This window comes from Nonomuraea sp. NPDC049028 (genome assembly GCF_043197735.1).
GTDB lineage: Bacteria > Actinomycetota > Actinomycetes > Streptosporangiales > Streptosporangiaceae > Nonomuraea.
Genome location: NZ_JBICTR010000021.1, coordinates 1 through 55,005, shown reverse-complemented (window position 1 = coordinate 55,005; position 55,005 = coordinate 1). Strand labels below are relative to the sequence as shown.

Sequence of the window (55,005 nt, the reverse complement as noted above, 5' to 3'; positions counted from 1 at the left end):
CGCTACACCAGCTTCCGGCTGGCCGACGGAGTCACCTTCGTCCATGTCGTGAACGGCGAAGGCCTGCCTGAGCTGGCCTCCTTCGAGGAGTTCCAGCGTGAGCTCGGCTACCGGCTGGCCGACAACGTCACCCGCGAGGAGGCCACCCTGATCGGCTCGTACGCCGGCGCGGTGGTGACCGCCCGCACCCAGGGGTCGTCTTAAAGATCGTTAGATGACCGCCATTTCAGCCGGCCGGGAACGAGGCAGGTCACGACTCCAGGAAACGCAGCACGGCCAGCACGCGGCGACTGTAGCCGGTGTGGTGTGACAGGCCGAGCTTGTCGAAGAGTGAATTGACGTGCTTCTCCACAGCACTCTGTGACACGTGCATGGCGTGGGCGATCGAGGCGTTCGTCAGGCCCTGGGCCATGCGTTCGAGCACGTCTCGCTCCCGAGGGGTGAGCCGGGCGAGCGGATCGAGCTGGGTGGTGCGGGCCAGCAGTTGGCGTACGACCTCGGGATCGAACGCCGCTCCCCCGGCGCCCACCCGGTCGAGCGCGTCGAGGAAGTCGGCCACCTGCGCCACCCGGTCTTTGAGCAGGTAGCCGACGCCTTCCACGTCGCCGCTCATCAGCTCCGTCGCGTATTTCTTCTCCACGTACTGCGAAAGGACCAGGACCTTGACGGCGGGCCAGCGGCGCCTGATCTCCAGTGCGGCGCGCAGGCCCTCGTCGGTGTGGGTCGGCGGCATTCGTACGTCGACCACCACGATGTCGGGTTCGTGCGCGGCCACCGCTTCGACCAGAGCGGGACCGTCGCCCACGGCGGCGGGCACCTCGTGGCCCTCCTCCACGAGCAGCCGGAGCAGGCCCTCGCGCAGCAGCGTCGAGTCTTCGGCCAGGATCACTCGCACGGCAGCTCCGCCACGATCGTCGTCGGGCCGCCCGTCGGGCTGACCAGCTCGAACCTGCCGTCGAGCGCCGCCACCCGGCGCGCCAGGCCCGACAGCCCGCTTCCCGAGGCGGTCGCGCCGCCCCGGCCGTCATCTTCGACCCGCACGACGATCATTGTGCCCTCCCGGTGCACGTCAACGGTGATGAGCGTGGCTCCCGCGTGCTTGGCGGCGTTGGTCACCGCCTCGCAGACGACGAAGTAGGCGGCCGTCTCCACTCCCATCGGCGGGCGCGCGGCCAGCTCGCAGGACACCTTGACCGGCACGCTCGATCGCTCGGCCACCCCCGCCAGCGCCTCGCCGAGGCCGAGGGAGTCGAGGCCGCTCGGGTAGACCCGCCAGGCCACCTCGCGCAGCTCGGCCAGCGCCTGCTGCGCTTCCTCGTGAGCCTGGTTCAGCAGCTCGGGACGGCCGCGCCGGGATCGGCCGATCAACATCGACAGGGCGACCAGGCGCTGCTGGAGGCCGTCGTGCAGGTCGCGTTCGATCCGGCGGCGCTCGGAGTCGACGGCCGCCACGATCCCGGCCCGGCTCTCGGCCAGCTCGACGATCCTGCGTTCGAGTCTCTCGGTGGGGTCGGGGCCGAGCACGCGCTGGGCCAGCCGCCGTTCGAGCGAGTAAACGCCCACCAGGCCCGACAGGTTCAGGAAGAGCAGCAGGAACCCGGCCAGGGTGAAATAGAGCAGGATCGGCAGCGTGGGTGCGATGCCGTCGAAGGTGTCGCCGCTCGCCCAGGCCCAGGCGAGCCGGCCGACCATCACCACCCCGAGCAGGAGCAGCCCCACGACCAGCCCGCCCAGCAAGCCCGCCGGAACGCGGAGCGCCAGATAGCGTGGGGCCCGCCCGCTCACGTCGAACTCCGTCGCGTCCAGGCGCAGGCGCCGTGTCTCCAGCAGGACCAGCCGCCTGGCCGCCGCCCGCGTGTTGGGAGTGCCCAGGAAGGGCAGCGCCACCACCAGGAACACCATGTCGACCAGGGCGGTGGCGGCGCCCAGCGACACCGCCGCCAGCAGCCGCAGGCCCTCAGCGACGGGACGCATGCCGCCCCTTGCGGCGCTCCGCCACTCGCACGCCGATGAACACGAGCACCGCCAGCACGACCACGCCGATCACGACGTTGGTGCCGACTCCTACGTATGCCTCCACCAGTGACCAGTTTTCGCCCAGGTAGTAGCCGGCGAGCACGAACACGGTGTTCCAGATGAGGCTGCCGACGGTCGTCAGCAAGGTGAACGTGAGCAGCGGCATCCGTTCCACCCCCGCCGGGATGGAGATCAGGCTGCGGAAGATGGGGATCATGCGCCCGAAAAAGACCGCTTTTTGGCCGTGCTTGAGGAACCACGCCTCGGTCTTCTCGATGTCGGAGACCTTCACCAGCGGCAGCTTGGCGGCGATGGCCAGCGTGCGGCGGCGGCCGAGCAGCGCGCCCACCCAGTAGAGCGCCAGCGCGCCGGACACCGACCCCGCCGTGGTCCACACCAGCACCTCGAGCAGGTCCATCTGGCCCCTGCTGGCGGTGAAGCCCGCCAGTGGCAGGATCACCTCGCTGGGCAGCGGCGGGAACAGGTTTTCCAGCGCGATCGCCAGGCCCGCCCCAGGGGCGCCCAGAGTCTCCATCAGCGCGATGAGCCATTCAGTCATGTTGTAGAGGCTAATCAAGATCCAAAGTGGTGGTAATGAGGTGGGCGGCAGATCTGGGCTGTGGTAAACCACAGGGTGATTCGTACCGTACACTGTACGGCCGTGAGCCCAATGACGGATCTGGTACGGCAAGCGGTCGTCTTCGAGCCCGGCGACCCACCCAGGCAGGGGCGGATGGCCTTCCTCGACCCGGACGGGGACGCCACGGTGACCGTGGTCGAGGAGCATGGCGGTGAGCTGCGGGTTCTGGAGGCCCGGGCCACTCGCGTCCCGGTCGCCGACGCCGTGGCCGGGCTGGCCAGAGCCAGGAGCGACGCGGGCGCCGATCCGGCGGCGCGCTTCTGGGGCGCGGTGGCGCTGGTCGCGCTGCAACTGGTCGCCAGGGGGCGGATCCTGCCGGGGGTTTCGGCGGGCGACTTCGACTCGTGGCGGGCGGGGCCGTTCGACGCGGCCGATGTCCAGCGGATCCGGGAGCTGGCCGACGCCATGCCCGCCGCCGCACGGTCCGTACCTCTAGAAGACCGGACCACCGAGAACGGCGGGCAGACCGTCCAAGGCGGCGGACATGGCGCGGGGGAAGCGACGCCGAGGGACGCGGAGTCGCGGCGACGCGACGGACGCGGCGCGGATGAGGTGCGGCTGAGGGACGCGGAGTCGCTGGTGCGGGCGTTCCTGGACGCGGTGGCCGACGCGATGCCGCGCTCCCCCGGCGCCGTCCGTGCCACCGGCACCTCGGCGTTCGCGGCCGTCAAACCGGTCAAAGTGCCCCGGCTGCGTGCCTGGGCCGACGAGGTGTCGGCGGGGCTGGACTCCGGTGTACGCCTGTCGCTGCGTCTGGAGGCCGACAGTCTGGAGCAGGCGGAGTTCCGGGCGGTGGTCCAGCTGCACAGCCTGGCCGATCCGTCCCTGGTGGTGGACGCCGCAGACCTGTGGGCGGGCACGGACCCGGGGTTCGGCCCCCGGGCCCGGATCGACGCCACGCTGGCCATCAGGCGGGCCGCCCGCGCCTGGGCCCGGCTGGAACGCCTGCTCGACAGCGCAGTCCCCGACGAGCTGACCCTGTCAGGCGAGGACGTGGAGGACCTGCTGGCCGGGGCCGCGGAACGCCTGGGCGCGGCCGGTGTCGAGGTCCACTGGCCGAGGGAGCTCGTACGCGGTCTGAGCGCCCGCGCCGTCGTCGGCGAGCGTGACAGTGCCCCGTCCGACCTGCCGTCCTTCCTCGGCGGCCATCACCTGACCAGCTTCGACTGGCAGCTCGCCCTGGGCGGCGAGCGGTTGACCGCGGCCGAGATGGACCGGCTCGCCGAGGCGCACCGGCCCGTCGTACGACTGCGCGACCAGTGGGTGCTCATCGAGCCGGACCTGGCCCGCAAGGCCCGGCAGCGCGATCTCAAGCCGCTGACCGGCCTCGACGCCCTCGGCGCCGCGCTGACCGGCACTGTGGAGGTCGATGGCGAGCAGGTGCCGATCGAGCCGAGCGCCTGGCTGCGGGAGCTGCGCGACCGGCTGTCGGAGCCCGAGGAGATCACCGTGCCCGCCGGTCTGGACGCGCGGCTGCGCGACTACCAGCTGCAGGGCCTGCGCTGGCTGGCCAGGATGACCTCGCTCGGGCTCGGCGCCTGCCTGGCCGACGACATGGGCCTGGGCAAGACGATCACCCTGATCGCCCTGCACCTGCACCGGGGCGGCGGTCCCACGCTGGTCGTCTGCCCCGCCTCGCTGCTGGGGAACTGGGAGCGGGAGATCTCCAGGTTCGCACCGGGCGTCCCTGTCCGCCGATTTCATGGAAATAGCCGGACATTGGTCGATGAGGGCTTCGTACTGACGACATATGGCACCATGCGGATGGATGCGGCGCGGCTCGCCGAGCACCCGTGGGGGCTGCTGGTGGCCGACGAGGCACAGCACGTCAAGAACCCCTCTTCCGGTACGGCCAAGGCGCTGCGCGAGATCCCGGCGGCCGCCCGCGTCGCGCTGACCGGCACCCCGGTGGAGAACAACCTCGCGGAGCTGTGGGCCATCCTCGACTGGACGACGCCGGGGCTGCTCGGCTCGCTGGGCAGGTTCCGCTCGCGCTGGGCCAAACCGGTCGAGTCCGGCGACACCGTGGCGGCCGAGCGGCTGGCCAGGCTCGTGGGGCCGTTCCTGCTGCGGCGCCGCAAGTCCGATCCCGGCATCGCGCCCGAGCTGCCGCCCAAGACCGAGACCGACCGCCCGGTGGCGCTGACCACCGAGCAGGCCGGACTGTACGAGGCGGTGGTCCGGGAGAGCATGCGGCAGATCGAGAGCGCCCAGGGCATGGCCAGGCGCGGCCTGATCGTCAAGCTGCTGACCGGGCTCAAGCAGATCTGCAACCACCCGGCCCATTACCTGCACGAGGCCGCGCCCAGGCTGACCGGCCGGTCCGGCAAGCTCGAACTGCTCGACGAACTCGTCGACACCATCGTCGCCGAGGACGGCGCGGTGCTGGTCTTCACCCAGTACGTGGCCATGGCGCGGCTGCTCGACCGGCACCTCACGGATCGGGGCGTCGCCACCCAGTTCCTGCACGGCGGCACCTCGGTGCCGAAGCGGGAGGAGATGGTGCGGCGCTTCCAGGAGGGGGCGGCGCCGGTGTTCCTGCTGTCGCTCAAGGCGGCCGGCACCGGCCTGAACCTCACCCGCGCCGACCACGTCATCCACTACGACCGCTGGTGGAACCCGGCCGTCGAAGACCAGGCCACCGACCGCGCCTACCGCATCGGCCAGGACAAACCCGTCCAGGTGCACCGGCTGATCGCGGAGGGCACGATCGAGGACCGCATCGCCGAAATGCTGGCGGCCAAGCGCTCGCTGGCCGACGCCGTACTGGCCGGAGGCGACGCCGCCTTCACCGAACTGACCGACGCGGAACTCGCCGCACTCGTGGAGCTACGATGAACGCCGTCCGAGGATTCCCCGCGTTCCCCGCGCAACGGGCCGGTGCCCGCTTCGCCACCTCCTGGTGGGGTGGGGCCTGGATCCAGGCCATGGAGGACACCTCCCTCGACCACACGCTCCTGCGCAAGGGCCGCACCTACGCCAAGAGTGGCCAGGTCGGCCCCATCACGGTCAGCCCGGGCCGCATCGCCGCCGTCACCGAGAGCGAGTACGACACCGTCGTCCACGTCGAACAGCTCGCCGCCCCCGACTGGGAGCGCTTCCTCGACCAGGTCGCCGCCAAGGCGGGGCACATCGCGGCGCTGCTCGACCGCGACATGCCGCACGACCTGGTAGAGGCCGCCGAGGACGCCGGAGTCCCGCTGCTGCCGACGGTCGGCGACCTCGAACCGGAGTGCACCTGCCCCGACTGGGGGCACCCGTGCAAGCACGCCGCCGCCCTGTGCTACCAGGCGTCGTGGCTGCTCGACGCCGATCCGTTCGTCCTGCTGCTCATGCGCGGCCGGGGCGAGCAGGAGCTGATCGAGGCGCTCCAGGGCCGCGACGTCCCCGCCCCGGCCGAGACCGGTACGTCCGCCGCGGTGGCGTTCAGCCTGGGCGTGCCGCCGTTGCCCGGTCCGCCGCCGCTCGACGTCGCGTACACGCCGCTCGGGCTGGAGCCCGCACCCGGGGTCGACGTGGCCGCCCTGGAGGTGCTCGCCGCCTCGGCCGCCGACCGGGCCCGCGAGCTGCTGCTCACCGGGCGGCCGGCCGTACTGACCGAATATCAGGACCGGGTACGCCTGGCCGCCGCCCACGACCTCGACCTCGGCCTGGAGGCGGCCGTACAGGCCTGGCGGTACGGCGGCGCCGACGGGCTGGAGGCGCTCGAAACGGCCTGGACCCCGCCCAGGAAGGACCTGGCCAGAGCCGGGGCACTCCTGCGGGCCGGCTGGGAGGGCGAGCGCCCGCCGGAGGTCGAGGCCTGGCGCAACCGCTGGACCATCGGCGCCCGGCAACTGCGTTACGGCCGCGACGGCCGCTGGTACCCCTTCACCGACCGCGACGGCCAGTGGTGGCCCGCCGGCCCGCCGGAACGCGACCCGTCGGCGCTGGTGAGCTAACCGGCCCGGGACGACTCGGCGCTGGGCGTCTGCTGGATCAGGATCGTGGTGGCGCGTTCGAGGAGCGCGCACAACGCGTCGCGCTCGGCCGGGGTGAAAGCCGCGCCGAGGGCACGCTCCAGCACGATGACCTCTCGGTACGCGCCGTCCAGCACGTGCCGCCCCTGTTCGGTGAGCGAGGCGATGAGGACCTTGGAATGTACGGGCGAGGCCTCGCGGACGATGAGTTCCTTGTTCTGGAGGCCGGTCAGGACGGAGGCCATGGTCTGCTGGGTGACGCCACAGGAGCGGGCGAGTTGCGCACCGGACATACCGTCCTCGCGCGACAGCGTCAGCAACACGGTGTACTGCGTCATGGTCAGGCCGTAGCCGCGCAGAACAGCCTCATGGTGGCCCATCAGAGCCTGCTCGGTGCGGCGGATGCGCGTACAGAGGTATTCCTCGGCGGGGACGTCGGTCATCAATCAACAGCTCCCTGTGTTGACTCAGGTACCTGATACTCATAAGGTCCTCGGTATCAGGATACTGAGTCAACACAGGGAGCTGTAACTATGAAGGCCGTGGTTTTCGACACCGACGACCGCTTCACCCTCGCCGACATCGACGAGCCCGTCCCGGCCGCGGGGCAGGTCGCGATCCGGGTGGAATACGCCGGAATCCAGTACGGTGACGTGCTCGTCCGCAGCGGCCACTTCCCGGTGCCGCGCCCCTTCGTGCCCGGCTTCGAGGCCGCCGGCCGCGTCGTCGCGGTCGGCGAAGGCGTGGACGCGGGCCGCGTCGGGCAGCGCGTGACCGCCCTGACCAGCGCCGGGGCATACGCCGAGGTCGTGGTGGCGCCAGATCTCCTCGCCTTCGACGCCGGCGGTGTGGACCCTCGGACGGCAGCCGGGTTCGGCTGGGTCACCCCGACCGCCTACGACCTGATCAACACGGTCGGCCGGGTACGTCCCGGTGACAGCGTGCTCGTCCACGCGGCGGCGGGAGGCGTCGGCACGCTCGCGGCCCAGTTCGCCAAGGCCGCCGGAGCCGCCCGCATCGTGGGAGTGGTCGGCGGCACCGCCCAGGCCGAATACGCCACGCGCTTCGGCTACGACCTGCTGCTCACACGCGAGGAGTTCCCCGGTGCCCTCGCCGACGAGCGGTTCGACGTGATCCTGGACCCCATCGGCGGGCCGACCCGCCTGGCCAACCTGGAGCGGCTCGCGCCGCACGGCCGCCTGGCGATCTATGGCAACATCGCCACCTTCGAACCTGTCGAGATCAACACCAACGACCTGCTCATGAGCGGAAAGTCAGCCCTGACCTACAACAGCAACCTCCTCAGCCAGACCCACCCGCAACGCTTGGCCGACAGCGCCACCAGGGCACTGCGGCTGCTGGCCGACCAGACGGTCCGCGTGGACGTCACCGCCGAGTATGAGATGGCCGACCTCGACACCGCCATCCAGCGGCTGGCCAACGGCGACACCCACGGCAAGAGCATCGTCCGCATCGCCTGACCATAAGCCGACCGGCTTCCATCGTGCCCCCGATCAAACAACCGGAGCGGGCCAGGGCCTCCACCGCGCGGGCACGGATGCTCAGGCAGGCGGGGCGTAGAAGGCGCTGGTGTTGTCCGCGGCGGCCTTCGCCTGGTCGGCGGGGGCGCCCGCCGCCTCGTGAGCCTCCCCCCACAACCGGCTGCACGTCTTGCTGTAAGTACGGCCCTCCTCGCTCCCCTGCCAGGCGATCGGATCGCCGATGGATCCGCCCGTCAGGTGGAGGGCCAGGCCGAGCAGCCCCTGGTCCCAGCCGACGCCCACGGCGCCCGGTCCGAACCGGTCCCACATCTCGGGCGGCATGGCAGCGGTGTGCCGGAGCTCGAACAGCGTGCGCTCGGCGCCGTCGGCCGACAGCCGTACCTCGACCTCGGAGAGCCCGGGGGCGTCGCCGAAGATCCAGGAGACCTTGAAGCGGTGCGGCGGCTCGCACTCCAGCACCTCTCCACCGGCGTTGCCTTCGAGCTGGTAGTGGCCGCCGAGCCGAAGGTCCCCCTTGACGGGCAGGAACCAGCGGCTGATGCGCTCCGCGGACGTGCAGGCGTCCCACAGGTCCTCGATGTCGGCGTCGTAGTGGCGGCGCAGCACGACGGTCTTGAGCTCGTCGCCGTCTTCCAGCTGCCGGTGGACGTATTCGATCTGCTTGATGATGTCGATCATGTGTGCTCGTTTCTCGATGATGGGCCGGGAGCGCGGCGTTCCCGCTTGCCCCGAGCCAGCTCGGTGGCCAGCGCGTCCAGCCGCTGCTCCCAGAACCCGCGAAAGCGTTCCAGCCAGAGGTCGACCTCCCGCAGCGGCCCGGGCTCGACGGCGTAGAGCCGCCGGGTGCCCTCGGCTCGCACGCTGGCGAACCCGTTGTCCCGCAGCACCCGCAGATGCTGTGAGACGGCCGGTTGGGAGATGCCGTGCTCGCTCTGGATGATCGCGGTGACCTCGCCGGAGCTCAGCTCGCCATCGGCCAGCAGCTCCAGGATCCGGCGCCGGACCGGGTCTCCGAGGACGTCAAATGCATGCACATGACGGAGTATTTCAAGCTGGACTTATATAAGTCAATCTTGATATTCAGGTTGGTCGCCGGGCGGATGGGACCGGAGGGGGATGACCCATCCGCCCGGCGGGTCTGAGTGTCACCGCGCCAGGTAGGCGCGGATGACCGTCACCGTCCCATGGAGGCGGGGATGACCGTCACCGTGTCGCGTACGCGCGGATGGCCTCCTGGGAGAAGGTGTTGCCGTCGACGTCGGCGGCCTTGAGCCGCAGCGAGACGAAGCTCCCAGGCCGTCGGTCCAGCGTGGCCTCGTAGGAGTCCGTGCCGCCCTTCGCGCGCAGGCGGGTCGCCCGCCACGTGGCGCCGTCGTCGTAGGACACCTCCAGGGACACTTCCTTCAGCGCGCTCCGCGCCGCCCCCTCCTGGCGATGGAAGGACACGCCGAGCTTGGCCGAGCGGGCCTGGTTCTTCAGGTCGACGGGCGCGTCGATCCCGGCCAGGATCAGCGGGATCACCGTGGCGACCCCCGCGTCCACGTGCTCCGAGCCGAACGTCCACACCGACCGGATACGCGTCGACAGCTTCGCCCAGGTGGCCTCGTTGCGCACGTCGTACTCGATCCGGTACGTGGACTTCTCCACCGGCAGGGGCACGCTGCCCGAAGGCAGGTAGTTGGTCTGCTGGAGCAGTGAGTCGCCCTGGTAGAGGCGGAAATCGGTTTTCATGCCGTGCTCGAACGTGCTGGTGTAGGTGTCGCCGTAGTTGCCGCTCGCGTCGACGAAGCCCTGCATGGAGATACGCAGTTTGTCGCCCTCCCTGCGCAGCGGATTGCGCGGGTTGACGCCCGGCAGCAGCGGCTGCTTGAACCAGCTGCGCTCCACCCGCTCCCCCGCTTCATAGCTGCGGAACTCCGGTGACGACAGAGCGACGCGTGGAGTGTCCACGTGCGGCCACATCGTGTTGTAGTGCCGCTCGGGACTGCCCGCCGAGGAGCTCCAGCGCAGGTCGGGGTCGGGAGTGAAGTACTGGACCTGGGTACGCGGCGTCTTGGCCAGTGGCCGGTTCGTGGAGATCGACGAGGTGTCCCACGGCTCGAACACGAACCGCGCCTCGTTCACCGTCACGTCGTCGGCGAGCTGGCTGTGATAGCCCGCCTCGGTCCTGGCCAGGGACCGGTCGCGCACCACGTACCGCAGCGAGTCCGGCACCCGGCCCTTCTCGCGCAGGTACAGGTCGTACACATAGGGGCTGGCCACGATCCCCTTGGCCAGGACGGGCACGGGCAGCCGCCGCAGCCGCTCGACCAGCTTCAGGCCCTCCTCCTGCGTCAGCCGGACGGTCGGGACCGTGAGCTTGACGCCGGTGCCGCCCGAGGTGATGTCCGCCCCCGGACGGTCGCTGTAGATCGCCACCATCCTGGCTCCCGCGGCCGCCGCCGCGTTGGACTGGGCCGAGACGGGCACGCCGTCGGTACGGCGGATGACCGCCAGCTTGCCGCGCAGGTCGCGGGCCTTGATCTCCTCGGGCGTGCCACGTCCGGCGTCGACCGCCGAGAGCAGAGCGGTGCCGTCCAGCTTCGGGTATTCCGTGGCGTAGTCGCTGAAGGAGACCGGGTCATAGTACTGGGGGTTCAGGTCGAGGCCCGGAGCCGTCAGGGTGAGCGCGGGTGCCTCCAGCCGCCAGCGGGTGGCGACGGTGAAGGTGCCCTTGGTGACCTTCCTGGTCGGCTGGATGAACAGCCGCTCCTCGACCTGCCCGCCGGGCGAGATGTTGGTGCCGCCGCGCAGCGCCGTTCCCTTCTCGCCGGCGCGGTACCAGGCGAGCTGCGCCGCGGCGCCCATGTTCCGCTTGGTCTTGTGGTCGGGGGTCCGGATCTCGACCTCGACGGCCTTGCGGGCGTCGAGCACGATCTCGGTGTCCCCGGTGATCTTCATCTCGGGATCGCCGACGAGGCTCTCGTTCAGCGGCTTGCCCGTCGCCGTGCTGTCCTGGGTGGCGGGCATGGTGAAGATGTGGCCGAGCACGGAGTAGGTGCCGGGCTTGACCAGCAGGCAGGTGCCGGTGCCGGACTTCTGCTCGGTGCACGGCTGGGCCGGGTCGCCGGGCAGGACGCGCCCGACCAGGGTGCCCTCGTCCAGGTTCAGTACCGTGAACCCGCCACGCGCGTTGCGGCCGTCCCTGGCCACCCCGCGTACCCGCAGCTCGACGAGCCGCTGCTCGACGCTCGCGGTCAGCAGGGTCCGTACGGTGGCCCCGCCGCGAACGCTCGCCGACAACTCCTCCCGCAACCGGCCGGAGGGCGCGCCCTTGAGTGTCACCTTCACCTCGGCCTGCCCGGCGGCGGGCACGGTCACCTCGCCGGGTTCGGCGGTGAACGGGCCGCCGGCCTTCAGGTCCAGCTCGACGGGCTCCTTGCCGAGGTTGCGGTACGTCATCGTGACGCTCTTGTCGGCGCCTTCCACGAGGCCGCCGAAGTTCACCGAGCCGGCCGACGCGACGACGGCGCCCTTCAGCGCCGCGCCGACGTCGATCCGGCCGGTGCCCCGCGCGTCGGCGGGCGTGCCCGGCATGGGCTTGGCGCTCTCCATCAGCAAGGACTTCAGCTCGGGCCCGGTGATGCCGGGCCGGGCCTGCCGCAGCAGCGCCGCGGCGCCCGCGACGTGCGGGGTGGCCATCGAGGTGCCCGACATCGTGACGTAGCCGCCGCCCGCCTTGGCGGCGGTGATCTCCACGCCCGGCGCGGTGACGTCGGGCTTGACCGAGCCGTCCACGGCGATCGGGCCCCTGCTGGAGAAGGTGGCCAGCTGGTCGGCGCGGTCGACCGCGCCGACGGTCAGCGCGTCGGCGGAGTCGCCGGGGGCTCCGACGCAGCCGTCGCAGCCGTCGTTGCCCGCCGCCACCACGAACAACGTGCCGTACTGCTGGGACAGCCGCGACACGGCCGAGGAGAGCGGCCCGCCCGCGACGCGGCTGCCCAGGCTCATGTTGACGACCTGTGCGTGCTTCTCCCCCGCCGCCCACTCCATGCCGTCGATGATCCAGGAGAGCTGGCCCTTGCCGTCGCCGCCCAGAACCCGGCCGTTCAGCAGCCCCGCCCCGGGCGCCACGCCCTTGCGGCGGCCGTCCGAGGCGGCGCCGGAGCCCGCGATGGTGCTCGCGACGTGGGTGCCGTGGCCGTTGGGGTCGCCGGTCGCGTTCTCGCCGGTGAAGTCGCGCTGGTCGGTCACCTTTCCGGCCAGGTCGGCATGGGTGGCGTCTATGCCGGTGTCGAGCACCGCCACGGTCGTGCCCGTGCCGTCGAACCCGGCCGCCCACGCCTCGGGCGCGCCGATCTGGGGCACGCTGTTCTCCAGCACCGGCTCCACCTTGCGGTCGAGCCAGATCTTCGACACCCCGGCCAACGGGCTCGCCGCGCGGGCTGCGGTTCCGGCGGCGAGCCCGGCCAGCGCGGCGCCGAAACGGGCCGCGTCATGGGTGGCGATCGACACCCCCGCGCCGCCGATGCTCTCCAGCGTGCGGAGCTGCTTGACGGCCGGGATGGCGGACTTGGTGGTGTTGCCCTCGTAGGTGAGGATGAGCGGGATCGCGGCGTCGTACCCGTCCTCGGCCAGCTCCGAGACGTCGAACAGCGCCGCGTCGAGACGCTGCGGGACCAGGGCGGCGACGTCGTCGGGGATGACGCTCAGTTGTCCGTCGGTCTCCAGCACCTGGAAGTTCGGTACGGAGCCGTCCGCGCGTGGGGCCGGAGTGATCGTCACCGCCTGGTGGCCGCCGTCGACGGCGCGCAGGTGCACCTGGTCGCCGGTGATGAGGGTGATCTCACCGCCGGCCGTACCCGCCGCGAGTCCTGGGGCCGCCACCTCGGCGCCGGCCTGGGCACCGGGCACCGACAGCGCGGAGACGGCCAGCACCGCCGCGACGGTGGCCACCGCCCTTCGCCCACGCAGCCCACGCAGCATTGACGACCTCCAGCGAATCGGTAAGAGAAGCTACCGAATTCCTAGTGGTCATGATCTAGCGTTGTCCATGCGAAAGGTGTGGCCAGATCCCGACTTGTCGTGAACTCGCCAGCCCTAAGGAGCGCTCACTCCCCGAACTCGGCGGCATGATCGGCAACCCACTCGGCGAAGGCGGGCCACCGCGCGCGGGGCTCGATCAGGGGGCGTGCGACGAGGCCGGTGGCGCCGGTTACTAAGATCATGAGATGTCCCATCGATGCTGAGCGGTTTTCGAGCCAAGAGCGGTGCCGGGCCCCGGAGTGTGACGCGCTCCCGAATTCTCGGCTGCGGAGCTGGGGTAATGTTCGGAGACTCGGTGCCCCAGAAGGAGACCTCTGCTCTTGTCCGAATCCCTGAAAGCCGATTGCGAGAGCTGCTTCGGTCTGTGCTGCGTGGCGCTGCCCTTCGCCGCCTCGGCCGACTTCGCGATCGACAAGGACGCCGGACGGCCGTGCCCCAACCTGGAGGCGGACTTCCGCTGCGGCATCCACCGCGATCTCAGGGAGCGCGGCTTCCCGGGCTGCACGGTCTATGACTGCTTCGGCGCGGGGCAGAAGGTCTCCCAGGTCACCTTCGCCGGGCAGGACTGGCGGCGGGCTCCGGAGACGGCGACGCGGATGTTCGCGGTGTTCCCGGTGGTGCGCCAGCTCCACGAGTTGCTGTGGTACCTGACCGAGGCGCTGACCCTCGACCCGGCCCGTGAGCTCCACGACGACCTCCGCGCAGCGCTCGACGAGACCGGGCGGCTCAGCCGCGCCGACGCCGACACCCTGCTGCTCGTGGACGTGCCCGCGCACCGGCAGAGCGTCAACACCCTGCTGCTGCGTACGAGTGAGCTGGTCCGGGGCGAGACCTCGCGCCGGAAGAACCGCAGGGGCGCCGACCTCATCGGGGCCAAGCTCAAGGGCGCCGATCTCCGAGGCGCCGATCTACGCGGGGCCTTCCTCATCGGCGCCGATCTGCGCGGCGCGGACCTGCGGCTGGCCGACCTGATCGGCGCCGACCTCCGAGGCGCCGAGCTGGCCGGCGCCGATCTCACGGGCAGCATCTTCCTCACCCAGCCGCAGCTCAACGCGGCCAGAGGCGACAGCGCCACCAAGCTGCCGTCCGCGCTCACGCGCCCGGCCCACTGGTCGGCCCCGGACCGGCCACGACGGGGTGCTCGGCCGCGCCGATGACGCGCCCCGGCGCCGCGTGCGGCGCTGACACCGGAGCGCCTGAAGAGCTGAAGGCGCAGGGCGGCAGGGGTTTCATGTTCGGTACGAGCCGCACCCACTCCTGCGGCTGGGGCACGGAGGCGATGTCGCAGGCGTGGCGCAGCGCCGCCCCCTCGTCCAGATCCCACCAGCGCACCGTGCCGAGCGCTCCGGTGACGGCCAGGCGGCCATGGCCGGAGGCGAAGCCCAACGCCCGGACGGAGCCCTGACGGGTGGACAGGGCGAACAGCTCGCGGCGCCCCTGGACCTGCCAGAGCCGCACCGTGCCGTCATCGGAGCCGATCGCCAGCACGGTGCCGTCCGCGCTGTAGGCGAGCGCCGTGATCGGCGCGGTGGCGACCATGAGGAGCCGTCGCGAGGCGGGATCGCCCAGTCGCCGCACGTATACGGACCGGTCCTCGCCTGTCGTCAGCGTCCCCGCGCCGGGGTCGAACGCGAGCGTGCCCACTGTCCCGCTCGCCGTCCACTTGTCCACTCTGCCGACTTGACCCGTGGTGATGTGCCACACCAGGATCTCGTTGCCATAGCCGCCCGCCACGAGGTCGCCTTCGGGATCGACGGCGACACCGTGCTGGTCTCCGGCTCCGGAGTCGAGCCGGTAGAGCTCGGCGCGGCGCCGGAGACTCCAGACGCGAATCCGTCCCCTGTCACCGCCGGCCACCAGCAGGTCTCCGTCCTTCCCGCCCCTGGCCAGCGCGCGGATGCGTGGGTAGGGCAGGGACAGCTGCTCGCACTGCCCGGTCGCGGCGGCGGGTCCGCCGTAGCGAACGACGCCGTCGGCGGCACCCGTCACCAGCCCCCAGGGGCCCCATGTCGCCGCGACCGTCTCCGGCTCGGGACAGCCGCGGATCTCCCAGCCCGCGGTGTCCCAGATGGCTCCGGTGGTGTCGGCGGCGGCGCTGACCAGCAGCGTCCCGCTGCGCGGGAAGGCGACCGCGTGCACGGGGGCACTGTGGCCGGTCAGCTCGGCGACCTGGCGGCTCGCCGCCACGTCCCACAGCAGGATCCGCTGGTCCTCACCCGCCGTGGCGAGCAGCTGGCCGTCACCGCGGAAGTCGAGATCCCACACGGCGCCGCGATGCCCGGTGAGCACGCCCGACGGGTGCCAGTCGGAGGTACGCCAGAGTCGTACGGCGCCATCGTCACCGGCGGCGGCCAGCCGCGTGCCGTCCGGGCTGAAGGCGACGTCGTGCAACGCGTGCGCGCCCGCTGAGAGAGCCGGCGGCGGCCCGCTCGCGCCGTCGGTGCGCCAGAGCCGCAGCTTCCCGTCGTGGCCGGCGGCGGCCAGCAGCGTGCCATCGGGGCTGAACGCGGCACCTTCGATCGCATCGGACCCCCACGGCGGAGCAGGCAGCGCCCGCAGGTCGCTCACCCGCCACAACACGACCCCGGTCCCGGCCACGGCCAAGATCGAGCCCTTCTGATCGAAGGAGAGACCGCCCATCGCCGCGCCGCCCGGCAGCTCGCGCGTCGCCAGCCTCTTACCGGTCCCGGCGTCCCACATCCGCAGCCGCCTGTCGTCGCCCGCCCCGGCGACCAGGCGCCCGTCCGGGCTGACGGCGATGGCGGTGAGGCGGGCGGAGAGGTCTTCCAGCGTATGGGTCACGGTCCGGCGGCGGGCGTCCCACAGCAGGGCGCGGCCGCCGTGGTCGACGGTGGCGAGCGTCGAGCCGTCGGCGCTGAAGGACGCTCCCCACAGCGCCGCCCCGTGCCCGGCCAGGCGCCCGGCGAACCCTCCTGCCTGCGTGCTCATCAGCGCGCTAAGCGACTGCGGGGTGCGGTCCTGTTCGACGGCCGCCGAGGCGAGCAGCGCCGACACCTCCGGCCGGTGGCCGGCCAGCCGGGCCGCCTCGACCGACAGCCGCCCGGCCAGGGAGCTCCGTTCCTGCCGGTGCGCCTCCGCCGCCTGCCTGACCGCCACCCCCGTGCCGACCGCGGTCAGCGCCAGCGTGATTCCGAGGCAGCGGACCAGGCGGCGTAGCCGGCGGTTACGCCGCACCGTCTCCACTTGCTCGGCCTCACCGCATTGCCGGCTGGCGCTCAGGAAGGCGCACTCGGCGGGGGTGAGGTTGACAGCGAGTGCCGCGTCGGCCCATTCGCGCAGCATGGTCAGCTGGGGACCGCGCAGCAGCAGGCCGTCGTCGCGGCCCGCGCGTTCCCACGCCTCGGCGGCGTCGGCGAGCTGCCGCCGGATCCGCAGCCCCGCCCGGTCGGCGTCGATCCAGCCTTTCAGCCGGGGCCAGGCGTCGAACAGGACCTCATGGCTGATTTCCACCCATGCGGCGTTGGCCGTCAGCAGCCGGGCCCGGATGAACGCCTCCAGGACGGCCTCGTCCCCGTCGTCGGTCAGTGCCTGGCGGGCGAGCCGGCGGCGGGTGTCGGCCGTCCCGTCGCCGACCTGGATCAGGCGCAGCAGCATGTGCCGGGCCACCTGCTGCTGCGCCGGGTCGAGCTCCGCGTACGCCTGCTCGGCCGTGACCTCGATCGCCCCCCGGATGCCGCCCGTACGCTCGTAACCCGCGACGGTGAGCAGATTGCCGGTCCGCTTCTGCCAGGTCGCCCGCAGCGCATGGGACAACAGGGGCAGCGCCCCGGCATCGCAGGCGCCGCTGGTCCGGGCGCCCACGTCGCGCAGCAGCAGCTCGACCAGGCCGGCTTCGATGTCCAGCTGCGCCACGGCGGCCGGCTCGCTGATCGCCTGGCGCAGCTGCCCGGCCGCCATCGGGCCGAGCGGCAGGCAACGCGCCCGCAGCGCCGCCAGCAGCGGCGGGTGGGCCACGCACTGGCCGTAGAAATCGGCGCGTACGCCCAGGGCCACCGCGAGGCCCGCGGCCGCCCGGTGGCACAGCTCGGCGATGAACGCCTGCCGGGCGGCCTCGTCGCCGCACAGCGTGAACAGCTCCTCGAACTGGTCGACGATCACCAGCGTGCGGGAGTCGACGCCGCCCAGCTCGCGCATCGGCTGGGCGGTCGGCGTCAGGTACGCCACACTCGGCCGGCCCGGCCGGCGACCGGGGAGCGCGCCCCGCAGCACGGCCGGGGCCAGACCGGCGCGCAGCAGCGAGGACTTGCCCACTCCCGACGGGCCGATCACGATCGCCGGATGACCCGCCGTATCGGGGTCGGCGAGCAGGGCCACCAGATCGGCCACGGCCCGCTCGCGGCCGAAGAACAAGCGCGCGTCCCCGGTGCGGAAGGACGTCAGCCCCGGATAGGGGCAGCCGGCCGCGGGCCGGGACCGCGAACGGCCCGTCTCGACCCGCCGCCGCGGCTCGGCTCCGAACTCGGCCTCACGAGAATCCGCTGCGTTCGCCACACGGGAAATCTACCGTCACCCAACGTGATGGGACATGGACTCTTCGTATATCAGGAGATGCTGGTGGCCCTCATGGTCGGGGTGACCCGTAGGTGCCGTCGTTCGGCCAGCTCCTCCGCGCTGACCATGGTCAGAATCGGGGTGCCCGGCAGCGCGAACATGGTCACCACCATCTGCGACCGCGCGTCCGGAAGGTTGTTGGCGCCCTGGAGGTGGATCACGTCGCCACCGGGCTCGAACAGGGCGTCACCGGCCTTCAGCGCCCGGGGCGGCTGCCCCTCCAACTCGAAGAGGATCTCGCCCTCGGTCACGTAGCCGAAGATCGGCCCGGGGTGTCGGTGCGGCGGCGCGCCGGGGTCGCCGGGCGGCAGGGTGATCCGGACGGTCCTGGCCTCGGCGCCGGCCGGGATCCGGGCCGCCGCCTCCGGCAGGGTCGCGATCACCTCAACGCCTGGGGGCAGGTGTGCGCTCATGTGTTCCTCCATCCAAACGGGGATTGTCCGGAGTGAGGACAAGACGGCCGCCCCATTTGTGACAGCCCTATGGGGCGGTTGTGCTGTGTTCAGACGGTCGGCTCCAGGTACCGGCTCAGCACCTCGGCCTCCGCGCGGAGCCGCTCGGCGTGGTCGTCGTGGCCCAGCCGCTCGTACTCCCGCGCGGCGACCGAGCGCTCCCGCACTTCCTTCTCGACGATCGACAGCAGATCGGCCTCGGTGAGGAGACGACGTTCCACGTCGGCGGCGCCCAGGCCGGCGGTCGATCCTGCGAAGTGCTCGTTGTACTGCGGGCCGCCGGGCGACGGGGAGTCGACTGGGACGGCTTCGGCGTTCTCGATCGCCGCCAGAGCGGAGCGGAGTGCGGTGATCGCGACGCGGTCGCGGGCCTTGAGGGCGGTTTTCAGGTCGTCGCGCAGGTTGGCGCGCATGTGCCGAACTCCTGATCCGGGGTGAGGGTAACAATACGGCGGTACGATAGCGGGGTGCCGCGGGTTGCCGATCACGACCAGCGTCGTGTCCAGATCGCACGGGCATTCCAGCGCTTGCTCGCCGCGGAGGGGTTGGCCGGCGTCTCGTTCTCGCGCGTGGCGGCGGAGGCCGGGGTTTCGGTCGGGCTCATCCAGCACTACTTCGCCGGCAAGGACGAGCTGCTCCGCTTCGCCTACGACGACGCCGTGCGTCGCATGAGCGAGCGGGTGGGGGCGCGTGTCCGTGAGGGTTCGGACGCCGGTCTCCAGGTCGCGCGGGTGTTGCTCGACAGTCTTGTCGAGCTGTTGCCGCTGGACGAGGAGCGGGAGATCGAGTATCGCGTCCGGCAGTGCCTTTCGGCTCAGGCGCCATATCACCCCGGTCTCGCCGAGGTTGCCCGGCGGGCGGGCGGTGACCTGCTCGGATACGTCACGATGGCGGTCGAGGACGGCAGGAAGCGTGGTGAGGTCGATTCCGGCGTGGACGCCGTGCTCGCCGCCCGCATGATCCTCGCGACCTTGCAGGGCCTGGCCGATCAGGTCGCGCTCTCGGGTGCGGACGCGTTCTCGGCGCGCGACGTGTTGCGCCTGGTCGTCGCCACGGTGTTCGCCGGGCGTCACGATCGCTCACTCGCCTGACTGCGGCACTTTTCCCTCGCAATATGGTCATACTATTATCGTAGCAATATGAACATATTGCTACGGAAGCCCGGTGGGCCTGCGCCACTTGACCGAGAACCCGCCACGCGCACACTGACCACGGAGTTCGCACCATGACCCAGCACGTGACCGTACGGCTGAGCAGCGGTGCCGTCCGTGGCCGCCGGCTTGACGGCCATCTCTCGTTCCAGGGGATCCCTTATGCCGCGGCTCCGATCGGAGACCGGCGATGGCGGCCGCCCGTGCCGGTCGAGCCGTGGACCGGGATCCGGGACGCGACCGTGCCCGGAAACCCGGCGCCGCAGCTGGCTCAGTCGTTCGCGGACGTCACCTCCGTGGACGAGGACTGTCTGACGCTCGACATCACCGTGCCGGAGGCCGCCCAGGGCACCGGGCGCCCGGTGCTGGTATGGCTGCACGGCGGCGGCGGGACGAACGGCAGTGCCGCTGCCTACGATGCTCAGCGGCTGGCCGTCGCCGGCGACGTCGTCGTCGTGGCACCGAACTTCCGGCTCGGCGTGTTCGGGTGCTTCGGCCACCCGGGTCTCGCCGACGGCGGCACCTTCGGTCTGCGGGATCAACAGGCGGTACTTCGCTGGGTGCGGCGGGAGATCGCGCGGTTCGGCGGCGACCCGGCGAATGTGACCCTGGCCGGAGAGTCGTACGGGGCCCTCATGATCGCCGCGCACCTCGTGTCACCCGCGTCGGCGGGGTTGTTCCACCGAGCGATCCTGCAGAGCGCGTTCTCGGTACTGGGCACGACGCCGACGCACACCTTCATTCCCGGTGTTCCGGAGCTCCCACCGAGATGGGCCCCAGTGGCCGAGCTGGAGCAGTTCGGCGCCGCGGTCGCGGCCGAGCGCGGCTGGGTCACGCCGGGCGTCGATCCCGAGTCGGCGCTCGCGCAGCTCCGGCGGGTCCCGGCGACAGATCTGCTCCAGGCGTCGGACTCCTTCATCCGGCCCGCTTTCGGCGGGATCACCCTGCCTGAGTCGCCCTCGACGGCGATACCCGCCGGACGCTTTCACCGGATACCGCTGATGCTGGGCGCCATGCGCGACGAGGCGCGTTTCTTCGTCGGGCTCTTCGCCGACCTCGTCGGCAACCCGGTCACAGCCGAGAGCTACCCGCGACTGGTGGCCGAGGCGTTCGGTGACTCGGCCGATCAGGTCGCCGCCCGCTACCCTCTCGACGGCTTCCCGACACCGAGCCTCGCCTGGGCCCAGATCGCCACGGACCGGGCCTGGGCGCGACCGGCCTGGGAGCTGGGCCGCGCCTTCGCCGCGCACACCGCCACCTGGTTCTACGAGTTCGCCGATCGGGCCGCCCCATCGCTCGTACCTCTCCCGGGGTTCCCGGCCGGCGCCCAGCATTCGAGCGCTCTCGCGTACCAATTCGACTTTCCCGGCGGCGGTACGTCGCTGTCGGCGGCACAACGTGAGTTCGCCGACCGGATGAACCAGTACTGGACGACCTTCGCCCGCCACGGTGATCCCGCCCGCGCGGACCTGCCGGACTGGCCCGACGTCAGCACCGGTTACGTTCAATCCCTGGCACCCGAACGGATCGGTGGTACGGACTACGTGGCCGAGCACGGCCTCGACTTCTGGGGACGAATGCCCTGAACCTCCCCTTCGTCCACGCAGTGACCTGGGAAAGGACGGTCGATGGAGACCACCGCGGAGGGGTTGCCGGCCGCGGCCCAGGCCGGGGATCAGAGTGCCTTCGGCCGGCTGGTGGGGCCGTTGCGGGGCGAACTGCACGCGCACTGCTACCGGATGCTCGGCTCCGTTCACGACGCCGACGACGCCGTGCAGGAGACGCTGGATCGTGCCTGGCGCAACCTGGCGAGGTTCGAGGACCGAGGGGGCATCCGGCCGTGGCTGTACAAAATCGCTACCAATCGGGCCTTAACCCTCATCGAGCTTCGGCTACGCCGCCCGTGATGCCGCCGACCTGCTGTCGACCACCGTTCCGGCGGTCAACAGCGCGCTCCAGCGGGCCAGGAAGGCCCTGGCCGGCCTCCTCCCCGAGGCCACCCGGCCGAGCGAGGCGGAGCAGCGGCAGGTGGCGCTCCGGTACGCGGCCGCCTGGGAGAGCGGTGATGTCGAGGCCATCGTGGCGATGCTGACCGAGGACGCGAAGTACTCGATGCCGCCGCTGACCGCCTGGTACGCGGGCCACGAAGCCATCCGGGCCTTCCTGCTCGAGGGGCCGCTCAAGCGGCGGTGGCGGTTGCTGCCCGCGCGGGCGAACGGGCAGCTCGCCTTCGGCACGTACATGTGGGAAGAGCACAGAGCCGCCTACGTTCCGGCCGGCCTGGATCTGCTCGTCCTACGCGGCTCGCTGGTCGCGCAGGTGGTCTCGTTCCTGGATGCCGATTTCGCCATGTTCGGGCTCGAGCCGATGATTTTCGCCGATGGCTCGGGTTGTAGTCCTGACGGATACATCTGAACCCGAAGGGCAGCCTCCATGTCGATCAACGAAGAGCGGATTCGCGGCCTGATCGAGGCCTGGGCCGAGGCCGTGCACCGTGGTGAGCTGGCGGCCGTTGTCGCCGACCACGCCGAGGACATCGTGATGTTCGACGTGCCCGGGGAGGTTCGCGGCATCGAGACGTACCGGAAGGCGTGGCCGCCGTTCTTCGAGTGGCAGGCGCAAGGAGCGCTGTTCGAGATCGAGACGCTGGAGGTCACCGCCGGTGACGACGTCGCCTTCGCCCACGCCCTGCTTCGCTGCGGCATGCCCGAGGACGTGGCGCGGCACCGGCTGCGGCTGACGCTCGGCCTGCGCAAGAAGGACGGGCGATGGGTCGTGGCGCACGAGCACCACTCGTTCCCCCTCGCCGACCACAGTGCGGGCGGACAGGAGGGCTGAGGCCTCTCCGGGTAAGGCTCAGCGGAGCTCGCCGGTGATGATCCACAGGTGGCCGAATGGGTCACGGACGCGGCCCGAGCGCTTGCCGTAGGGCCGGTTCTCGATCGGCACGAGCACCTCGGCGCCGTGGGCGACCATGCGTTCGCCGGCCGCGTCCGGGTCCCCGACCTCGATCTCCAGGAGTACCGCGGAGCCGCCGAGATCGCTTGGTGAGAGCCAGCCCCACGAGGTGACGGCCGGCGAGACACGGAAGGACGAACCACCGATGCGGTGGTCGACGACGGCGGGCCGTCCGTCGTCGCCCTGCGGAGCACGGAACACTTGCTCGGCGCCCAGGGCGTCCTGGTAGAACGCCGACGCGCGGTCCGGGTCGGGCACGATGAGACGAGGGGTGATGCGGATATCTGGCGTCATGTGCCCATGGTGCGGTCGGGCGGGCGTAGGGGTCTTGAACATACGGGAAGGAACGCGCCCGCATCGGTCGTCACCTGGACGCGCGCTCCTGGCCCGGCAGCCGGTTCGACGCGCGCTCCTCGCCCGGTGGCCGGTCGCGGGCGGGCGAATCCCGTACGGCCAGGCTTTCGGCCCGCAGCCACTCGGTGGGCGTGCACCCGGCCATGGCCCGCCACTCCCGGGTGAAGTGCGCCTGATCGGCGAATCCCGACGCGGCGGCCACCGCCGCCAGGCCGTCCCCTCCCCCACCGGCGGCGGCCACGAGCCGGCTCCGGGCGGCCTCGAAGCGGACGAGCCGTTGGTACTCCTTCGGCGTCACCCCGAACTCGGTGCGAACCGTGCTGCTCAGCTGCCGCCGGGAGCACCCGAGCAGCCGAGCCGCCTCCTGTACCCGGGTGGTCCCGGACAGGACCGCGAGAGTGGCCCGCAGCTCGCGACTGTTGGCGCGTTCGCCGTGCCGGGCCAGGCCGGTGAGCAGCGAGCGTTCGACGAGGGCGCGACGTTGCGGCCAGGACCGGCAGGTCGCCAAGCGCTCCGGCAGGTCCGCCATCGCCGGGACGACGTCGGCGAGATCGGCGATGTCCCCGGCCACCGCCGACGAGGGAAGTCCCAGCAGCGCGCCGGCACCCAGCGGGCTGAGCGTCAGCCACACGCCGCGCGTGCACCCCTCTTGCCGCAGCTCGGCCGCGCTCAGATGGAGTCCGGCCACCACGGCCCGGAGCCGTCTGCGTGAACCGGGCCGCCCGACCCAGGCGATCTCCAGCGGGTCCTCCTCGGGGATCGTGATCGACACCGTGGACGAGGGAAGCCCGCGATGAACGCCGCCCGAACCCGGCCCGAGATCGTACGCGGCCAGTGTCGCCACGAACGGCGCCAAGGCGGTGGAGATCTGATCGGCAGGAACGGTCACCTTGTCACACTACGGCGGACAAGCTCCACGGCTACTGGCCGCCATCGCTACCGAGACCCCCGAGAGGCGCTCGCCGCGCGATGATCTTGCGGTGGCTGATCCGCCACCCCTGGTCGCCGTGCGAGATGACGTCGTCGTAGGTCGCGCTTCCGCAGGTGCCGCCCGCCATGATGGAGATCGCCTTGGACCGGGCGCGCACCTTGCCGTCGGCGAGTTCGGTGAGCACGACGTTGGTCACGTGATGGCCCACGGGGTTTCGCGCGCCCAGCGTGAGCGCGGCGTCCAGAATCGCCGCCACGCCCTCCAGCGATCCGACGCCGTAGTCAGTGGCGTCGTAGACGACGTCGGGGGTGAACAGCTCGTCCAGCCGATCCAACTCGCCGTTGTCGAACAGGTGCCCGTGCAGGGAGATCAGCTCTGTGATGGCCGCGCGGTCGTCGGCGCTCAGTGTCATGCCGGTCAGACTAAGTGGGGAAGTCCCCATTTAGCAACCGACGCCGCTTCGCTGATTCCGCTAGCTCGCGCACCCGATCCTGAACGACCTGTTTGAGAGGTACGGCCACACGGACCACGACTTACGGCTTACGGCTTACGGTGCGGTTCCTTCGGTGATCCATCGGGCGAAGAGATCGACCTGCTCGGCGGACCAGGCACCGTCGCACGGCATGGTGCCCTGGCGGAGCCGGTGCAGGATCGCGTCGGCGTGCTGGGCGACGTCCTCCCGCGACCACAGGTCGAAGGCGAAACTCATCGATTTGCGGTCCACCTCCCGGAACAGCGGCTTGACGTGGTCGGCGAAACCGACCGGCTCACCAGGCGCCGGAAGCCGCACCCGCGCCGGTCGCGCGGGTGGTGCCAGGGCAGAGGCGCGGGAGCCGGGCTTGGCCTCGCACACCCCCCACCATTGGGGCACCGGCATGTGCGGCGGCGGCGTGGCGCCTCGCCCAGGAGGCGGGCGCCAGCCGCCCGGCCCTGTATCGCAGGTGGCCGGGCAAGGCCGAACTCGCCGCCGCCCCGCTGGCCAGAGCGGACCGCGGTCCTCGTCTGGCACGCCCTCGGCGGCCACTGACCGCCACGTACGTTCGGATCCCCTACCTCGGCCCGGCCATGGAGAAGCGCACCGGCATGTGCTTGATGCCGTTGATGAAATCCGACCGCATCCTCTTGACCGGCCCCGCGTGCTCCGCCTCGGGGAAGCGGCGCAGCAGCTCCCTGATCATGCAGTTGATCTGCAGCCGGGCCAGGTTGGCGCCCAGGCAGAAGTGCGGGCCGCCGCCGCCGAACGTCATGTGGTCGTTGGGGCTGCGGCGGATGTCGAAGGTGTACGGGTCGGCGAAGACGTCCTCGTCATGGTTGCCGGACATGTAGAACGTCACCACCTTCTCCCCTTCGGCGATCTTCTGGCCGCGGAGTTCGGTGTCTCGCGTGGCCGTGCGCCGGAAGTTGTGGATCGAGGAGCCCCAGCGCAGGAACTCCTCGGTGGCGCTGCGCCACAGGGCCTCGTCGTCGAGGCCGGCCGCCAGGTCGCGGTAGCTGTCCGGGTGGAGGATGAGGGCGTTCATGGCGTGGGCGATGAGGTTGCGGGTGGTCTCGTTCCCGGCGACGCAGAGGATCACGAAGAAGGAGTCGATCTCTTCCCTGGTCAGCCGGTCGCCGTCGACCTCCCCCTCCACCAGCGCGGTGAGGATGTCGTCACGCGGGTTGCGGCGGCGGTCGTCGACCAGGCCGTCGCAGTAGGAGAAGATCTCGGCCCCGGCGATCTCGCCGTCCTCGGGCGTCGTGCGGAAGTCGGGATCCTGGAAGCCGACCATGCGGTTGGACCACTCGAAGATCAGGTGGTGGTCCTCCTCGGGTACGCCGATCAGGTCGCAGATCATCTGCAGCGGCAGGTATTCGGCCACGTCGGTCACGAACTCGACCTCGCCGTCCCGCTCCCGTACGGCTTCCGCGATCTTCTCGGCGCGCCGTTGGATGGTGCCCCGCAGCCGGGCGATCGTCCTGGGCGTGAAGCCCGCGCTCACCAGCCGGCGGTAGCGGGTCTGCTTGGGCGGGTCCATGTTCAGCAGCATCATGCTGGCGATCTCGATGAACTCCGGCGTCTGGGTACGGATGAACGCGGTCCCGATCTCGGTCGACCAGGTCTGTACGTCCCGGCTGATCGCCTTTATGTCCTGATATTTCGTGACGGCCCAGAAGCCGGTGTCGTCGGGGACGTCGTGCCAGTGGACGGGCGCGTTCCGGCGCAGGTAGGCGAACTGGTCGTGCGGAACTTCGCGTTCCCACGTTTCTTCGAGCAGGTTGATCCGCATGGGCTCCCTTTCGGCGCGAGAATCTAGGAGTCGAGCAGGTCGAGCGGTCGGGACGGCCCGGGGCCCGGGACGTCGAAGGACTCAGGGGTCGGGCAGTCCGAGCAGGTCGCGCAGGCTCTCCACGACGGCGCGCTCCTCGACCGCGGCGGGATCGAGCCGGTGCTGGACCGCGCAGCCGATCAGCACCCCGAGCACGGCCGTGGCCGTCCGCTCCGGCGATCGGCGCAGCGGCACGCCCGCCGTCTCGGCCCAGTCGGACAGCCCGCCGGCGAGCCGGGCACGGATGTCGGCATAACGCCTGGCCAGTGGCTCGGCGATGACGGGATCGCGCGCGCCGTGCAGCCACAGCTCCAGCTCGAGCAGGAGCCATGACGCACCGCGATCCTCGTCCTTACGTGTCAGCGCTTCGAACAGGGCGGCCAGCCGCTCGTCGAGTTCGGTGACCTCCTCGAACCCGGCGAGCAGCTCGGCCGCGGTCTGGTCCTTCCACACCTCCAGCAGCGCGAGCAGCAGCCCTTCCTTGCCGCCGAAGTGGTTGTACAGCGCGCCGGTCGTGCGATCGGCCGCATCGGCCACCGCCTCGGCGGACACCGCGTGGAACCCCTTGCGGGCGAACAGGTCAGCGGCCGCGTCGATCAGCCGGGCCCGGGTCTCGGCTCGCCGCTGATCCTGGGTACGCGCCACTGGGGTGCTCCCGTCTGATATCGGGTCTACTACATATGTTTACCTCTCGATATATATGCCCGAACGAGCGCTAGGTCAACTGCCGGGCGGGCTCGGTCGCCGGCTTCTTGCGCGGGCTGAACAGCAGACAGGACAGGACAGCGACCACCAGGACCACGGCGCACATCACGAGGGTGGTCTGCATGGCGTGGACGAAGCCGGTGGCGAACGTGTCGGCGGTGACGCGTTCGTACAGGCTCCTCGTGGCGGGGCTCAGGCCACCGGGCGGCATGGGCGGGCTGTAGTCGTGCGCGGCGGTGGCGCTGTCGTCGATGAACTGGGCGCGCAGGTACTCCGGCAGCTGACCGGCGCGCTTCTCGGCCTCGTCACGCAGGGTCGAGGAGAGGCGGGCCGACAGCAGGACGCCCAGCACGGCGGTGCCGAGAACGCCACCGATCTGCCGGGTGGTGCTGGACACGCCGGAGGCCGCCCCGGCCAGCCGGGGATCGACACCGTCCATGGTGGCCTGCAGCAGGGGTACGAACGTGGCACCGCCGGCGATTCCGATGATGGTCAAGCCGGGTTGCAGGCTCCACGCGCCGCCGGCGGGTCCCGCCATGGCGACCAGCACCAGCAGTCCGACGGCCAGCAGCGTCAGGCCGGCCGTGAGGATGTACTTGCCGCCGAACCTGTCCGACAGCCGCCCGGCATACGCCGAGCCGACCGCGGTGAGCACGGCGCTCGGCAGCACCACCAGTCCGGTCTCCAGCGCCGAATACCCCCGCGCCATCTGCAGGTACAGCACCACCACGAACATGATGCCGATCATGCCGAGCTGGAAGACGAACCCGACCCAGTTACCGACCGCGAAGTTGCGCGCGCCGAACAGGGCCGGCGGCATCAGGGGCTCGTCCCGCTGCCGGTGCTGCCACAGGACGAACACCACCAGCGACGCGACGCCCGCGACGATCGCCGAGGCGATGCTGATCGGCCCGGTGATGGTGCCCCAGCCGTAGCGTTCCCCCTCGATCAGGCCGAACACGATGCCGCTCAGCCCGGCGGTGGCCAGTGCGACGCCGACCAGGTCGAGCCGGTGCTGACGGCCCGCGCGCATGGGCGGCGCGAAGGCCAGCGCCAGCACGGCGGTGATGATCCCGATCGGGACGTTGATGAAGAAGATCCAGCGCCAGTTGAGATGGGCGAGCAGGAAGCCGCCGATGACCGGTCCGACGATCGGGGCGAAGCCGACGATCGACCCGAACAGCCCGAACGCGCGGCCGCGCAGCCGTGGCGGGAAGATCGTCAGGATCGACGAGATGACCTGCGGGAACAGCAGCGCCCCGCCCAGTCCCTGCAGCAGCCGGGCGGCCAGCAGCTGCGGCGATGAGTCGGCCAGCCCGCACAGCGCCGAGGCGATGGTGAAGGTGCTGATGCCGATCACGTACAGCCGGCGGTATCCGAAGATGTCCCCCAGTCGCCCGGTGGTGATCAGCAGCACCGAGAAGACGAGCAGGTAGCCGTCGATGACCCACAGCACCTGGTCGTAGGAGGCGTCGATGCCATGGATCAGTGTGGGGATGGCGACGTTGACGATGGATCCGTCGAGCAACGACATGAAGAAGCCGACGCACATGATCGCGAGAACCAGCCACGGACGCCGCGTGACCGGTTGTTCGGTGGATTTGATTTCCGGCATTCCGGAGACCTCTCTGAGGGCAACCGTCTGCTGGGTGATGACACGCGCCACTGATGCCAGAACGGCGCAAACCTCGGAGGAGACCAGAAGGGCCGCCGCGCGTCGCCACCATGCAGAACACCCTTGTCCAGGATGTGGTGAGCGACTTCCACCTTCCCCGTGTCATCGGGACCCGGGTGAAGCTGGTAAGCGGGGCGGAAAGCCCAACGGTGAGAAGTCGGCTCGTAGCTTAGCGCCGCGCGTGGCGGATCTTCAACCGTCCTGTCCCCATGGCCCCGGAGATCCGGATTCGCGGCCCGCCGGGGCGTACGCGTCGCCGGGTCTTGTAGAGCGGGGCCTTCCACCCGGCGCGCAAGCCCTCGACGTCGACGAGCGCGTCGCGAGGCACCGTGATCTCGGCACTGCCGGTGCCGAGGTGCAACTCGATGTCGACCACCGGGTGGTCGATGATCGCCCGGGACAGGTCCAGACGCACCCTTCCGAGTGCGGTCTCAACCTTGAGGGTCCGAGGTACGCGCCATGCGCCGCGCCGCTGGATCCGTCCGCTGACGGCGGCGATCGTGGTCGTGGTGCCCGCGTCCTCCTCCGGGAGCGAGGCCAGAGCCGGCCCGAGTTCGCTGTGCGTGTTGGCGGTGAGCACCTGGTGGAGGCGTTCGTCCAGTTCCTCGTACGAGAGGTGCCCTTCGGCGTACGCCTCCTGAAGGCGCCGCACGGCCGTGTCGCGGTCGTCTTCGCTGACCACGATCGGATCCATGGTCCCTCCATTGGGTACTTCGTACGCAGTTGCGATGGCCAGGCTAAGTCACTGGGTACTATGTACGCAAGTTGGGGGTGGAACGGTGAGCGACGCCGAGTACGTCAACATCTGGATGCGGCCCGAGCGCCCGGCCCGCGGGCCGAAGCCGGCCTACAGCCGCGCCCAGATCACCGAGGCGGCGATCCGGATCGCCGACGCCGAGGGGCTGGAGGCCGCCACCATGCGGCGGATCGCCGCCGACATCGGCGCGGGCGCGATGTCCCTCTACCGCTACGTCCCCAGCCGCGATGACCTGATCGAGCTCGTAGCCGACCGGCTGCAGGGCGAGATCGACGTCGAGGGCATGCCCTCCGGCGACTGGCGCGCGGACCTGACCCGCTACGCCGACGGGATGCGCGCCATGTGGCTGCGACACCCGTGGATCGCCACCGTCCACCGGTCACTCCCCGGCTTCGGCCCCAACCAGCTGCGCCTGATCGAACGGGTGATGGGCGCCCTCGACGCCTACGTCTCCATCGACGAGAATCTCGGCCTCATGGCCATTCTGAACGGCTACATCGACAGCGCCGTCCGCGACGAGGTCAGCTGGGCCGAGGAGGTGCGCCGCAGCGGGCTCACCGAGCCGCAGTGGCTGGCGCGGACCTACCCGTACGTCGAGCAGCTGCTCAAGGGCGGCCAGTACCCGATCTTCACCAAGATCGCGACGCAGGCCCGCCAGACGCACCTGAGCCGTGACGAGCGGTTCCGGTACGGGCTGGAGCGCGTCCTCAACTGCATCGCGGCGGCCCTCCCGTCAACGGCCGAGCCTCCGAAGACGCGTCAGTAGTGGCTGGGCTCGATCATCATGTCGTCGTCTGGCCTGAGGCTGTGTCGATCACTTCGTCCAGGACGTCGCGCGAGCGGACCAAGTCGATGATCATCCGATTGATGCGGTCCCGTTCGGTGGCGAGCTCGGTGACCAGCCGTGGAGTGGCGATCTCGGACGGACCGCCGTCCGCGTCCCGCATGCAGGGCAGCAGTTGGGCGATCTTCTCGCTGTGCAGGCCCGCGACGAAGAGCTCCTGGATGCGCTGCGCGGCTCTGCTGGCGGCGCTTCCGCTCCTGCCCGCCGACCCGGCCCGAACCGTCGCGGCCGGAGACGGCACCGCTCAAGACGGCGCGGCTCAAGACGGCACCGCTCAAGACGGTGCCGCGGCACGGGGACGCCGCTTCGACCTGCCCGGGGCGCTGACCGCGACCGCCGGGATCACGCTGCTGGTGTTCGTCCTGGCGCAGGGCCCCGAGTGGGGCTGGACCTCTCCGTCCATCCTCGCCGCCTTCGGTCTCGGCGCCGCGCTGCTCGTGGCGTTCGCGGTGATCGAATCCCGTAGCCGTGATCCGCTCATGCCGCTGCGCATGTTCGCCAATCGCAGCCTGGTCGCGGCCATGGCGATCACGGCGGTGTTCGGGGCGGGCCTACCTGCCGCTGACGCTGCTCAACATCGTCGGCACCAAGGTCGCCGAGCGCCCGGTCACCCGCGCGGGCATGCGCGCCGCCCTGTCCACCGGCCTGCTGATCGGTACGGCCGGCATGATCCTGCTGGCCGTCGCCGTCTCCGCCCACTCCCCCTTCATCGCCGTGGTCGCCGCCCTAGCCCTCGGTCGCCGGCTTGTCCAGCTCGGCGAGCTCCCTGTCGGAGAGTGAGACTCGCGTGCCGGCGACGTTCTCGCGCAGGTGCGCCGGCGACGAGGTGCCAGGAATCAGCAGGATGTTCGGCGAGCGCCGCAGCAGCCAGGCCAGGGCGACAGCCTTCGGCGTCGTGTCCAGCCGGGTGGCCACGGTCGAGAGCGCCGCGGACTGGAGCGGGCTGAAGCCGCCGAGGGGAAAGAAGGGCACGTAGGCGATGCCCGCTTCGGCGAGCGTGTCGATCAGGTTGTCGTCTTGGCGATAGGCGAGGTTGTACATGTTCTGCACGCACACGATCGGCGCGATCGCCCGTGCCTCGGCGACCTGTTCCGCGGTCGCGTTGCTCACTCCGAGGTGCCGGATCAGGCCCTGCCGCTGGAGGTCGACGAGCGTCTCGAACGGCTCGGCGAGCGAGCCGGGTTGGGGTCCCTCGGCGTTGCCGAGCCGGAGGTTGACCAGGTCGAGCACCTCGAGGCCGAGGGTCTCCAGGTTCTCGTGGACGGAGCGGCGCAGCTCGTCGGGCTGTCGGGCCGGGGGCCAGCCGCCCTGCTGGTCCCGGATCGCGCCGACCTTGGTAACGATGTGCAGCGATTCGGGGTAGGGGTGCAGAGCTTCACGGATCAGCTGGTTGGTGACGTGCGGCCCGTAGGCGCCGCTGGTGTCGATGTGGGTGATTCCGAGGTCGACGGCCTCGCGGAGGACGGCGAGTGCGCTGTCGTGGTCGGCGGGCGGCCCCATGACCCCGGGGCCCGCGAGCTGCATGGCGCCGTAGCCGAACCGGGTGACGCTCAGGTCGCCCAGCGTCCAGGTGCCGCCAGGGAGTGAAGTGGAGAGAATCCTCATGCCTCTATATATGGGGATGTAACTTCCTGATAGGAAGTAGGCACCTCAAAGTGCGTAAGTCGCCCACGGGTGAGAGGAGCGGTCGATGGCAACCAAGACGGTGGCCCAGAAGAAGGCACAGGCCAAGGCGGAATATGACGCTTTCCTGGCGGCGTGTCCTAGCCGGCAAGCTGCTCGATCGCATCTCCGACAAGTGGGTCGCGCTGATCCTGGCCGCGCTGGGCAGCGACGGCCCGCATCCGTTCGGCGCCGACTGCACCGGTGGGCCCAGGTCGATGCGCTACTCGGAGCTGTCCCGCCTGCTGGCCGGCGTCAGCCAGAAGATGCTCACTCAGACGCTGCGCTCCTTGGAGCGTGACGGCCTCATCACCCGCACGGTGACGCCGACCGTGCCCGTCACGGTCACCTACGAGCTGACCGACCTCGGTCTCTCACTGCAGGAAATGATGCGCGGCCTCAAGTCCTGGGCCGAGGCGCACATGGACGATGTGCTCGCCAACCGCGCGACGTACGACACCCACGTCGCCTGAACCGAGGCCACGCCGCGAGCTACGTGAGCTCTCAGGCGTGGAAGCCGCGGCGGGCGGCTTCGATGTGACCGAAGTACTGGTGGGTCCAGTCGCAGATCAGGTCGACCGTCGCTCGCAAGGCTTGACCCGGCTCGGTAAGGGTGTACTCAACCCGTGGCGGCACAGTGGGGTGCACCTTTCGCTCCGCCAGGCCGTTGCGCTCCAGCATGCGCAGGTTCTGGGTGAGCATCTTGTGGCTGATGCCCTCGACCTCGTCCCGCAGCTCGCTGAAGCGCAGGGTGCGCTGGCCGAGGGCCTCGATGATCAGCAACGCCCACTTGTTGGCGACATCCGAGAAGATCTCCCGCGCGAGGGAGTCCGCGCGCCGCAGATCGGCTTCGTCGGACGAGTCGCTGAGCTGCTTGGTCACCATCTGGTTCCCCAGTCACTAAAAAGTTCGTTCTTCCATGTCAGCGCACACTCTCTTATGGTTTCTGAGTAACCGCAAGAGACCACAGGAAGGTCAACCAGTCTGTTGCCTTCGCGCTCAGCCGACCGAACGAAAGACTGATAGGAAATCTCATGACCGTCTCGCTCATCAACCCTGACAAGCATGTCCAAGTCCCGCTCTACCACCACGTCGCGGTGGCGACGGGTAGCAGGCAGGTCCACATCGCGGGACAGGTCGCCTGGGACGAGAACGGCGAACTCGTGGCACCGGGCGACCTCGCCGGACAGGTCGCCCAGGTCTACCGAAACGTCGCCAAGGCGCTCGACGCGGCAGGAGCGACGTTCCACGACGTCGTCCGCTTCACGTGGTACGCCGCGGGCTGGAAGAGAGAGATGTACGACGCCTTCGCCGCGGGAATCGACCAGGCGGCCCGCGAGTTCGATCTCGCTACGCCGCCCGCCGCGCTGATCGGGGTCGACGTCCTCTTCGAGCCCGGCATCCTCGTTGAAGCCGAGGTCACCGCGATCATCGACTAAGGCTTCGTCATCGCTCACCGGAATTTCCGGCCGGTCAGTACGGGGCGCGAATGGTCAGAGTTCAGTGGCGGACGAGACCAGCAGTACGCCTTCCGCGCGGCCGCCGGCTGGGGGGACACCGCCGTCATGCTCCCCTGGACGCTGCACACCTACTACGAGGACTTAGAGATCCTGCGGCGCCAGTATCCATCCATGTGCGCATGGGTAGACAGCATCGCCCGCATCGCGGCAGAGTCCTCGGGACTCGTGCGCCGATTCGGCCGACGCGCCGGCCACCTGGAGCGCTACGTCGTCGACACGGGAATGCACTTCGGAGAGTGGTTGCGGCCCGGTGAGAACATGGTCGCGCAGATGATGCGCAACAAAGTACGCCCGCCCGCAGAAGTCGCCACCGCTTATTTCGCTCACTCCTCCCGCCTTCTCGCGCGCGCCGCCCAACAGCTGGATCACCACAGCGACGCGGAGCTCGCGGAGCAAGCGCGAAGCGCCTACCGAGCCGCTTTCGTCCAGGAGGGCGGAGCTCGAATCGGCGCCGACAGGCAGGACGACTACGTCCGCGCTCTCGCGTTCGGCCTCCTCGAACCCGTCGAACAACCCCGCGCCGCCGCACGCCTGGCCGCGCTCATCGAGGAGAACGGCGGACACCTCGCGACGGGCTTTCTCAGCACACCGATGCTGTTGTCCGTATGTGCCTTCCTGTACCGCCGGCGAAACCGGAGCCGGGTCCGCTTATAGTGAGGCTAACCGGAGCCGAGTCCGGTTAATCCTGCGTGGAGGAACATAACATGATCACCATTGCCTTCGGACCGGCCACGACCGCTGAGGAAACCGTCGAGGGCGTCGACCTGTCCGCCAAGAAGGCCATCGTGACGGGAGCGTCGTCGGGGATCGGCGTGGAGACCGCGCGGGCGCTCGCCAAGGCCGGCGCCGACGTCACCCTCGCGGTCCGCGACACCGCCGCGGGCGAGAAGGTCGCCGCCGACATCGTGGCGTCCACCGGCAATGCGCGGGTACAGGTGGCCTTTATGGATCTATCGGTCCGCGACTCGATCGACGCCTTCGTCGCCTCATGGCGGGGACCGCTCGACATCCTGGTCGACAACGCCGGCATCATGGCCACCCCCGAGCGGCGTACCGCCGAGGGCTGGGAGATGCAGTTCGCCACCAATCATCTTGGCCATTTCGCCCTCACTACCGGACTGCACGACGCCCTCGCGGCCGCCGGGCGCGCGCGGGTCGTCGTCGTGAGCTCCGTGGGCCACCTCAATGGGGACATCATCTGGGACGACATCAACTTCGAGCGCCACCCGTACGACGAGTGGAAGGCTTACAGCCAATCCAAGACCGCGAACATCCTGTTCGCCGTCGAAGCCGCCAGGCGCTGGGCCGGCGACGGCATCACGGTCAACGCACTCAACCCCGGCCGTATCTGGAGCACCGGCCTGTCGCGGCACATGACCGCCCCACCGGCATCGTTCGAGCCCGAATCCAGCGACGGTGTGACGGTCAAGGACATCCCGCAGGGCGCGGCCACCTCGACCCTGCTGGCCGCCTCGCCGCTCGTCGAAGGCGTGACCGGACAGTACTTCGAGGACTGCCAACCAGCAGTCCCGCACACACCCGGACTCCGGCGCGGCTTCGCGGCCTACGCCGTCGACCCCGACGCCGCCGCCCGCCTCTGGCAGCTGTCCCTCGACATGATCGGCAAGGCATCCAGCTAAAGGACCTTGAGCAGCCGTTCGGCCAGGACGGCCGCCGACGCGGGGTTCTGCCCGGTGAACAGGTTGCGGTCCACCACCGTGTAAGGCTTCCACATCTCGCCCTTGGTGAAGTCGACGCCCAGGTCGATGAGCTCGTCCTCCAGCAACCAGCGGGCCTTCGAGGCGAGCCCGACCGCGTTCTCTTCCTCGTTGGTGAACGCGGTGATCTGGTAACCGGCGAAGGGCGACACGCCATGGATCCTGGTCGCCAGCATCGCGGCGGGGGCGTGACAGACGATCGCGAGGGGCTTGCCGGAGGCGAGCGCCGCGGTCAGCAGGCGGCCGGCGTCCGCGTCGATGTACAGGTCTTCCATGGGGCCGTGGCCGCCTGGGCAGTAGACGGCGTCGTAGTCCTCCAGGCGGGCGTCCGCCAAGTGGATCGGCCGCCGCATCACCTCCGCGGAACGGATGATCGCCTCCAGATCGAGAGCGATCTGCGCGCTCCCCGCCATCTCGGGGCGCAGGCTCATCATGTCCACGGTCGGGACCACCCCATTGGGGGTGGCGACCACGACCTCGTGGCCGGCCTCCGTGAGCGCCTTGTACGGGGCCGCGAACTCCTCGGCCCAGTAACCCGTCGCATGCCTGGTGCCGTCCTTGAGCGTCCAGTACGCCGTGCCGGTCATCACGAAAAGTAGCTTCGCCATCGGGCAACCGCCCCCCGTCTGCATCTGATGCGGTTGGCTCAGGCCCTCCCTCGAAGCAGCCTATGTCGAGTGTTGTCGAGGCCATGTGGCGGGGTGCACGCCGCGCCGCAGACGTCCCGTCGCCTACTCGACCGTCAGCGCATCAGCGCCCCGCCCAGGCGGCGGATCGTCTCGGCCTCGCCGGGGTCGGCGGCTGTCGTCATGCGGCGACGTTACGAGGCGTCGGGATCAAAGGTCCAGCGGAATCAAGCCGGACCGCTGAGGGAGGTGTCGAGGAGGGCGAAGCGCTGGGCGAACGCGGACATCTGATCGCGTTGGCGGTCCAGGTCGGCGGCGGTGGGGTTTACGACGAGGCGGGTCACGCCTTGCGCGGCGAGGGCTTCGACCTGCTCGGCGGACATGTCGATCGATCCCCATCGCGTGTACTCCAGCGCTTCCGGGCTACGCCCCGCCTCGACGGCGGTCGAGCGGGCGAGGTCCAGCTGGAGGGCGCGCTCGTCCGGACCGAGCGCGCCGCCGGGGAAGTAGCCGTCGCCGCGTCGCCCGGCGCGGCGGGCGGCCGCCCGGCTCGATCCGCCGATGTGGATCGGCAGGTGGGTGACACCGACGGGCTTGGGGAATTGGCACAGGTCGTCGAAGGTGAAGAACTCCCCCGCGAAGCTGACGCCGTCCTCGCCACCGGCCCAGAGCAGGCGCATGACATCGATCGCCTCGTCGGCGCGCCGGCCGCGGGTGCTGAAGTCGACGCCCACCGCCCGCGCCTCGCCCGGCAGGGAGCCGAGCCCCACGGTCAGCAGCCGCATCCGCCCCTTGGACAGCACGTCGATCGTCGCCAGGCGCTTGGCGAGGACCACCGGATGGTGGTACGGCAGCAGCAGCACACCCGTTCCGAGCTGGATCCGCTCCGTGGCCGCGGCGACGAAGCTCAGGCAGTCGAGCGGATCGGCGTAAGGCAGCGACGGCGGGAGCTCCATGGTCCCGACCGTGGCACCGGGATACAGCGCGATGTGCTCCGGCAGGTACAGCGACTCGAAGCCGCTGTCCTCGGCATGCCGGGCGAAGGCCATGATCCTTTCGGGGTCGACGCCGAAATAGGCCGTGTTGTAGCTGATCCCGAACTTCATCGTCATTCCTCCGATCGGCGCACGGAGGATCGTCATGCGCCCCCGCCTGTCGCCGACACACTAGAACGTTGCCGCCAGCGTCAAGGCAAGTCTTGGGGGCCGCCAGGTTCAGCGAGGCTCGAGCTTACGGGTCGTGGCTCGCACCTCGGGCGCCACCATGGCGTCGATGTACGTCGGACCGTAGCGGCCGTACTTGGCGCGGTAGGCGGCGTCGATCTGGTTGCCGATGTCAGGATCGGTTTCCGCCTCGATGGTGACGTCCTTGTCGACGCCGCCGGCCCGGATATGGCCTTCGTGGGTCTCCTGGACCGTGCGGAACCAGGCACCCGCGCCCGCCTTGTAGGAGCGGACATAGAGGTGGTCGCCATGGCGGACGACCCAGATCGGCACCGGCTTGCCCAGCGTGCCGTCGCCGCGCCGGGGCTCGATCCGCAACTCGTCGGCCGCTTCGATCCTGCTGAGCTCGTCGCTCGTCCACGTAGTCATCGGCTTGTCTCCTTCGTCATATCGGTGATCGCCGCAGTCTCAAGTGCCGCGGCCGCATCGTCGATACCCAAACCCGCGCCGCCGACCCGGCGCCTGGGGGGCCCTGTCACACCCCTGAACACCGCTCCCCGGCACACCCCGCCCTGCCGCGTAGCACGCGGCGGTGGCACAGTTGATGGGGGAAAGAGACGTTTTCCCTGCTCAGAGCAGCTTCAGAACAGCTCGGAACACGCTCGCTTCGGCCGCGCCGCCACGCGCCGCCGTCAGTCATAGAAGCAGTCGTCAAAGCAGTCATAGAAGCTTCAGCACGGAGAAGAAACATGCTCACCGTCAACTCCTACTCCGCCACGTCCGCGACCGAGCCGCTCGCCCCGGCGAGGGTCGACCGTCGCGACGTCGGCCCGCGCGACGTCCTCATCGAGATCAAGTACTGCGGGATCTGCCACTCCGACATCCACTTCGTACGCGGCGAATGGGGCACGGCCCCCTATCCCGTCGCCCCCGGTCACGAGATCGCCGGCATCGTCGCCGCGGTCGGCCCGGAGGTCACTCAGTACGCCGTCGGAGACCGGGTCGGCGTGGGCTGCATGGTCGACTCCTGCGGCGAGTGCTCCAGCTGCCGCAAGGGCGAGGAGCAGTACTGCCTCAAGGGCAACACGCTCACCTACGGCTCCACCGACAAGGACGGGCGGATCACCCAGGGCGGCTACACCACCCACATCGTGGTGACCGAGGACTTCGTCGTACGAATCCCCGAAGGTATCGAGCTCGACTCCGCCGCGCCGCTGCTGTGCGCCGGCATCACGACGTACTCGCCGCTACGCCGCTGGGGCGCCGGCCCTGGCAAGAAGGTGGCGGTCGTCGGGCTCGGCGGGCTCGGTCACATGGCCGTCAAGCTCGCGCACGCGTTGGGCGCCGAGGTGACCGTCCTGTCGCAGTCGCTGAAGAAGAGGGAGGACGGCCTGCGCCTGGGCGCGGACCACTATTACGCCACGAGTGACCCGGAGACGTTCGAGCAGCTCGCCGGCTCCTTCGACCTCATCGTGAACACCATCAGCGCGAAGGTCGACCTCGACGCCTACCTGTCGCTGCTGGCAGTGGACGGCACGATGGTCAACGTCGGCGCCCCGGCCGAACCGCTGGCGTTCAACGTGTTCCCCCTCATCATGAGCCGCCGGTCGTTCGCCGGTTCGGCGATCGGTGGCATCCGCGAAACCCAGGAAATGCTCGACTTCTGCGCCCAGCACCACCTCGGGGCCGAGATCGAGGTCATCTCGGCCGACAAGATCAACGAGGCGTACGAGCGCGTCCTGGCCTCCGACGTGCGGTACCGGTTCGTGATCGACATCTCGACCCTGGCCTGAGCCACCAGCCGGCGAGTCCGAGGTCATCGTCGGCAAGGCGCTGGCCGGTGGGCGGCGCGACGAGGTCGTACTCGCGACCAAGGCGCACATAAGGTCCGCTACGCCGGCCACTCGACCTGGCCGGTCTCGGCGATCGTGGAGGCCCAGTGGACCGCGAGCGAGCGCGGCCGTGAGCGCTTCACGTGTGAGCAGCCGCCGTACTCCATCCTCGTGCGCGGGATCGAGGCCGACACGCTCCCCACGTGCGCGAGGTACGGGATGGGCGTGATTCCGTACAGCCCGCTGGCCGGCGGCTGGCTCACCGGGCGCTACCGCAAGGGCTCGGAGTCGGGGCCGTTCTCCGTGGCGCGCCAGCGGCTCGACGTCGAACTGCCGGATGACGTACTGGACCGCATCGACGAGATCGTGCCGCCCGGGGTGACGATCAACCCGGCCGACAACGGATGGGCCAGCCCGGCCCTGCGGCCCGCGGCCCGACGCCGGTAGACCCGTGCTGCCACCCTGTCGTTCGCCTGACCTACCTGAGTCGTTCACTTCAACCCGACATGGTCTACCTACAGGCTCGGGGAGAAGAAACCGTGACGACCGATCAGAAACGCCTTGGCCTCGGCAGCAGCCGATTCATGTGGGAATTCGGCAAGTCGCCTATGCGTACGGCTTCGGTGCTGCCGAGCTCGGCGCGGCTGGCGGCGCGGATGGTGGCGGGCCTCCCGGAGCGCAGGAGGTCGTGACGACCATGACGGTCTGGCAGAACCTGCCGCCCGCGACCGTCTACATGGCCCGCCGTCCTCGCTTCACGTAGCCGCGTCCCCCCGCCTCGACGGCCACCGGCCACGATGAGACAGGCGGGAGCGCTGGCTTGAACCTCCCGTGGCGGGAGGATCTACCGTCGACTCCGTGACCGGAAACGACGGTATCGAGCGTCGATGGACCATCGGGGAGCTGGCCAAGGCCACCGGGGTCACCATCCGTACGCTCTACCACTACGACGAGATCGGCCTGGTTCGGGCCGGCGAGCGGACCGCGTCGGGCCACCGCCGCTACACCGAGGCCGATCTGCGGCAGCTCTATCGCGTGCGCGCCCTGCGCGGACTGGGACTGTCGCTGGAGGAGATCGCGAACGTCCTCCAGCGGCCGGCCGACGACCTGACGGCCATGCGCGACCTGCTCGGCGCCCAGTTGGCCGAACTGGAGCTGCAATCGGCCAGGATGGCGCAGCTCAAGACGAAGATCGGCGGGCTCCTCGGGCTGCTCAACCAGTCGGTCATGCCCGATTCCGAGCACTTCATGACCACCCTCGAAGAGATCTCGGTGTACGAGACGTACTTCGCCCAGGAGTTGCGAGACCACCTGGCCCAGCGCCGGATCCAACTCGGCGAGGACACGCTGCGGGACCTACGGGCCGAATGGCTCGTCCTCCTCAAGGAGGCCCACCAGCACATGCTGGCGGGCACGCCCGTCGACGACCCCCGGGTGCGGGCTGTGACCGCCCGCTGGACGGCGATGGCGGCCGCACTCCAGAGCGGCAACGAGCAGCTCGACGAACGGCTCAAGATCGCCGGAACGGCGTGGTGGCGCGACAACAGCGCCGGGGTCAGCGAGGAGGTCAGCCGCCAGATCGAGTGGCTGGACGCCGACGGCCTGCCCGCCATCTTCGACTACCTCCAGCGGGCCGTGCTCTGGGCCCGCGAACACGAATCAGGAGAGTGACGCGAGAATGCGATACCCCGACGCACCGGTACGGCCGGAGCACAACAAGGTCGGCGGCCTGGTCTTCGACGACCCCTACCAGTGGCTGGAGGAGGACGACGGCGAGGGTGTGGCGACCTGGCAGCAGGCCCAGGACGAGCTGGCCCGCTCCTACGTACACGGCTGGCCGCACCATGAGGCGCTCGCGGCCCGCGTCAATGAGCTGGTCGAGCAGATGGACGCCCGCAACCTGGTGGTTCCCGTTCGATACGGGCCGCGGTGGTTCCGCGCGCGCATCCCCGACGGCCGGGAGCTGATGGTCTTCGAGACGGCCGACGCCCCCACGGGCCCATGGCGCATGGTGATCGACCTCAACGAGCTGTCCGACGGTACGCCACTGCGCATGAGCCCGCAGCCCTCCCCCGACGGCAGCCTGCTGGCGTACTCCCTGGACGCCGGGGGGCGCGAGCTGCCGGCGCTCAAGGTGATCGAGATCGACACCGGGAAGGTGCTGCTGGACGGCGTACCGCAGCAGCGGCCGGGGCTGGTGGCCTGGCTCCCCGACGGCAGCGGATTCTTCTACATGGCCAACGAATCAGGGGCGGCGCAGGTACGGTGGCGGCTGTTCTTCCACCGGCTGGGGCAGCCGGCGCCCACTCAGCCAGAGCCGCTGGACATCCCCCACATGTTCGCCATCCCCAAGATCTCCCGGGACGGGCGCTGGGCGCTGGTCCAGGTCGACCATCTACGGCCCCGGCCGCACTTCATCGCCCGCCTGGACGGCCCCTGGGAGTGGCGCGAGTTCATCACCGACGCCGAGCACCTGTACAAGGGCGTGCTCGTCGACGACTCCTACGTGGCCGTCACCACGGCGGGCGCCCCGCGAGGCCGCCTGGTCCGCATCCCGCTGGACAGCCCCGGTGACCCGGACACCTGGACCGAGCTGGTGCCGGGCGGTGACGCCGTACTCACCGGCGTGACCCTCGTCGGCGAGCGGCTGGTGCTCGGCGAGCTGGTGGACACCGTCTCCCGCGTCCGGATCCTCGGCCTGGACGGCGCGGACCTCGGGGAGGTCCCGCTGCCCGGCCAGGGCTCGGTCAGCTCCATCGCCCAGGGGGTCGTCGCCCTGGGGGTGATGGACCAGGTCGTGGGCTGCGAGGACGCCATCACCTTCGGCTACACCTCCTACACCCAGTCGCCCACGGTCTACCACTACGAGCTGGAGTCGGGGGCCCTGACCGCCTTGCAGGGGTCGGGCCACACCCTCACCGGGCTGGTCACCACCCGCGTATGGGCCACGTCGGCCGATGGCACGCGCGTGCCCTGCACCCTGGTCCACCGCGCCGACCTGGACCGCTCGCGGCCACAGCCGACCCTGATCCAGGGGTATGGCGGGTTCAACGTCGCCGTGCTGGCGTCGTACCTCGGCCCCCTGGCCGCGTTCGTGGAGGCGGGCGGGATCTACGCGCACGCCCATGTGCGCGGCGGCGGGGAGTTCGGCCTGGAGTGGTGGGAGGGCGGGCGGCTGCACGCCAAGCAGAACACCTTCAATGACCTGTACGCCATCGCGGAGCGGTTGATCGCCGACGGGGTCACCACGCCCGACCGGCTGGCGGTCCAGGGCGCCTCCAACGGCGGGCTGCTCACGGGCGCCGCCGTGACCCAGCGGCCGGAGCTGTGGCGGGCGGTGGTCTGCGGCGCCCCGAAGCTGGACCTGATGCGCGTCGCCCGCGACCCGCTGGGCACCGCCGCGACCCTCTCCGAGTACGGCAATCCCAACGACCCGGCCGACGCCCCAGTGCTCATGGCCTACTCGCCGTACCACAACGTGAAACCGGGTACGGCCTACCCGGCGATCCTGCTGGACGCGGGGGCCAACGATCCTCGCTGCCCGGCGTGGCACTCCCGCAAGTTCGCCGCCAGAACGCAGGCCGCCACCACCTCGTGCCATCCCGTCCTGCTGCGCGTCTGGTCCGACGCGGGCCATGGGGGAACGAGCTGGAGCACGATCGTTCTGCAGCAGAGCTTCTGGCTGGCGTTCGTCATGCGGGAACTGGGCCTGGTGCCTGACCTGTAGTGATATTGGATGTGATATCGCTAGATCACCGATATCGCTATTAGACAGCGGATGATCACATCTGCTTTGCTCCAAGCTTCTGACAGATGAGAAGCAAGGATTTCGGCATGCGACACTTCCGCGTCCGCCGCGTCACCGGAGCGCTCCCCGCGACCTCGTTGGCGCTCTCCCTCCTGTCCGGCGGCGCTCTCGGCGCGGGCCCGGCCTCGGCCGCTACCGTCGCGGCGTCCCCGGCCGTTTCGGGCGAGGCTCAGGTCAGGAAGGAGTTGCGGGCGCTGGAGGTGTCTTTCAAGGGCCGCATCGGGGCGTACGCCATCGACACCGCCACCGGCAAGACGGTGACGTACCGGGCGAGCGAGCGCTTTGCGTTTCTGTCCACCTTCAAGGCGCCCCTCTGCGCGGCCGTGCTGAACAAGGCGCGCACCTCCGAGCCCGGCCTGATGAACAAGCTCATCAAGTGGACGGCCGCCGACATGACGCCCAATTCGCCGGTCACCGAGAAGCACGTCGAGGACGGCCTGACGGTCGCCCAGTTGTGCGAGGCGGCCATCACCAAGAGCGACGGCACCGCGGCCAACCTGCTGCTCAAGCTGATCGGCGGGCCCGCCGGGCTGACGAAGTACTTCCGTACGCTGAAGGACTCGACCTCCCGGATGGACCGCTGGCACCCCGAGCTCAACGACTGGACGCCCAAGGAGAAGCGCGACACCACCACGCCCGCGGCCATCGCCCGCGATCTCCGCGCGCTCGCGATCGGCGACGCGCTGGACGCCAAGGACCGGGAGCAGTTCAACGCCTGGCTGCTCGCCAACAAGACCGGCGCCGAGCGGATCCGCGCGGGCCTGCCCAAGACCTGGACGATCGCCGACAAGACCGGCACCAACTCCGACGGATTCGGCGGCGGGAACGACATCGCCGTGATCCGCTCCGAGCAGGGCGCCGCTCCCATCGTCATGGCGATCTACACCAACCGCACCCCGGGCCTCCCCACCGACAACCAGACCATCGCGAAGACCGCTACCATCCTGGCTCGGGGACTCGGCAAGCTCTGACGCCGACGTTCCGCCGGCCTTCTCAGAGCTCTCCAGCCCGCCCGCGCGGCGCCTGCCAGCCCGGAAGGACGCCACGCAGGCGCTGTGACCTCGCGTGACGTCCTCCCGTCATGGGGTGATCAAGGGTAGGGATGGGGCTCGGGATTGGTCGCGCCGCCGTAGTCGGCGAATCGCTTGTGAAGCAGGGGCGGCGCGCTGGGCGGGCACAGGCTGAGGGTGTCCGGGGACCAGACGCGGCAGACCGTGAGCCCGAGGTGGCGGATGTCCGGGGTGGTGAGGTCGAGGTAGCCGAGCTGTTTTCCGGTCTTGGCGAAGGCTGCCACCAGCCCTCTCACGCGGCTGCGGAGGTCTGGGGCCGCGTCAGGGGGCAGGTCACGCGCCGAGACCTCCACATGGACGGCGAAGCGCTTGTCGATGATCGCGGCGTTGGCCGGATCTGTGTAGTAGGCCACGTTGTCGTCGAGATCGAAGAAGCGGTCCTTGTCGGTGACGTCACTGTCCTCGATGGCGGCCTTGGCGGCCATCCAGTTGGCGTAGCGGAACACCGCGACGGCTTCGAGGAGGGACTTGTACATCGCGTGGCCCAGGCGCTGGTCGCTGCCCAGGCCCGCGACGACCGGCGCGTTGCCGGGGTGGTCATCGCGGTAGACGCAGGCGACGGTGAAGCCGGGTAGGTCGGGACTGGGCAGGAGGTGGAACTCCGGGGGCGGTGTGCCCGGCGACCAGTGGCGGTCGATCAACCGGGCGAGGGCCCGCAGGCGGCCGTCAAGAAGGATCTTGACGGAGGGCTGACCGCCGTACCAGTGCCCGATCACGCAATCGAGCTGGATGAGCTCCTCCAGCGCGCCGAGCAGGGCTTTGCCCGGGTCGCTGTGGGTCGCGGTGCCGGTGGTCACCGCGGCGTTCACCCAGGGCTCGCCCTCCTTACGCCGCGGCAGGTAGCCGACCAGCGTGAGCTGGGCGGGCATCCAGTAGGTGTCGTCCGAGGTGAGCGAGTCGGCGGGCAGCCAGCTCATCGGGGCGTCGGGGTCGAAGGGCTCGAAAAGGAAGCCGTCGCGGCCGAGCTGCTCGTCGGAGAAGAACGACAGGCACTGATCTGCCGGAATCGCGCGGCCACCGCTGCTCATGGCGCGGTGACTGGCGAAGCGGAGCCGGTCGCGGTGCAGGGCGAGGAACGAGTGGTGGCAGTAACGCTCGGCCGACTCCCCGAGTGACTTGATAAGGGGCTCGTCGAGCAGGATGCCGGCCCCGCCCAGGTGGTGGCGCTCGGCGGGGATCGGCCGGGCGTCGTACAGGACGTGCACGCCGGTGAGTTCGGCGCCCGCGATGGCGATGCGTGGTTCGCCACGTGAGCGGGCGCTGAACTTCAACCGCGGTATCAGGCCGCACACGGGGTTCAGCATGCGCCGGGCCAGCATCCGGGTGCCGGTGTCGAACGGTGTGGTCCGCGGTACGAGGCCCGCGGCGGAGCCCTGGTCAGCCACTGAGCCACTCCTTGGCCTGGAAGTAGAGCTCGGGTTCGTCGCGCTGCGCGACGGGCGAGCAGGCCGGACAGCCGGGGATCTGCAGGACCTCGCTGACGGTCGTCTCCCAGGTGGGGAGGTAGACGCACAGCATCTTGCCATGGGTGAAGGAGGCGCCCGTATGGGCGAGGTTGATCGCTTCCAAGGCGAGATGGGAGCAGAGCAGCGAGGACAGCGCGGGCAGCATGGGCGGACGTCCGCCCGACGCCTGTGCGGTGGTGAGCGCGTTCTTGTATCGGCGGTAGCCCGCGCCGTCGGCGAGGTTCATCGTGATGCGCGTTTCCAGACAGGCGTAGCAGGGCCCGCGGCCCGGGTGGAAGGTCGGGCCGACGAACAGGAACGGCCCATCGATCGTGCCGTGCAGCCAGGACATGCCGACTTCCAGGGCGACCCTGTTGAACAGGCTCACCGCCACCGGATCCACCCGGACACCGGCCCACACGGTGATGCCGCCCTCCCAGGAGGCGAACGTCTCGGCGACTTCGTGCAGCCGCAGCCCGTGCGTGGTCCAGCCGGTGTCGGCGTCCTTGAGCACCTCAAGGACGGGATCGTCGCTGGAGTCGGTCACGTCGAGCTTCGGATCGCTGGCCGCGATCAGCTCCGTGACGCGGGCGGCCATACCGCCGTCGCCGATCACCCGTATCGGACGGGCGGGCGGCGGTGGCCCGGAGAGCAGGTCGGCGTAGTGGTCGAGGTAGTGGTCGAGTGCGTTCGTCGCGGTGTCCTCGATCACGTCTAGTGTCCGCAACTGCTCCAGGAGCGCGGACATCTCCTCCATACCGATGTTCGCCCGCGCGGCCAGCTCGGCCACCTCCCGGGAGCCGTCCAGAGCGTTCACCACCGAGAACAGCCAGCCGCGCCGGGCTTCGTCGGTGATGGTGTGCGAGGTGGCACTCCACACGCCCTGCCTGAGCTCGACCGTGTCGGGATCATGCCCGATGACCGAGAACGACCGCTTGATACGGGGTGATGCGGGCTGTGTCACAGCTTCTCCTGCGGACGCGGTCACATCTTCTCCTGCAGACGCGGTCGGCTCTTCTTCTGCGGATGTGGCCGGCCGCCCGGCCGGCCGAGGACGATCAGATGCAGCAAGGCGGTCCGCAGCCCGTCGACCCGGAGGACCTCGTGCGCCTCCTCGTCGTAGTAGGTCGACCAGTCCGTACCGGCCAGGCCGAGCGCGGTCGCGGTGAGATGGACATGCTGGGCCATCGCCCCCACCTCGTGCAGCACGAACCGCAGCCCGCGCGGGCCGTACTTGCGCATCGAGCGCCATGGGCGCCCGACGAACAGCACGACGAGCGCCGCTCGGTCGATCGGCAGTAGGTCGGGCAGCTCGTCCAGGCCGCAGCGCAGCAGCGCGGCCAGTTGCTGAGGGCCGCCGTGGCGGGCCAGGCAGTCCAGGCGGGGGGCGTAGCGGTACAGGCCCGGCTCCAGGTCCGTCACCTCGCGTGCGGCGAGGTGCAGCTCGACCGGGTACAGTCCGCCGCCGCTGGGGACGGCTCGGTGCGGCCGGCCCGCCTCGTGGCCGAAGCACGCTCCGGCGGCCCGTAGCAGCGCGGCGGTCTCGGGCAGCGTCACCGGGTCTCCGCTGAACGAGCGGGTGCTGCGCCGGGCCGCGATCACCTCATCCAGCGCCATCCGCGCCGGGGCCGGATCCGGCAGTTCGACGCGGCGTGCCGCGGGGATGGTCTCCTCATCGGTGTGGCTCAGCGTCTCCATGCTCGCGGTCGTGAGGTAGTCGGCGACCGAGCGTTGCAGCTCACGGTCGTGGCGGCGGAGCCGGCTGGCGTACAGGAACTCCTCGGCGGGCGAGGCCGACCGGGAGATCCCGAGATGGGAGTGCCGGAGCTGGTTGGTGTGGAAAGCCGTGCTGTCCAGCCATGGGCTGACCGCACGGAAGAAGTTGGTGCCGAGCGCGGAGCGCAGCACCGGCGTGTTCTCCATCTGCACCGATCCTTGAACGGGGTGGGCCGGATTCGGCGGGTGCCGTGTCCCGGTCCGATGACCGGGACACGGCACCCGCTTCTCGCGTTTACTCCTCCATGGCGACGGCGGCTGAACTGCTGCTGCTGGTGATCGGGGCGACCAGAAGCTTGCCGTCTTCCATCTCGATCGGGCAGGCGCTCAGGGTTTCGGTCGAGGTGCTCGTCGAAAGCATTTTCTCTCTCCTTTCGTGCATGAGGGTGCTGCCGGTGCGGACTGAGTGCCTCACCGGATCCTCGCGATATCTGATCGCGGGGCTCGTGGGCCGGGCCGGGGCCCGGGTGTCTTCACACCTGCGGACCTGGTGCGGTCGGCGGGCGCGTCGGTTGATCTATTCGGCGTAGTCCGAGGTGCGCGACGGACAGGGCGCCCTGCTGGAACAGCGCCGTGCCCGTCGTGGTGAACTCCAGCCAGTCGGCGAGTGCCGTCTCATCGCGCTCGGCGCTCCCGCACCCGCCCAGCCGGGTGGCCCAGGTCGCGAAGGTGCGCGCGTAGTCGTCGCGGTGGGTCCGTACGTGGATCGGCTCCCACCAACGCCCGCAGGCGGTCAGGAGCCGGTCGAGCGTGAGAACGGTGCCGGTCAGGCGAAGGCGTCGCATCGCCTCGACGTATCGTGCGGCCTCGGCCGGCCAGCTCTCGCTGTGCCCCCGGATCGTGCTCTCCAGCGCCAGGCGGGCGCCCGGCCTGGTCCACGCGTGCGCGTGGGCGAAGAACTCCGCGTAGGTGTCCGGCGTGCCGTCCACGTTCTCCAGGTTCTCCAGGAGCCCGATGCTGACGACCGCGTCATAGGGCCGGTCGGGGGTGAAGGCGCGGTAATCGCCCTGATGGATGGTCACCCCGCGCAGCCGCAACCCTTCGGCTTCCTGGCATGCGTGATCGGAGGCGTCGACACCACACGCGGCTGCCACACCGCGTTCGCGGCTCAGATAGCTCAGGAAGCCGCCATAGCCCGAGCCCACGTCGAGGACGCGTGACTGGGCGCTCACCTCCGCCCAGTCACTCAGCAGCCGGAACTTCGCGAGCTGGGCGGTGTCGAGGTCGTTCGTCCCCTCCCACAGCCCGCAGCTCAGCGCCATGGACTTGCCCAGCCAGCGGCGATGTGCGGCAACGTCGAGCTTGGTGACAGTCATGTGAACGCCTTAAGGGAGAGCACGTGATCAACGCGACCATACCCGATCGGTGACTGTCCGTAGCGCTACGATTACCTAGTGTCGCCGTGATGCATCGTTGTCTGTTGTCGGCGCTCAGTCCTGATCTCGGAGAACCCCACGTCCACTGACAGAGACGGCGTTGGGCAGGAGCAGCGCCCCGAGCGCCAGCCCGATCAGCCCGGCGACGACCGGCGCTCCGGTCCACAGCTCGGGCACGGCGGGCAGGCCGCCCCCGATGGCCGAGGCGACCCCGATGTACAGCGACCAGGTGGCGAAGGCCGACAGCCCGGCGAAAGCCCAGTAGGCGCCGCGCCGCTCACCCGACGGCCGCAGCCGGCGGATGAGCAGGTCGCTCACGAACCCGGCCACCACGAACGACAACAGGATCGGTACATTGCGGAACCCCGTCTGGGCAGCCGGCATGAGCGCCATCACCGCGTACATGACGGTCACCGAGCCGAACGGCAACAGCCAGCGGCGCACCAGCAACAGCACCGGGCTGAGCACGACGACGTTGGTGACGACCATCGCGACGGCCACCTGCTCGGCGCCCGGGCCCATCGCCACGGGGCCGGCGCCCCCCGCACCGCCGCCCGCGTTCTGCAACATGGACAAAGCCCGGACGATGCCCTCGGGGCGGTACTTCATGGCGCCGCCGTACGACAGGAACAGCGACACCAACGTGGTGGCGAACGCGAGCCCGATCAGCGCCGGCAGCAGGCGGCCGAGCGACGGCCGGGCGCCGACGTCGGGGGCGTTCCATGCCGAGCGCAGCGGTGTCGTGATGATCAGCATCATCGTCACGACGAGGCCGAGGTGCGACGGGCTGAAGAAGATGTTGATGGTCGTCTCGATGCCGAGGACGGTGTGCCACATCATGTCGGCCAACCCGAAGACGGCGAATGCGGGAATCGCCACCAGCCCGGCGAGATAACCGGTGGGGACGGCCGCCGGCCCCTGCCGCCCGGCGCGCACGTTGCGCCACACCTGCCAGATGATCCAGCCGGAGACCACGGCGAAGCCGGAATAGAACACCGCGTGCCATGGAGTGAAGAACGTCTCCAGCTGCGCCAGGTTGCTGTGCGCCCAGGCGTCGATCATCAGCCCGACTCCGAACCAGGTGCCGAGCAGCGCCGTCACCAGGTCTGTCCTGGAGGACACCCATCCGCGGGGCTCCCCCGTGTCCACCACTAATCGCCGAATGCCGACCGCGTCAGACGTCACTTCGTGCTTCCTTTCCGTCGATCGAATCGATTCATTCCGGGGCGCCCATCGGATGAGGCCTCTGCGCGGGGCCGGTCAGGCTGTTTCGGCGCTGAGGGCCCGCGCCACGGGCCGGCGCGCCGCCAGGCGTGCGGGCAGGGCGGTGAGTGCCGCCGTCGCCAGGAGAGTCGCGAGTGCGGCGCCGAGCAGCCAGAAGGAGGGGGGTTCCACCGCGTTCCTGGCAGTGAAGAGCGAGAGCAGGCCGATGCCCAGAGGGATGCCGACGATGGCGCCGGGCAGGCTGGGCAGCATTTGAGCAGTGGACAGACCCGCGGTGATCTGCCCGGGAGTGGCGCCGAGTGTACGAGCGATGGCCATGTTCGCCCGGGCCTCCATGGCCGTGGTCCAGGTGAACGTGAGGGTGTTCACGATAGCGAGCGCGATCAGCAGGATGGTGACGGCGAGCATCAGCCGGCGGTCGTGCTCGCCGCGCAGGTTGGGCAGGACGGAGGAGCCGTCCAGGCCGTAGCCCCGCTCCGGCTGGACGTAGATGGTCAGCAGGGCGACGATCGCGATCACTGTGGTGGCGGTGGAGCACGCCTGGAGTACGGCGCGGCCCGGCCGGCGGGCGGTCAGCCGCAGCCCGAGCAGCAGCGGCGTGGGCAGGAGCGCGGACAGCGCGGTGAGCCGGGGCCGGTGACGGGGCCGGCGCGCGGTGGCGGTCAGCGCCGTGACGGTCGCCGTACGCATGGCCCGCAGCGTGGGACGCAGTGTGGACAGCACCGCCACCGCTACGGCGAGGGCGGTCGCCGTGACGAGGGTGGCGCCGTCGGGCCCGCCCACGTCACCGATCCGGCTGGCGGTGGGGCTGGCGATGGCGGGCGCGGTCAGGCGGGCGATCACCAGCCCCAGCGTGTCGCCGACCAGCGCCAGCGCCAGGTACTCGGTGAGCAGGACGGTGGCGATCAGAGCCGGGGTGGCGCCGACGGCCTTGAGCAGCCCGGCCCGGCGCGTCTGCTCGACGGCGCGTCCCGCGGCCAGCGCCGCCACTCCGGTGATGGCCAGGAAGCTGAGCAGCCAGCTGCCGACGACCAGGATCGGCTGGCTGTTCCTGAGGATGACCAGGTCCTGGGTCTCTTTGAACTGCCAGGAGTGGAAGTTGACCCTGACGGTGGTGTCGCTGTGGGCGTCGATGAAGGCCTCGGTCGCGGCGGGGTCGCGCAGCTTGAGGTCGACAGCCGTGGTCACCGAGAGATCATGGGATGCCGCCAGGGCCCGGGCATCCGATCGGGTCATCCAGGCCAGGCCGCTGGCGTCGCTGGGGCCGCCGCCCGGGCCGATCTGCGCCGCCCAGGGGTAGATGGAGGTGGCCGCGGTGACGGCGATCCCGAGGACGGGGTACGAGCGGCCGGCGATGGTGACGCGGTCGCCGACGCCGACGCCCAGCGCGGTGGCGAAGCCGCGTTCGAGGACCGTGCCGCCGGAGCGCACCCAATGACCCGAGGTCACCAGCGGCCGGTCGACCGGGCCGGGCGTCTCGGCGAAGCCGTGCACCACCACGGGGGACGTCGTGGAATCGCGCGTGGTGAGGTCGGCGTAGACGATGCGATAGGGGCCATGATGGGCGACTACTTCGGGAGCATCCGCCAGCGCGGCCAGAGCCGCGGTCTCGGCGGGGCCCGCGTCGCCGGAGAGTGCCACCACGTCCGGCCCGGCGGTGGCCGCGCGGGTCTGTTCGTACAGCGCGTCGCTCACGCCGCCCAGCGACAGGCCCAGTGCCATCGTGGCGGTGGCCACGGTCACCGCGAGCAGGAGCATCGCGGCCTGGACCTTGTGCCGCCGCACGTCGGCCAGCACCAGGCGGACGACGAGCACGATGGAGCCCATGCCGTTCAGCCCTCCAGCCCGATCAGCCCGCCGAGCCCGCGCGGGTGGGAGCCGGCCAGCCGGGTGTCGTCGACGAACATCCCGTCACGCATCGAGATCAGCCGATCCGCGGTGGCCGCGACCCGCTCGTCATGCGTGACGATCACGAAGGTCTGGCCCGCGGAACGCAGCTCCTCGAAGATTCTCAGTACGTCGAGGGTCGCCGCGGTGTCGAGGTTGCCGGTCGGCTCGTCGGCCAGGACGACCAGCGGTTCGTTGACCAGCGCGCGAGCGACGGCGACACGCTGGCGCTGGCCGCCCGACAGTTGCGACGGCAGATGCCGGGCACGGTCGGCGAGCCCGACCCGTTCCAGCAGCAGGCTCGCGCGCCGCCTGGCCTGGCGGCGCGAGCGTCCGGCCAGCAGCGCGGGCAGCTCCACGTTCTCGGCCGCGGACAACTCCTCCACCAGGTGGAAGGCCTGGAAGATGAACCCCACCGACCGGCGCCGCAGGCGCGCCAGAGCCCGCTCGCTCAGCGTGTCGATGCGCCGCCCGGCCACCCACACCTCGCCATCGGTGGGCCGCTCCAAGCCACCCAGCAGGTGCAGCAGAGTAGATTTCCCGCAGCCGCTGGGCCCCATCACCGCCAGCGTCTCCCCCTGAGGCACCTCCAGGTCGGCCTCGTCCACCGCGCGGATCCGGCTCTGCCCCTGACCATGCGTCTTCACCAGGCCGCAGACCCGGACCACGGCACTTGACACGTTCATCCACCCTCGACTTCGTCATCGGCCTTGGACCAGGCCCGCTCACAGGAATCCAGCCAGCGCAGGTCCGCCTGCAACCGCAGCACGACCCCTTCCAGCAGCAGGCCGGCGCCCGACCCCGGCGGCTCGGCCAGCGCCGCCTGCTGCACCTCACGCAAGCGGCGCAGCAACTCACGGCGCTGGGCCGCCACCAGCTCGACCGGGTCGGCGAGCCGGGCCGCGGCGGCCGCGGCGAGCTTGAGATGGAACTCCGCCAGGTCCGGTTTCGGCCAGCCCACCTCGGCCAGCCAGGCGGCCACCCGCTGCTGCCCCGCCGGCGTCAGCTCATAGACCTTGCGTTCGGGCCGCTCGGGCAGGCCGTCCGTCCGCTCACAGACAACGAGCCCGGCTTTTTCCAGCCGGGCCAGCGTCACGTAGATCTGACCGCGGTTCATCGACTCGCCGAGCGGGCCGAGAGTTCGCTGCAGCCGAGCGTGCAAGTGGTACCCGTGTGACGGCTCCTTGGCGAGCATCGCCAGCACTGCGTCCTGCACTCCATCCCCCTAACGGTTAGCCAATAGATAGCGGTTACCCGTGGGAGGTGTCAAAACGCTACATCTGGTGATCTCCTGGACCGGCCCGCCGCCAGCATCACAGCACCTGACGGCCAGGTCCCGTTCCTGGACCTGCTTCAGGGCCGCGACGAGCTACAAGCACATGTGGTACGACGACGCGCCGCACCAGGCGCCTTCGTCGTCAGCGCCTGGACGGTGGTCGGCCTATGTATTGATTGGGTTGGAACGGTTACGGACTCGTCTGCAACGTGAGAGGGCCGAAGGCGTGTCCGGCCCACAGCTCACGGGAGGTCTCCTCCGGATACGCTGCTATGTCGGGCTTGGTGTCGATGATCCAGGTGTGCCGGTTCTGCGGCTCGTACGCCGGCCAGCCCGGGTCTCCGGTCGTGGCAAAGGCGATCCATGCCGCTCGGACCTGGGCCGACAGCTCGGCCGCGGCCGGAGGCGGATCCTGTCCGATCAGCAGTCCCGCCGATCCGGCGGTCAGGTTGCCGAACGTCAGCGGCAGGCCGAGCCCGTGACAGGCGCCGAGGAGGTCTCCGCCCATGCCGGGGGCCGACCAGGTCAGCTCGTACAGGTGGGCGCGGCCGTGCTTCTGGCGGGCTTCGGCCAGGCGTACGGAAGGCATCCGGAACAACCAGTCGGAGTGCACCAGCTCGTACAGCCGCTCCTCGTCGGCACCCGGGTAGGCATCCCGGTAGGCCTCGGGATCCGGGGCGAGCGCCCGCAGCGCGGTGTCCGCTCGTTCGGCGGTGATCTGGCCGGTGTCGCCGCTGATGGCCATGAACAGCCGATACTCGTCGCGGGTGTGACCCACGATCAGCTCCACCCCGTGCGCGGCCCCGTCCGCCAGTGACCGCCACGGCACCTCGGGCAGCACCTCGCCGTCCACGACCGGCGCGCACAGCGTCCGGACGTGCGCCGCGTGGCCCCACCGCGGGTAGTCGCCCATCTTCTCCGCCGTCATGTCCCCGGCGTCGATCAGCCGCTCCGGCGACTGGCGGGCGAGTTCGCCCGCGAGCGGGGGCAGGCCCAGCTCAGCGGCTACCGCGGCGCCGATGTCGGTGGCCAGCTCAGGGGAGAAGAACATGCCCGGCACGCTCTGCGCGATCGCCCGGCGGAACAGGCCGGCGGCTCTGGGCATCGTCATCAGCGCCGCGATGCTCCCGGCTCCGGCGGACTCTCCGAAGACGGTGACCCGGTCCGGATCGCCGCCGAAGGCCGCGATGTTGTCCTGCACCCAGCGGAGGGCGGCCACCTGGTCCAGGAGCCCGCGGTTGGCCGGTGCCCCCTGGAAATGTCCGAAGCCCTCGGCGGAGACCCGATAGTTGAAGGTGACCATGACGACGCCGTCCCGGGCGAGCACGCGGCCGTCGAAGACGGGGTCGCCGGACCACCCGTACATGTAACCCCCGCCATGAATCCACACCATCACCGGCAGCCGGGCGGCGCCCAGGTCGGGGGACCAGACATTGACGGTCAACCAGTCACCGTCGGCGCCGTCCGCGCTGGAGGCGCCCAGCAACCTGGACTGCGGCGGCCGCGGACCGAACTCCCCGGCCTCGCGCACCCCGTCCCACGCCTCGGCCGGCACCGGCGCGGCCAGCCGCAGCGCGCCCACCGGCGGGCGCCCGAACGGGACACCGCGGAAGACGGCCACGCCGTCCTCTATACGCCCGCGCAGCCGTCCCGTGCTCACCCGGACCTCCGGGTCCGCTGATCCGATGGCGCTCATGGCACGCTCCTCATCCAGGGAGTGCCGGCTCCCACAGCCAGGCGCGGCCATCTTCGCCCGAACCGCGGGTTCGGCGCACCTCGTTATTGAGCGGGTCGCTGCCACGTCAGCTCCGGCCACGCGCTCGAAAGCACGGCTTCAAGCCCTTAGGGCTGAGTCCCTTCAGGTGGCGCGGCGGGAACGACGCAGGACAGGGCGCCGCGCAGGATCGCGGCGAAGGATTCCGTATTGCCGGGCTCGAGCCACCGTCGCCCCGCCACCCGGATGGCGGCGGCGACCGCGGCGGCCGTGACGGCGGGGAACAGGTCGCGCTGGGGGTCGGTGCCGGTGCGGGCCGCGATCGCCTCGGTGAGCGGGCCTTCCGCCATGGTGAACGCCCTCAGCGCCTCGCCCTCCAGCTCGGGCGTCGACATGATCATGCGCAGGCCCGCCTTGTCGGGCTCAGGGTCGGTGTAGAGCTCGATCACGGCCGCGATGACGGCCTGGTCGAGCGGCTCGCCGGCGGGCCGGGCGCGCAGCGCCTGCCCCACGCGGCCGGCCTGGTCGGCCTGGAAGGCGCAGATCGCCTCCGCCCTGCTGGAGAAGTAGTTGTTGTACGTACGGGATGAGACTCCGGCGGCCGTGGCGATGTCATGGACGCGCACCAGAGCCAGCCCGTGAGGGCCCTGCTCGATGGCCAGGCGCAGCGCGGCGTGGCTGATCGCCTCTCGGGTGGCCTGCTTGTTGCGCGCCCGGAGGTCGAGGGCGTCGTCGTTCATGGGAGCGACTCTATCTGATGATGCGTGGCACGCACTAGGTGCGTGCCACGCAAGTTGTGGGTAGAGTGCGACGGGACGCCTGGCACTCGCCCCTGGAGAGTGCCAACCGGCGGGGTGTGCCGGGACGGCGAGGTCCGCCTGTCGGCGGGCCGTCCGTCGCGGGCGCCGTCCCGGACAGCCCCTATCGAGAGCAGGAGCAGGAATGGCTTCGAAGATGATCGCGTTCGACGAGGACGCCCGGCGCGGTCTCGAGCGCGGCATGAACCAGCTGGCCGACGCGGTCAAGGTGACCCTGGGTCCCAAGGGCCGCAACGTCGTGCT

General features: G+C 70.3%; 56 protein-coding genes and 2 pseudogenes (1 of these 58 only partly in view). 23 read left to right on the top strand and 35 right to left on the bottom strand.

What is annotated here, in order from left to right; genetic code table 11:
• On the top strand, positions 1-204 hold the 3' portion of the coding sequence (locus tag ACGFJ2_RS54885; protein WP_357956976.1) for a hypothetical protein. Its footprint begins 111 nt before the window's first position; the window shows 204 of its 315 coding nt (coding positions 112-315); its start codon lies beyond the left edge, outside the window; it ends in the stop codon at positions 202-204.
• Between the two features lie 46 nt (positions 205-250).
• On the opposite strand, the gene ACGFJ2_RS54880 is transcribed toward ACGFJ2_RS54885, so the two are convergent.
• From ACGFJ2_RS54880 to ACGFJ2_RS54870, 3 genes are read right to left on the bottom strand one after another with little or no spacing between them, the layout of a single operon-like run.
• A complete protein-coding gene (locus tag ACGFJ2_RS54880; protein ID WP_357956978.1) occupies positions 251-895 on the bottom strand; it encodes a response regulator transcription factor in 645 nt (214 codons plus the stop codon).
• Complete coding sequence (locus tag ACGFJ2_RS54875; protein WP_393482654.1) at positions 886-1,974, bottom strand: sensor histidine kinase; 1,089 nt, start codon at positions 1,972-1,974, stop codon at positions 886-888. The genes ACGFJ2_RS54880 and ACGFJ2_RS54875 overlap by 10 nt, the downstream gene beginning before the upstream one ends.
• Entirely contained in the window at positions 1,958-2,575 is a 618-nt protein-coding gene (locus ACGFJ2_RS54870; protein WP_358201829.1) for a DedA family protein, read from the bottom strand. Before ACGFJ2_RS54870 ends, ACGFJ2_RS54875 begins: the two co-directional genes overlap by 17 nt.
• 111 nt (positions 2,576-2,686) lie before the next feature.
• Here ACGFJ2_RS54870 and ACGFJ2_RS54865 point away from each other — a divergent pair, with 111 nt between their 5' ends.
• Entirely contained in the window at positions 2,687-5,494 is a 2,808-nt protein-coding gene (locus tag ACGFJ2_RS54865) for an SNF2-related protein (RefSeq protein WP_393482829.1), read from the top strand.
• The gene (locus ACGFJ2_RS54860) at positions 5,491-6,597 is read left to right on the top strand and encodes an SWIM zinc finger family protein (protein ID WP_393482650.1); all 1,107 of its coding nucleotides are present in this window, start codon (positions 5,491-5,493) and stop codon (positions 6,595-6,597) included. The genes ACGFJ2_RS54865 and ACGFJ2_RS54860 overlap by 4 nt, the downstream gene beginning before the upstream one ends.
• Here the strand turns inward: ACGFJ2_RS54860 and ACGFJ2_RS54855 are convergent.
• Positions 6,594-7,058 carry a MarR family winged helix-turn-helix transcriptional regulator gene (locus ACGFJ2_RS54855; RefSeq protein WP_393482647.1) on the bottom strand — a complete coding sequence of 155 codons (465 nt, stop codon included), beginning with the start codon at positions 7,056-7,058 and terminating at the stop codon, positions 6,594-6,596. The genes ACGFJ2_RS54860 and ACGFJ2_RS54855 overlap by 4 nt on opposite strands.
• Positions 7,059-7,148: 90 nt before the next feature.
• On the opposite strand from ACGFJ2_RS54855, the gene ACGFJ2_RS54850 reads away from it, so the two are divergent.
• On the top strand, positions 7,149-8,096 hold the full coding sequence (locus ACGFJ2_RS54850) for a zinc-binding alcohol dehydrogenase family protein (protein ID WP_393482644.1): 948 nt from the start codon (positions 7,149-7,151) through the stop codon (positions 8,094-8,096).
• An 81-nt stretch (positions 8,097-8,177) separates the two neighbouring features.
• On the opposite strand, the gene ACGFJ2_RS54845 is transcribed toward ACGFJ2_RS54850, so the two are convergent.
• From ACGFJ2_RS54845 to ACGFJ2_RS54835, 3 genes are all read right to left on the bottom strand, one after another.
• On the bottom strand, positions 8,178-8,795 hold the full coding sequence (locus ACGFJ2_RS54845) for an SRPBCC family protein (RefSeq protein WP_357956991.1): 618 nt from the start codon (positions 8,793-8,795) through the stop codon (positions 8,178-8,180).
• The gene (locus ACGFJ2_RS54840) at positions 8,792-9,151 is read right to left on the bottom strand and encodes an ArsR/SmtB family transcription factor (protein ID WP_393482641.1); all 360 of its coding nucleotides are present in this window, start codon (positions 9,149-9,151) and stop codon (positions 8,792-8,794) included. Before ACGFJ2_RS54840 ends, ACGFJ2_RS54845 begins: the two co-directional genes overlap by 4 nt.
• A gap of 169 nt (positions 9,152-9,320) precedes the next feature.
• Positions 9,321-13,082 carry a S8 family serine peptidase gene (locus tag ACGFJ2_RS54835; RefSeq protein ID WP_393482638.1) on the bottom strand — a complete coding sequence of 1,254 codons (3,762 nt, stop codon included), beginning with the start codon at positions 13,080-13,082 and terminating at the stop codon, positions 9,321-9,323.
• A gap of 380 nt (positions 13,083-13,462) precedes the next feature.
• Between ACGFJ2_RS54835 and ACGFJ2_RS54830 the strand changes: the two genes are divergently transcribed.
• On the top strand, positions 13,463-14,299 hold the full coding sequence (locus tag ACGFJ2_RS54830; protein WP_393482636.1) for a pentapeptide repeat-containing protein: 837 nt from the start codon (positions 13,463-13,465) through the stop codon (positions 14,297-14,299).
• On the opposite strand, the gene ACGFJ2_RS54825 is transcribed toward ACGFJ2_RS54830, so the two are convergent.
• From ACGFJ2_RS54825 to ACGFJ2_RS54815, 3 genes are all read right to left on the bottom strand, one after another.
• Complete coding sequence (locus ACGFJ2_RS54825) at positions 14,235-17,654, bottom strand: hypothetical protein (protein WP_393482633.1); 3,420 nt, start codon at positions 17,652-17,654, stop codon at positions 14,235-14,237. The genes ACGFJ2_RS54830 and ACGFJ2_RS54825 overlap by 65 nt on opposite strands.
• 50 nt (positions 17,655-17,704) lie before the next feature.
• Complete coding sequence (locus ACGFJ2_RS54820) at positions 17,705-18,127, bottom strand: cupin domain-containing protein (protein WP_393482630.1); 423 nt, start codon at positions 18,125-18,127, stop codon at positions 17,705-17,707.
• A gap of 89 nt (positions 18,128-18,216) precedes the next feature.
• The gene (locus ACGFJ2_RS54815; protein ID WP_357957002.1) at positions 18,217-18,579 is read right to left on the bottom strand and encodes a GatB/YqeY domain-containing protein; all 363 of its coding nucleotides are present in this window, start codon (positions 18,577-18,579) and stop codon (positions 18,217-18,219) included.
• A 54-nt stretch (positions 18,580-18,633) separates the two neighbouring features.
• On the opposite strand from ACGFJ2_RS54815, the gene ACGFJ2_RS54810 reads away from it, so the two are divergent.
• The 5 genes from ACGFJ2_RS54810 to ACGFJ2_RS54790 all read left to right on the top strand — a co-directional run bounded on the left by ACGFJ2_RS54810 (position 18,634) and on the right by ACGFJ2_RS54790 (position 22,155).
• Positions 18,634-19,257 carry a TetR/AcrR family transcriptional regulator gene (locus ACGFJ2_RS54810; protein ID WP_357957004.1) on the top strand — a complete coding sequence of 208 codons (624 nt, stop codon included), beginning with the start codon at positions 18,634-18,636 and terminating at the stop codon, positions 19,255-19,257.
• A 134-nt stretch (positions 19,258-19,391) separates the two neighbouring features.
• The gene (locus tag ACGFJ2_RS54805) at positions 19,392-20,903 is read left to right on the top strand and encodes a carboxylesterase/lipase family protein (RefSeq protein ID WP_393482626.1); all 1,512 of its coding nucleotides are present in this window, start codon (positions 19,392-19,394) and stop codon (positions 20,901-20,903) included.
• Positions 20,904-20,945: 42 nt separating this feature from the next.
• Positions 20,946-21,224 carry a sigma factor gene (locus tag ACGFJ2_RS54800; protein WP_393482623.1) on the top strand — a complete coding sequence of 93 codons (279 nt, stop codon included), beginning with the start codon at positions 20,946-20,948 and terminating at the stop codon, positions 21,222-21,224.
• Positions 21,225-21,345: 121 nt separating this feature from the next.
• Positions 21,346-21,732, top strand: a complete 387-nt coding sequence (locus ACGFJ2_RS54795; RefSeq protein ID WP_393482620.1) for a nuclear transport factor 2 family protein — start codon at positions 21,346-21,348, stop codon at positions 21,730-21,732.
• 18 nt (positions 21,733-21,750) lie between these two features.
• Entirely contained in the window at positions 21,751-22,155 is a 405-nt protein-coding gene (locus ACGFJ2_RS54790) for a YybH family protein (RefSeq protein ID WP_393482617.1), read from the top strand.
• Between the two features lie 18 nt (positions 22,156-22,173).
• Here ACGFJ2_RS54790 and ACGFJ2_RS54785 read toward each other — a convergent pair whose 3' ends face one another.
• The 4 genes from ACGFJ2_RS54785 to ACGFJ2_RS54770 form a co-directional block, all read right to left on the bottom strand.
• Positions 22,174-22,569 carry a VOC family protein gene (locus tag ACGFJ2_RS54785; protein ID WP_393482614.1) on the bottom strand — a complete coding sequence of 132 codons (396 nt, stop codon included), beginning with the start codon at positions 22,567-22,569 and terminating at the stop codon, positions 22,174-22,176.
• Positions 22,570-22,639: 70 nt separating this feature from the next.
• Complete coding sequence (locus ACGFJ2_RS54780) at positions 22,640-23,518, bottom strand: helix-turn-helix domain-containing protein (RefSeq protein ID WP_393482611.1); 879 nt, start codon at positions 23,516-23,518, stop codon at positions 22,640-22,642.
• A 31-nt stretch (positions 23,519-23,549) separates the two neighbouring features.
• The gene (locus ACGFJ2_RS54775; protein WP_357957018.1) at positions 23,550-23,972 is read right to left on the bottom strand and encodes a nuclear transport factor 2 family protein; all 423 of its coding nucleotides are present in this window, start codon (positions 23,970-23,972) and stop codon (positions 23,550-23,552) included.
• Positions 23,973-24,107: 135 nt separating this feature from the next.
• Positions 24,108-24,413: a hypothetical protein gene (locus tag ACGFJ2_RS54770; RefSeq protein WP_393482841.1), complete on the bottom strand. Its 306-nt coding sequence runs from the start codon at positions 24,411-24,413 to the stop codon at positions 24,108-24,110.
• Here ACGFJ2_RS54770 and ACGFJ2_RS54765 point away from each other — a divergent pair.
• Positions 24,368-24,520 (top strand): annotated as a pseudogene (locus ACGFJ2_RS54765) (hypothetical protein); the annotation flags it as partial. The gene ACGFJ2_RS54770 and the pseudogene ACGFJ2_RS54765 sit on opposite strands and share 46 nt — an antisense overlap.
• 89 nt (positions 24,521-24,609) lie before the next feature.
• On the opposite strand, the gene ACGFJ2_RS54760 reads toward ACGFJ2_RS54765, so the two are convergent.
• The 4 genes from ACGFJ2_RS54760 to ACGFJ2_RS54745 all read right to left on the bottom strand — a co-directional run bounded on the left by ACGFJ2_RS54760 (position 24,610) and on the right by ACGFJ2_RS54745 (position 28,940).
• Positions 24,610-25,827, bottom strand: coding sequence for a cytochrome P450 (locus tag ACGFJ2_RS54760; RefSeq protein WP_357957020.1), 1,218 nt, complete (start codon positions 25,825-25,827; stop codon positions 24,610-24,612).
• An 81-nt stretch (positions 25,828-25,908) separates the two neighbouring features.
• A complete protein-coding gene (locus ACGFJ2_RS54755; RefSeq protein ID WP_358201715.1) occupies positions 25,909-26,511 on the bottom strand; it encodes a TetR/AcrR family transcriptional regulator in 603 nt (200 codons plus the stop codon).
• A 70-nt stretch (positions 26,512-26,581) separates the two neighbouring features.
• Positions 26,582-28,186 carry a DHA2 family efflux MFS transporter permease subunit gene (locus ACGFJ2_RS54750; protein ID WP_393482606.1) on the bottom strand — a complete coding sequence of 535 codons (1,605 nt, stop codon included), beginning with the start codon at positions 28,184-28,186 and terminating at the stop codon, positions 26,582-26,584.
• Between the two features lie 229 nt (positions 28,187-28,415).
• Positions 28,416-28,940 carry a DUF1707 domain-containing protein gene (locus ACGFJ2_RS54745; protein ID WP_393482603.1) on the bottom strand — a complete coding sequence of 175 codons (525 nt, stop codon included), beginning with the start codon at positions 28,938-28,940 and terminating at the stop codon, positions 28,416-28,418.
• 85 nt (positions 28,941-29,025) lie between these two features.
• Between ACGFJ2_RS54745 and ACGFJ2_RS54740 the strand changes: the two genes are divergently transcribed.
• The gene (locus ACGFJ2_RS54740) at positions 29,026-29,769 is read left to right on the top strand and encodes a TetR/AcrR family transcriptional regulator (RefSeq protein WP_357957027.1); all 744 of its coding nucleotides are present in this window, start codon (positions 29,026-29,028) and stop codon (positions 29,767-29,769) included.
• Positions 29,770-29,785: 16 nt separating this feature from the next.
• Here ACGFJ2_RS54740 and ACGFJ2_RS54735 read toward each other — a convergent pair whose 3' ends face one another.
• Positions 29,786-30,088 (bottom strand): hypothetical protein, encoded by a 303-nt coding sequence (locus tag ACGFJ2_RS54735; protein ID WP_393482599.1) that lies wholly within the window; start codon positions 30,086-30,088, stop codon positions 29,786-29,788.
• A 227-nt stretch (positions 30,089-30,315) separates the two neighbouring features.
• On the opposite strand from ACGFJ2_RS54735, the gene ACGFJ2_RS54730 reads away from it, so the two are divergent.
• Positions 30,316-30,627 carry a hypothetical protein gene (locus tag ACGFJ2_RS54730; protein WP_393482596.1) on the top strand — a complete coding sequence of 104 codons (312 nt, stop codon included), beginning with the start codon at positions 30,316-30,318 and terminating at the stop codon, positions 30,625-30,627.
• Here ACGFJ2_RS54730 and ACGFJ2_RS54725 read toward each other — a convergent pair.
• Positions 30,574-31,452 (bottom strand): aldo/keto reductase family oxidoreductase, encoded by an 879-nt coding sequence (locus ACGFJ2_RS54725; RefSeq protein ID WP_393482593.1) that lies wholly within the window; start codon positions 31,450-31,452, stop codon positions 30,574-30,576. The two genes, ACGFJ2_RS54730 and ACGFJ2_RS54725, sit on opposite strands and share 54 nt — an antisense overlap.
• 134 nt (positions 31,453-31,586) lie before the next feature.
• Between ACGFJ2_RS54725 and ACGFJ2_RS54720 the strand changes: the two genes are divergently transcribed.
• On the top strand, positions 31,587-31,982 hold the full coding sequence (locus tag ACGFJ2_RS54720) for a winged helix-turn-helix transcriptional regulator (RefSeq protein WP_393482590.1): 396 nt from the start codon (positions 31,587-31,589) through the stop codon (positions 31,980-31,982).
• 31 nt (positions 31,983-32,013) lie between these two features.
• Here the strand turns inward: ACGFJ2_RS54720 and ACGFJ2_RS54715 are convergent, their stop codons facing one another.
• Positions 32,014-32,394 carry a helix-turn-helix domain-containing protein gene (locus tag ACGFJ2_RS54715; RefSeq protein ID WP_358201670.1) on the bottom strand — a complete coding sequence of 127 codons (381 nt, stop codon included), beginning with the start codon at positions 32,392-32,394 and terminating at the stop codon, positions 32,014-32,016.
• Positions 32,395-32,543: 149 nt separating this feature from the next.
• Here ACGFJ2_RS54715 and ACGFJ2_RS54710 point away from each other — a divergent pair, with 149 nt between their 5' ends.
• Genes ACGFJ2_RS54710 through ACGFJ2_RS54700 form a run of 3 tightly spaced genes read left to right on the top strand, consistent with a single transcriptional unit; the run spans position 32,544 to position 34,669 of the window.
• Positions 32,544-32,948 carry a RidA family protein gene (locus ACGFJ2_RS54710; protein ID WP_393482587.1) on the top strand — a complete coding sequence of 135 codons (405 nt, stop codon included), beginning with the start codon at positions 32,544-32,546 and terminating at the stop codon, positions 32,946-32,948.
• A 9-nt stretch (positions 32,949-32,957) separates the two neighbouring features.
• Positions 32,958-33,683: a hypothetical protein gene (locus tag ACGFJ2_RS54705; protein ID WP_393482826.1), complete on the top strand. Its 726-nt coding sequence runs from the start codon at positions 32,958-32,960 to the stop codon at positions 33,681-33,683.
• Positions 33,684-33,733: 50 nt separating this feature from the next.
• On the top strand, positions 33,734-34,669 hold the full coding sequence (locus tag ACGFJ2_RS54700) for an SDR family NAD(P)-dependent oxidoreductase (protein WP_393482584.1): 936 nt from the start codon (positions 33,734-33,736) through the stop codon (positions 34,667-34,669).
• Here ACGFJ2_RS54700 and ACGFJ2_RS54695 read toward each other — a convergent pair.
• From ACGFJ2_RS54695 to ACGFJ2_RS54685, 3 genes are all read right to left on the bottom strand, one after another.
• Positions 34,666-35,355, bottom strand: coding sequence for a type 1 glutamine amidotransferase domain-containing protein (locus ACGFJ2_RS54695; protein WP_357957040.1), 690 nt, complete (start codon positions 35,353-35,355; stop codon positions 34,666-34,668). The genes ACGFJ2_RS54700 and ACGFJ2_RS54695 overlap by 4 nt on opposite strands.
• A 245-nt stretch (positions 35,356-35,600) precedes the next feature.
• Positions 35,601-36,479 (bottom strand): LLM class F420-dependent oxidoreductase, encoded by an 879-nt coding sequence (locus ACGFJ2_RS54690; protein WP_358201655.1) that lies wholly within the window; start codon positions 36,477-36,479, stop codon positions 35,601-35,603.
• A gap of 108 nt (positions 36,480-36,587) precedes the next feature.
• On the bottom strand, positions 36,588-36,965 hold the full coding sequence (locus ACGFJ2_RS54685) for a DUF2255 family protein (protein WP_357957044.1): 378 nt from the start codon (positions 36,963-36,965) through the stop codon (positions 36,588-36,590).
• Positions 36,966-37,285: 320 nt separating this feature from the next.
• On the opposite strand from ACGFJ2_RS54685, the gene ACGFJ2_RS54680 reads away from it, so the two are divergent.
• The 6 genes and pseudogenes from ACGFJ2_RS54680 to bla all read left to right on the top strand — a co-directional run bounded on the left by ACGFJ2_RS54680 (position 37,286) and on the right by bla (position 43,147).
• A complete protein-coding gene (locus ACGFJ2_RS54680) occupies positions 37,286-38,329 on the top strand; it encodes an NAD(P)-dependent alcohol dehydrogenase (protein ID WP_358201646.1) in 1,044 nt (347 codons plus the stop codon).
• A 102-nt stretch (positions 38,330-38,431) separates the two neighbouring features.
• Positions 38,432-38,815: pseudogene (locus ACGFJ2_RS54675) on the top strand (aldo/keto reductase); the annotation flags it as partial.
• Between the two features lie 139 nt (positions 38,816-38,954).
• Positions 38,955-39,131, top strand: coding sequence for a hypothetical protein (locus tag ACGFJ2_RS54670; protein ID WP_358201635.1), 177 nt, complete (start codon positions 38,955-38,957; stop codon positions 39,129-39,131).
• A 95-nt stretch (positions 39,132-39,226) separates the two neighbouring features.
• Positions 39,227-40,039: a MerR family transcriptional regulator gene (locus ACGFJ2_RS54665; protein WP_357957052.1), complete on the top strand. Its 813-nt coding sequence runs from the start codon at positions 39,227-39,229 to the stop codon at positions 40,037-40,039.
• Between the two features lie 7 nt (positions 40,040-40,046).
• Complete coding sequence (locus ACGFJ2_RS54660; RefSeq protein ID WP_393482577.1) at positions 40,047-42,095, top strand: prolyl oligopeptidase family serine peptidase; 2,049 nt, start codon at positions 40,047-40,049, stop codon at positions 42,093-42,095.
• A 107-nt stretch (positions 42,096-42,202) separates the two neighbouring features.
• Positions 42,203-43,147 (top strand): class A beta-lactamase, encoded by a 945-nt coding sequence (gene bla / locus ACGFJ2_RS54655; RefSeq protein ID WP_358201615.1) that lies wholly within the window; start codon positions 42,203-42,205, stop codon positions 43,145-43,147.
• 119 nt (positions 43,148-43,266) lie between these two features.
• Here bla and ACGFJ2_RS54650 read toward each other — a convergent pair whose 3' ends face one another.
• From ACGFJ2_RS54650 to ACGFJ2_RS54600, 11 genes are all read right to left on the bottom strand, one after another.
• Positions 43,267-44,631 (bottom strand): YcaO-like family protein, encoded by a 1,365-nt coding sequence (locus ACGFJ2_RS54650; protein WP_393482572.1) that lies wholly within the window; start codon positions 44,629-44,631, stop codon positions 43,267-43,269.
• Positions 44,624-45,655 carry a TOMM precursor leader peptide-binding protein gene (locus ACGFJ2_RS54645; RefSeq protein ID WP_357957059.1) on the bottom strand — a complete coding sequence of 344 codons (1,032 nt, stop codon included), beginning with the start codon at positions 45,653-45,655 and terminating at the stop codon, positions 44,624-44,626. Before ACGFJ2_RS54645 ends, ACGFJ2_RS54650 begins: the two co-directional genes overlap by 8 nt.
• Positions 45,656-45,675: 20 nt before the next feature.
• On the bottom strand, positions 45,676-46,614 hold the full coding sequence (locus ACGFJ2_RS54640; RefSeq protein WP_393482569.1) for a SagB/ThcOx family dehydrogenase: 939 nt from the start codon (positions 46,612-46,614) through the stop codon (positions 45,676-45,678).
• Between the two features lie 88 nt (positions 46,615-46,702).
• A complete protein-coding gene (locus tag ACGFJ2_RS54635) occupies positions 46,703-46,828 on the bottom strand; it encodes a hypothetical protein (protein ID WP_357957063.1) in 126 nt (41 codons plus the stop codon).
• A 112-nt stretch (positions 46,829-46,940) separates the two neighbouring features.
• Positions 46,941-47,783, bottom strand: coding sequence for a class I SAM-dependent methyltransferase (locus tag ACGFJ2_RS54630; RefSeq protein ID WP_357957065.1), 843 nt, complete (start codon positions 47,781-47,783; stop codon positions 46,941-46,943).
• Between the two features lie 114 nt (positions 47,784-47,897).
• Entirely contained in the window at positions 47,898-48,965 is a 1,068-nt protein-coding gene (locus ACGFJ2_RS54625; RefSeq protein ID WP_393482566.1) for a hypothetical protein, read from the bottom strand.
• A gap of 138 nt (positions 48,966-49,103) precedes the next feature.
• Positions 49,104-50,894 carry an ABC transporter permease gene (locus tag ACGFJ2_RS54620; RefSeq protein ID WP_393482563.1) on the bottom strand — a complete coding sequence of 597 codons (1,791 nt, stop codon included), beginning with the start codon at positions 50,892-50,894 and terminating at the stop codon, positions 49,104-49,106.
• Between the two features lie 5 nt (positions 50,895-50,899).
• Positions 50,900-51,640 carry an ABC transporter ATP-binding protein gene (locus ACGFJ2_RS54615; RefSeq protein WP_393482560.1) on the bottom strand — a complete coding sequence of 247 codons (741 nt, stop codon included), beginning with the start codon at positions 51,638-51,640 and terminating at the stop codon, positions 50,900-50,902.
• On the bottom strand, positions 51,637-52,170 hold the full coding sequence (locus ACGFJ2_RS54610; RefSeq protein ID WP_357957073.1) for a PadR family transcriptional regulator: 534 nt from the start codon (positions 52,168-52,170) through the stop codon (positions 51,637-51,639). The genes ACGFJ2_RS54615 and ACGFJ2_RS54610 overlap by 4 nt, the downstream gene beginning before the upstream one ends.
• 250 nt (positions 52,171-52,420) lie before the next feature.
• Positions 52,421-53,926, bottom strand: a complete 1,506-nt coding sequence (locus ACGFJ2_RS54605; protein ID WP_393482556.1) for a carboxylesterase/lipase family protein — start codon at positions 53,924-53,926, stop codon at positions 52,421-52,423.
• Positions 53,927-54,072: 146 nt separating this feature from the next.
• Positions 54,073-54,684 carry a TetR/AcrR family transcriptional regulator gene (locus tag ACGFJ2_RS54600; RefSeq protein WP_357957077.1) on the bottom strand — a complete coding sequence of 204 codons (612 nt, stop codon included), beginning with the start codon at positions 54,682-54,684 and terminating at the stop codon, positions 54,073-54,075.
• Positions 54,685-55,005: the final 321 nt, after the last annotated feature.

Bases quoted from the DNA above. Each gene is read 5' to 3' on its own strand.
- ACGFJ2_RS54875 (WP_393482654.1), bottom strand. From the start codon at position 1,974: ATGCGTCCCGTCGCTGAGGGCCTGCGGCTGCTGGCGGCGGTGTCGCTG.
- ACGFJ2_RS54870 (WP_358201829.1), bottom strand. From the start codon at position 2,575: ATGACTGAATGGCTCATCGCGCTGATGGAGACTCTGGGCGCCCCTGGG.
- ACGFJ2_RS54865 (WP_393482829.1), top strand. From the start codon at position 2,687: ATGACGGATCTGGTACGGCAAGCGGTCGTCTTCGAGCCCGGCGACCCA.
- ACGFJ2_RS54860 (WP_393482650.1), top strand. From the start codon at position 5,491: ATGAACGCCGTCCGAGGATTCCCCGCGTTCCCCGCGCAACGGGCCGGT.
- ACGFJ2_RS54855 (WP_393482647.1), bottom strand. From the start codon at position 7,058: ATGACCGACGTCCCCGCCGAGGAATACCTCTGTACGCGCATCCGCCGC.
- ACGFJ2_RS54850 (WP_393482644.1), top strand. From the start codon at position 7,149: ATGAAGGCCGTGGTTTTCGACACCGACGACCGCTTCACCCTCGCCGAC.
- ACGFJ2_RS54845 (WP_357956991.1), bottom strand. From the start codon at position 8,795: ATGATCGACATCATCAAGCAGATCGAATACGTCCACCGGCAGCTGGAA.
- ACGFJ2_RS54835 (WP_393482638.1), bottom strand. From the start codon at position 13,082: ATGCTGCGTGGGCTGCGTGGGCGAAGGGCGGTGGCCACCGTCGCGGCG.
- ACGFJ2_RS54820 (WP_393482630.1), bottom strand. From the start codon at position 18,127: ATGAGCGCACACCTGCCCCCAGGCGTTGAGGTGATCGCGACCCTGCCG.
- ACGFJ2_RS54815 (WP_357957002.1), bottom strand. From the start codon at position 18,579: ATGCGCGCCAACCTGCGCGACGACCTGAAAACCGCCCTCAAGGCCCGC.
- ACGFJ2_RS54805 (WP_393482626.1), top strand. From the start codon at position 19,392: ATGACCCAGCACGTGACCGTACGGCTGAGCAGCGGTGCCGTCCGTGGC.
- ACGFJ2_RS54800 (WP_393482623.1), top strand. From the start codon at position 20,946: ATGGAGACCACCGCGGAGGGGTTGCCGGCCGCGGCCCAGGCCGGGGAT.
- ACGFJ2_RS54790 (WP_393482617.1), top strand. From the start codon at position 21,751: ATGTCGATCAACGAAGAGCGGATTCGCGGCCTGATCGAGGCCTGGGCC.
- ACGFJ2_RS54785 (WP_393482614.1), bottom strand. From the start codon at position 22,569: ATGACGCCAGATATCCGCATCACCCCTCGTCTCATCGTGCCCGACCCG.
- ACGFJ2_RS54775 (WP_357957018.1), bottom strand. From the start codon at position 23,972: ATGACACTGAGCGCCGACGACCGCGCGGCCATCACAGAGCTGATCTCC.
- ACGFJ2_RS54760 (WP_357957020.1), bottom strand. From the start codon at position 25,827: ATGCGGATCAACCTGCTCGAAGAAACGTGGGAACGCGAAGTTCCGCAC.
- ACGFJ2_RS54750 (WP_393482606.1), bottom strand. From the start codon at position 28,186: ATGCCGGAAATCAAATCCACCGAACAACCGGTCACGCGGCGTCCGTGG.
- ACGFJ2_RS54745 (WP_393482603.1), bottom strand. From the start codon at position 28,940: ATGGATCCGATCGTGGTCAGCGAAGACGACCGCGACACGGCCGTGCGG.
- ACGFJ2_RS54725 (WP_393482593.1), bottom strand. From the start codon at position 31,452: ATGAGGATTCTCTCCACTTCACTCCCTGGCGGCACCTGGACGCTGGGC.
- ACGFJ2_RS54720 (WP_393482590.1), top strand. From the start codon at position 31,587: ATGACGCTTTCCTGGCGGCGTGTCCTAGCCGGCAAGCTGCTCGATCGC.
- ACGFJ2_RS54715 (WP_358201670.1), bottom strand. From the start codon at position 32,394: ATGGTGACCAAGCAGCTCAGCGACTCGTCCGACGAAGCCGATCTGCGG.
- ACGFJ2_RS54710 (WP_393482587.1), top strand. From the start codon at position 32,544: ATGACCGTCTCGCTCATCAACCCTGACAAGCATGTCCAAGTCCCGCTC.
- ACGFJ2_RS54700 (WP_393482584.1), top strand. From the start codon at position 33,734: ATGATCACCATTGCCTTCGGACCGGCCACGACCGCTGAGGAAACCGTC.
- ACGFJ2_RS54695 (WP_357957040.1), bottom strand. From the start codon at position 35,355: ATGGCGAAGCTACTTTTCGTGATGACCGGCACGGCGTACTGGACGCTC.
- ACGFJ2_RS54690 (WP_358201655.1), bottom strand. From the start codon at position 36,479: ATGAAGTTCGGGATCAGCTACAACACGGCCTATTTCGGCGTCGACCCC.
- ACGFJ2_RS54685 (WP_357957044.1), bottom strand. From the start codon at position 36,965: ATGACTACGTGGACGAGCGACGAGCTCAGCAGGATCGAAGCGGCCGAC.
- ACGFJ2_RS54680 (WP_358201646.1), top strand. From the start codon at position 37,286: ATGCTCACCGTCAACTCCTACTCCGCCACGTCCGCGACCGAGCCGCTC.
- ACGFJ2_RS54660 (WP_393482577.1), top strand. From the start codon at position 40,047: ATGCGATACCCCGACGCACCGGTACGGCCGGAGCACAACAAGGTCGGC.
- bla (WP_358201615.1), top strand. From the start codon at position 42,203: ATGCGACACTTCCGCGTCCGCCGCGTCACCGGAGCGCTCCCCGCGACC.
- ACGFJ2_RS54640 (WP_393482569.1), bottom strand. From the start codon at position 46,614: ATGGAGAACACGCCGGTGCTGCGCTCCGCGCTCGGCACCAACTTCTTC.
- ACGFJ2_RS54635 (WP_357957063.1), bottom strand. From the start codon at position 46,828: ATGCTTTCGACGAGCACCTCGACCGAAACCCTGAGCGCCTGCCCGATC.
- ACGFJ2_RS54630 (WP_357957065.1), bottom strand. From the start codon at position 47,783: ATGACTGTCACCAAGCTCGACGTTGCCGCACATCGCCGCTGGCTGGGC.
- ACGFJ2_RS54620 (WP_393482563.1), bottom strand. From the start codon at position 50,894: ATGGGCTCCATCGTGCTCGTCGTCCGCCTGGTGCTGGCCGACGTGCGG.
- ACGFJ2_RS54615 (WP_393482560.1), bottom strand. From the start codon at position 51,640: ATGAACGTGTCAAGTGCCGTGGTCCGGGTCTGCGGCCTGGTGAAGACG.
- ACGFJ2_RS54605 (WP_393482556.1), bottom strand. From the start codon at position 53,926: ATGAGCGCCATCGGATCAGCGGACCCGGAGGTCCGGGTGAGCACGGGA.
- ACGFJ2_RS54600 (WP_357957077.1), bottom strand. From the start codon at position 54,684: ATGAACGACGACGCCCTCGACCTCCGGGCGCGCAACAAGCAGGCCACC.